Source organism: Streptomyces sp. NPDC001889 (assembly GCF_053594535.1).
The window spans coordinates 57,672-115,342 of sequence record NZ_JBSFER010000008.1; the positions used below are offsets into that span (position 1 = coordinate 57,672).

At 71.7% G+C, this 57,671-nt stretch carries 44 protein-coding genes and 1 tRNA gene (1 of these 45 only partly in view); 21 read left to right on the plus strand and 24 right to left on the minus strand.

Annotation, left to right across the window (positions count from 1 at the left end; all coding sequences use genetic code 11):
* Nucleotides 1-203: 203 nt before the first annotated feature.
* Nucleotides 204-1,337 (minus strand): cystathionine gamma-lyase, encoded by a 1,134-nt coding sequence (locus ACWCRA_RS10590; protein ID WP_451067245.1) that lies wholly within the window; start codon nt 1,335-1,337, stop codon nt 204-206.
* A 6-nt stretch (nt 1,338-1,343) separates the two neighbouring features.
* Nucleotides 1,344-1,721, minus strand: coding sequence for a phage holin family protein (locus tag ACWCRA_RS10595; RefSeq protein WP_351545089.1), 378 nt, complete (start codon nt 1,719-1,721; stop codon nt 1,344-1,346).
* Nucleotides 1,722-1,772: 51 nt separating this feature from the next.
* Between ACWCRA_RS10595 and ACWCRA_RS10600 the strand changes: the two genes are divergently transcribed.
* The 4 genes from ACWCRA_RS10600 to ACWCRA_RS10615 all read left to right on the plus strand — a co-directional run bounded on the left by ACWCRA_RS10600 (nt 1,773) and on the right by ACWCRA_RS10615 (nt 4,114).
* Nucleotides 1,773-2,090 carry a cupin domain-containing protein gene (locus ACWCRA_RS10600; RefSeq protein ID WP_351545170.1) on the plus strand — a complete coding sequence of 106 codons (318 nt, stop codon included), beginning with the start codon at nt 1,773-1,775 and terminating at the stop codon, nt 2,088-2,090.
* 265 nt (nt 2,091-2,355) lie between these two features.
* Complete coding sequence (locus tag ACWCRA_RS10605; protein WP_351545086.1) at nt 2,356-2,574, plus strand: DUF5326 family protein; 219 nt, start codon at nt 2,356-2,358, stop codon at nt 2,572-2,574.
* Between the two features lie 207 nt (nt 2,575-2,781).
* Nucleotides 2,782-3,570, plus strand: coding sequence for an IclR family transcriptional regulator (locus ACWCRA_RS10610; protein ID WP_451067246.1), 789 nt, complete (start codon nt 2,782-2,784; stop codon nt 3,568-3,570).
* A gap of 121 nt (nt 3,571-3,691) precedes the next feature.
* Nucleotides 3,692-4,114 carry an SsgA family sporulation/cell division regulator gene (locus tag ACWCRA_RS10615; RefSeq protein ID WP_451067247.1) on the plus strand — a complete coding sequence of 141 codons (423 nt, stop codon included), beginning with the start codon at nt 3,692-3,694 and terminating at the stop codon, nt 4,112-4,114.
* 153 nt (nt 4,115-4,267) lie between these two features.
* Here ACWCRA_RS10615 and ACWCRA_RS10620 read toward each other — a convergent pair whose 3' ends face one another.
* A complete protein-coding gene (locus ACWCRA_RS10620; RefSeq protein WP_451067248.1) occupies nt 4,268-5,731 on the minus strand; it encodes a YibE/F family protein in 1,464 nt (487 codons plus the stop codon).
* Nucleotides 5,732-5,956: 225 nt separating this feature from the next.
* Between ACWCRA_RS10620 and thiC the strand changes: the two genes are divergently transcribed.
* The gene (gene thiC, locus ACWCRA_RS10625) at nt 5,957-7,735 is read left to right on the plus strand and encodes a phosphomethylpyrimidine synthase ThiC (protein WP_351545074.1); all 1,779 of its coding nucleotides are present in this window, start codon (nt 5,957-5,959) and stop codon (nt 7,733-7,735) included.
* Between the two features lie 49 nt (nt 7,736-7,784).
* On the opposite strand, the gene ACWCRA_RS10630 is transcribed toward thiC, so the two are convergent.
* The 3 genes from ACWCRA_RS10630 to ACWCRA_RS10640 form a co-directional block, all read right to left on the minus strand.
* Entirely contained in the window at nt 7,785-8,612 is an 828-nt protein-coding gene (locus tag ACWCRA_RS10630; protein ID WP_351545072.1) for a hypothetical protein, read from the minus strand.
* Nucleotides 8,613-8,760: 148 nt separating this feature from the next.
* Nucleotides 8,761-9,918, minus strand: a complete 1,158-nt coding sequence (locus tag ACWCRA_RS10635) for a metallophosphoesterase (RefSeq protein ID WP_351545069.1) — start codon at nt 9,916-9,918, stop codon at nt 8,761-8,763.
* 175 nt (nt 9,919-10,093) lie between these two features.
* On the minus strand, nt 10,094-11,206 hold the full coding sequence (locus ACWCRA_RS10640; protein WP_351545066.1) for a LacI family DNA-binding transcriptional regulator: 1,113 nt from the start codon (nt 11,204-11,206) through the stop codon (nt 10,094-10,096).
* Between the two features lie 383 nt (nt 11,207-11,589).
* Here ACWCRA_RS10640 and hisC point away from each other — a divergent pair, with 383 nt between their 5' ends.
* The 5 genes from hisC (at nt 11,590) to ACWCRA_RS10665 (ending at nt 21,621) form a co-directional block, all read left to right on the plus strand.
* Nucleotides 11,590-12,672, plus strand: coding sequence for a histidinol-phosphate transaminase (gene hisC, locus ACWCRA_RS10645; RefSeq protein WP_351545064.1), 1,083 nt, complete (start codon nt 11,590-11,592; stop codon nt 12,670-12,672).
* Nucleotides 12,673-13,608: 936 nt separating this feature from the next.
* The gene (locus ACWCRA_RS10650) at nt 13,609-15,114 is read left to right on the plus strand and encodes a cytochrome ubiquinol oxidase subunit I (RefSeq protein ID WP_451067249.1); all 1,506 of its coding nucleotides are present in this window, start codon (nt 13,609-13,611) and stop codon (nt 15,112-15,114) included.
* 22 nt (nt 15,115-15,136) lie between these two features.
* Nucleotides 15,137-16,138: a cytochrome d ubiquinol oxidase subunit II gene (gene cydB / locus ACWCRA_RS10655; RefSeq protein ID WP_351545059.1), complete on the plus strand. Its 1,002-nt coding sequence runs from the start codon at nt 15,137-15,139 to the stop codon at nt 16,136-16,138.
* Between the two features lie 72 nt (nt 16,139-16,210).
* On the plus strand, nt 16,211-19,762 hold the full coding sequence (cydD, locus tag ACWCRA_RS10660; protein ID WP_351545056.1) for a thiol reductant ABC exporter subunit CydD: 3,552 nt from the start codon (nt 16,211-16,213) through the stop codon (nt 19,760-19,762).
* A gap of 134 nt (nt 19,763-19,896) precedes the next feature.
* The gene (locus tag ACWCRA_RS10665; RefSeq protein ID WP_351545053.1) at nt 19,897-21,621 is read left to right on the plus strand and encodes a GAF domain-containing sensor histidine kinase; all 1,725 of its coding nucleotides are present in this window, start codon (nt 19,897-19,899) and stop codon (nt 21,619-21,621) included.
* Nucleotides 21,622-21,676: 55 nt separating this feature from the next.
* Here ACWCRA_RS10665 and ACWCRA_RS10670 read toward each other — a convergent pair whose 3' ends face one another.
* Nucleotides 21,677-22,546 (minus strand): Cof-type HAD-IIB family hydrolase, encoded by an 870-nt coding sequence (locus ACWCRA_RS10670; protein ID WP_351545050.1) that lies wholly within the window; start codon nt 22,544-22,546, stop codon nt 21,677-21,679.
* A gap of 113 nt (nt 22,547-22,659) precedes the next feature.
* On the opposite strand from ACWCRA_RS10670, the gene ACWCRA_RS10675 reads away from it, so the two are divergent.
* Complete coding sequence (locus ACWCRA_RS10675; RefSeq protein ID WP_351545048.1) at nt 22,660-23,556, plus strand: LLM class flavin-dependent oxidoreductase; 897 nt, start codon at nt 22,660-22,662, stop codon at nt 23,554-23,556.
* Nucleotides 23,557-23,871: 315 nt separating this feature from the next.
* Here the strand turns inward: ACWCRA_RS10675 and ACWCRA_RS10680 are convergent, their stop codons facing one another.
* A complete protein-coding gene (locus tag ACWCRA_RS10680) occupies nt 23,872-24,828 on the minus strand; it encodes a MerR family transcriptional regulator (protein ID WP_451067250.1) in 957 nt (318 codons plus the stop codon).
* Entirely contained in the window at nt 24,825-26,588 is a 1,764-nt protein-coding gene (locus ACWCRA_RS10685; protein WP_451067251.1) for an SDR family oxidoreductase, read from the minus strand. Before ACWCRA_RS10685 ends, ACWCRA_RS10680 begins: the two co-directional genes overlap by 4 nt.
* 293 nt (nt 26,589-26,881) lie before the next feature.
* Between ACWCRA_RS10685 and ACWCRA_RS10690 the strand changes: the two genes are divergently transcribed.
* Genes ACWCRA_RS10690 through ACWCRA_RS10705 form a run of 4 tightly spaced genes read left to right on the plus strand, consistent with a single transcriptional unit; the run spans nt 26,882 to nt 30,423 of the window.
* Entirely contained in the window at nt 26,882-27,880 is a 999-nt protein-coding gene (locus ACWCRA_RS10690; RefSeq protein WP_451067326.1) for an ABC transporter ATP-binding protein, read from the plus strand.
* On the plus strand, nt 27,877-28,779 hold the full coding sequence (locus tag ACWCRA_RS10695; protein WP_351545040.1) for an ABC transporter permease: 903 nt from the start codon (nt 27,877-27,879) through the stop codon (nt 28,777-28,779). Before ACWCRA_RS10690 ends, ACWCRA_RS10695 begins: the two co-directional genes overlap by 4 nt.
* A complete protein-coding gene (locus ACWCRA_RS10700; RefSeq protein ID WP_451067252.1) occupies nt 28,776-29,687 on the plus strand; it encodes an ABC transporter ATP-binding protein in 912 nt (303 codons plus the stop codon). Before ACWCRA_RS10695 ends, ACWCRA_RS10700 begins: the two co-directional genes overlap by 4 nt.
* Nucleotides 29,688-29,703: 16 nt before the next feature.
* Complete coding sequence (locus ACWCRA_RS10705) at nt 29,704-30,423, plus strand: ABC transporter permease (protein ID WP_351545034.1); 720 nt, start codon at nt 29,704-29,706, stop codon at nt 30,421-30,423.
* Between the two features lie 523 nt (nt 30,424-30,946).
* On the opposite strand, the gene ACWCRA_RS10710 is transcribed toward ACWCRA_RS10705, so the two are convergent.
* The 9 genes from ACWCRA_RS10710 to ACWCRA_RS10750 all read right to left on the minus strand — a co-directional run bounded on the left by ACWCRA_RS10710 (nt 30,947) and on the right by ACWCRA_RS10750 (nt 41,202).
* Nucleotides 30,947-31,783: an HAD family hydrolase gene (locus ACWCRA_RS10710; protein ID WP_351545031.1), complete on the minus strand. Its 837-nt coding sequence runs from the start codon at nt 31,781-31,783 to the stop codon at nt 30,947-30,949.
* A complete protein-coding gene (serS, locus tag ACWCRA_RS10715) occupies nt 31,780-33,069 on the minus strand; it encodes a serine--tRNA ligase (RefSeq protein WP_351545028.1) in 1,290 nt (429 codons plus the stop codon). The genes ACWCRA_RS10710 and serS overlap by 4 nt, the downstream gene beginning before the upstream one ends.
* 698 nt (nt 33,070-33,767) lie before the next feature.
* Nucleotides 33,768-34,709 carry a prephenate dehydratase gene (pheA, locus tag ACWCRA_RS10720; protein ID WP_351545025.1) on the minus strand — a complete coding sequence of 314 codons (942 nt, stop codon included), beginning with the start codon at nt 34,707-34,709 and terminating at the stop codon, nt 33,768-33,770.
* A gap of 114 nt (nt 34,710-34,823) precedes the next feature.
* Entirely contained in the window at nt 34,824-36,134 is a 1,311-nt protein-coding gene (gene efeB / locus ACWCRA_RS10725; RefSeq protein WP_451067253.1) for an iron uptake transporter deferrochelatase/peroxidase subunit, read from the minus strand.
* A gap of 24 nt (nt 36,135-36,158) precedes the next feature.
* Nucleotides 36,159-38,216: a copper resistance CopC/CopD family protein gene (locus ACWCRA_RS10730; RefSeq protein ID WP_451067254.1), complete on the minus strand. Its 2,058-nt coding sequence runs from the start codon at nt 38,214-38,216 to the stop codon at nt 36,159-36,161.
* 21 nt (nt 38,217-38,237) lie between these two features.
* Nucleotides 38,238-38,741, minus strand: coding sequence for a copper chaperone PCu(A)C (locus ACWCRA_RS10735; protein ID WP_451067327.1), 504 nt, complete (start codon nt 38,739-38,741; stop codon nt 38,238-38,240).
* Between the two features lie 29 nt (nt 38,742-38,770).
* Nucleotides 38,771-39,442 (minus strand): SCO family protein, encoded by a 672-nt coding sequence (locus ACWCRA_RS10740; protein ID WP_451067255.1) that lies wholly within the window; start codon nt 39,440-39,442, stop codon nt 38,771-38,773.
* A gap of 49 nt (nt 39,443-39,491) precedes the next feature.
* A complete protein-coding gene (locus tag ACWCRA_RS10745) occupies nt 39,492-40,295 on the minus strand; it encodes a YcnI family copper-binding membrane protein (RefSeq protein WP_451067256.1) in 804 nt (267 codons plus the stop codon).
* 94 nt (nt 40,296-40,389) lie between these two features.
* Entirely contained in the window at nt 40,390-41,202 is an 813-nt protein-coding gene (locus ACWCRA_RS10750) for a hypothetical protein (RefSeq protein WP_451067257.1), read from the minus strand.
* Between the two features lie 262 nt (nt 41,203-41,464).
* Between ACWCRA_RS10750 and ACWCRA_RS10755 the strand changes: the two genes are divergently transcribed.
* A complete protein-coding gene (locus tag ACWCRA_RS10755) occupies nt 41,465-41,974 on the plus strand; it encodes an ATP-binding protein (protein ID WP_351545008.1) in 510 nt (169 codons plus the stop codon).
* Between the two features lie 63 nt (nt 41,975-42,037).
* Here ACWCRA_RS10755 and ACWCRA_RS10760 read toward each other — a convergent pair whose 3' ends face one another.
* Both ACWCRA_RS10760 and ACWCRA_RS10765 read right to left on the minus strand, forming a co-directional pair.
* A complete protein-coding gene (locus tag ACWCRA_RS10760; protein WP_351545005.1) occupies nt 42,038-43,495 on the minus strand; it encodes an aminopeptidase P family protein in 1,458 nt (485 codons plus the stop codon).
* A gap of 147 nt (nt 43,496-43,642) precedes the next feature.
* Complete coding sequence (locus ACWCRA_RS10765; protein WP_451067258.1) at nt 43,643-45,229, minus strand: PP2C family protein-serine/threonine phosphatase; 1,587 nt, start codon at nt 45,227-45,229, stop codon at nt 43,643-43,645.
* A gap of 585 nt (nt 45,230-45,814) precedes the next feature.
* Here ACWCRA_RS10765 and ACWCRA_RS10770 point away from each other — a divergent pair.
* Nucleotides 45,815-46,507, plus strand: a complete 693-nt coding sequence (locus ACWCRA_RS10770; protein WP_351544999.1) for a bifunctional DNA primase/polymerase — start codon at nt 45,815-45,817, stop codon at nt 46,505-46,507.
* A gap of 837 nt (nt 46,508-47,344) precedes the next feature.
* Here the strand turns inward: ACWCRA_RS10770 and ACWCRA_RS10775 are convergent.
* The 3 genes from ACWCRA_RS10775 to ACWCRA_RS10785 form a co-directional block, all read right to left on the minus strand.
* Complete coding sequence (locus ACWCRA_RS10775; protein ID WP_351544997.1) at nt 47,345-48,331, minus strand: DUF5926 family protein; 987 nt, start codon at nt 48,329-48,331, stop codon at nt 47,345-47,347.
* A 362-nt stretch (nt 48,332-48,693) separates the two neighbouring features.
* Complete coding sequence (locus ACWCRA_RS10780; RefSeq protein WP_351544994.1) at nt 48,694-49,293, minus strand: ATP-binding protein; 600 nt, start codon at nt 49,291-49,293, stop codon at nt 48,694-48,696.
* A gap of 70 nt (nt 49,294-49,363) precedes the next feature.
* Complete coding sequence (locus ACWCRA_RS10785) at nt 49,364-50,173, minus strand: glycerophosphodiester phosphodiesterase (protein WP_451067259.1); 810 nt, start codon at nt 50,171-50,173, stop codon at nt 49,364-49,366.
* Between the two features lie 423 nt (nt 50,174-50,596).
* Between ACWCRA_RS10785 and ACWCRA_RS10790 the strand changes: the two genes are divergently transcribed.
* The 3 genes from ACWCRA_RS10790 to ACWCRA_RS10800 all read left to right on the plus strand — a co-directional run bounded on the left by ACWCRA_RS10790 (nt 50,597) and on the right by ACWCRA_RS10800 (nt 53,361).
* Nucleotides 50,597-52,174, plus strand: a complete 1,578-nt coding sequence (locus tag ACWCRA_RS10790; RefSeq protein ID WP_351544988.1) for a S1C family serine protease — start codon at nt 50,597-50,599, stop codon at nt 52,172-52,174.
* Between the two features lie 93 nt (nt 52,175-52,267).
* Nucleotides 52,268-52,354, plus strand: a tRNA-Ser gene (locus tag ACWCRA_RS10795).
* Nucleotides 52,355-52,536: 182 nt separating this feature from the next.
* A complete protein-coding gene (locus ACWCRA_RS10800) occupies nt 52,537-53,361 on the plus strand; it encodes an isocitrate lyase/PEP mutase family protein (RefSeq protein WP_451067260.1) in 825 nt (274 codons plus the stop codon).
* A 1,080-nt stretch (nt 53,362-54,441) separates the two neighbouring features.
* Here ACWCRA_RS10800 and ACWCRA_RS10805 read toward each other — a convergent pair.
* The gene (locus ACWCRA_RS10805; RefSeq protein WP_451067261.1) at nt 54,442-55,191 is read right to left on the minus strand and encodes an N-acetyltransferase family protein; all 750 of its coding nucleotides are present in this window, start codon (nt 55,189-55,191) and stop codon (nt 54,442-54,444) included.
* A 166-nt stretch (nt 55,192-55,357) separates the two neighbouring features.
* On the opposite strand from ACWCRA_RS10805, the gene dnaE reads away from it, so the two are divergent.
* Nucleotides 55,358-57,671, plus strand: partial view of a DNA polymerase III subunit alpha gene (gene dnaE, locus ACWCRA_RS10810; protein WP_451067262.1) — the 5' portion only. It continues 1,520 nt past the right edge of the window; the window shows 2,314 of its 3,834 coding nt (coding positions 1-2,314); its start codon is at nt 55,358-55,360; its stop codon lies beyond the right edge, outside the window.

Here is a 57,671-nt window from a genome sequence, read left to right on the forward strand (position 1 = left end):
TCGCTGTCGCTACTGTGATTGGACACTGACGCAGAGTCAACTAGCCTGGGTCGCGCGGTTCTTCTGGGGGGATGAACCGGGGCGGTCCGAGCCACGAGGGGGGAGGCTCGGACCGCCCGAGAAGCTGCCGTGAACCTATCGTGTCCAGGATGGTTCCACGTGGCACTCCGGAGATCACGGTCCGCCCGGCGCCCTTCCCGGCGCTACCGGGCCGCCTCGTCCAGAGCCCGCAGCACATCGGCCACCAGATCGTCCGGGTCCTCCGCGCCCGCCGAGAAGCGGATGAAGCCCTCCGGCACCGCGTCACCGCCCCAGCGCCCGCGCCGCTCGGCGGAGGAGCGGATGCCGCCGAAGCTGGTCGCGTCGTCCACCAGGCGCAGGGCGTCCAGAAAACGCTCCGCCCGGCCTCGGTCCGGCAGCACGAAGGAGACCACCCCGCCGTACCGCCGCATCTGACGGGTGGCGAGCGCGTACGAGGGGTCGTCCGGCAGTCCGGGATAGCGCAGCCCGGTCACCTCGGGGCGGTCGCCGAGCGCCCGGGCCAGCGTCAGCGCGTTGGCGCACTGGCGCTCGATCCGCAGCTGGAGCGTGGCCAGGGAGCGGTGCGCGAGCCAGGCCTCCATGGGCCCCGGAATCGCCCCGACGACCTTCCGCCAGCGCCGCACCTCGGCGGCGCGCCCGGCGTCGCGGCAGGTCACATGGCCGAGCAGGATGTCGCCGTGGCCCGTCATCCCCTTGGTGTCGCTGGCCACCGAGAAATCGGCGCCCAGCTCCAGCGGGCGCTGCCCCAGCGGGGTCGCGAGCGTGTTGTCGACGGCGACCAGAGCGCCGGCCGCGTGCGCCGCGTCCACCAGTCCCCGGATGTCGCAGACATCGAGCCCCGGGTTGGACGGGCTCTCGATCCAGAGCAGCCGCGCGCCCTCCAGCACGGAGAGCTGCGCGTCGCCGCCGGTCGGAGCGGTCCGCACCTCGATGCCGTAGGCGTCGAGCTGTTCCCGGACCAGCGGCAGTGCCTGATAGCCGTCGCTGGGCAGCACCACCGCGTCCCCGGTCCGGAGCTGGGAGAAGACCACGGCGGAGATCGCGGCCATCCCGGAGGCGAAGGTCACGGTCTCGACCTGCTCCCCGGGCGCCTCCAGCTCACCTATGGCCCGTTCCAGATGGGTCCAGGTCGGGTTGGTGTCCCGCCCGTAGGTGTACGGTCCGGTGGGCTCCCCCGGCAGATGGAAGTGGGCCGCGAAGACCGGACCCGGCAGGGTCGGCTCGTGCTTCACCGGTTCGGGCAGCCCCGCCCGTACCGCCCTCGTACCGTCACCGGTCCTCTCCGCGCGGTTCACCGGCGCTCACTCCCCATCGGGCAGGACGACGTTCAGTGCCCAGGAGACGATGGAGATGATCAGGCCGCCGAGGACCGCGGTCCAGAAGCCGTCGACATGGAAGCTGAGATCGAGCTTGTCGGCGAGCCAGGAGGTCAGCATCAGCATCAGGGCGTTGATGACCAGCGTGATCAGCCCCAGTGTGAGGATGAACAGGGGCAGGGCCAGCAGCTTGACCAGGGGCTTGACGAAGACGTTGACCAGACCGAAGAGCAGGGCGACCAGCAGCAGGGCCAGGGCCTGCTCACCGGTGCTGTCACCGCTGAGGGTGATGCCGCTGACCAGCCAGATGGCCACGGCCAGGGCCCCCGCGTTGGCGAGCGTCTTGACGAGGAAATTCAACATGTGTCTGATCGTGACAGATGTGATCGGAACGACGGCAGGGACGGACGGACGATGAAGGCATTCCGGCTGGACGAGCTGGAGGCGGAGCGGGTCGCCAACCAGGGCGCGTACCTCCAGTTCCTGCGGGAGCGGAACATGTCCGCCGGTCTCTACGCGCTCGACGCGGGAGCGCTGGACCCGCAGCGGCCGCACGGTCAGGACGAGATCTACTTCGTGGTCAGCGGTCGGGCCTCCCTGACGGTCGGCGAGGAGACGACCCAGGTCGGGCGGGGCAGTGTGGTCCATGTCGCGGCCGGGGTGCCGCACCGGTTCCACCACATCACCGAGGATCTGCGGGTGCTGGTGGTCTTCTCGCCGCCGGAGGGCTGACGGGCCCGCGCCCGGGCGCCCCGGCGGCGGGCACGTCAGCCCCCCGGCGGCCCGCCGCCAGGGCCGCGGGTCCCGCTCGCGGACCGCGGGTCCCGGCCTCGGACCGCGGGTCCCGGTCTTGAAGCGGAGGGCGACGCTCCTGATTCCCTAGGGGTCCGGTCAGGGGAGAGCAAGGGCTCGCGGCGCCCCGTTCCCGGTGCCGTCCGCCTAGCATCGGGAACACGATCAGCGAAGCCGGATCGATCCCGGGGAAAGAGGCAGTGTGATGGCAGCGAAGGAAATCCTTGCCGGAATGCCGTGGTGGGTGAAGTGGGTCGCGGTGCCGCTCGTCGTCCTCGTCGTGTTCGGCGGTCTGATCACGAGTGTGGTCGGGTTTGTGATCGGCCTGCTCTTCAAGGTGCTGATGGCCGTCGCCCTGATAGCCGGACTCGTCTTTGTCGTACGGAAGTTCATGGCCTCATCGAACTCGCGAGGGGATTGGTAACCGCTCGCGGTACACCTGTTAACCCGCCCGAGGGAACACCCGTTGGATACCAGCTCCATCCGGCGGGGTGGCCGTTACATTGGCAAGCCGCCGCCCGGCCCCTGGGAGTCCGCCATCGGAGACCTCCCGGGAGCGCCGGCGCGGCGGGCACGCGGGGGCGGCCCCCGCGGGCGGGCGATGCGTCCGTCACCATGCCGGGGGTGACCTTTGGCCAGAGGTACCAGCGCCACTGCCCCGACCCTGATCGGTTCGGTGCAGCGGGCCCTGCGGCTGCTGGAGGCCGCGGCCTGTCATCCGGACGGGGCGCCCGCCAAACAGCTCGCCCGGGAAGCGGGTATTCCCCTTCCCACCGCCTACCATCTGCTGCGCACCCTGGCCCATGACGACTATCTCCGCCGCGAGCACGGCGTCTTCGTCCTGGGCGGCGCCGTCGGCGCACTGCTGACCGGCGAGTCCGTGCAGAATCGTCGCGGCAGAGTCGAAGAGGCCCTGGCGTACTGGCGGGACGCCATCGGCGCACCGGTCTACCTCGCGCGCTACCGCGCCGGTGAGATCGAGATCGTCGCCTGCGCCGACTCTCCCGCCACCCCGGCGGTCGAGGAGTGGGCCGATCTCCGCGAGACCGCGCACGCCCACGCCATCGGCCAGTGTCTGCTGAGCCGGCTCGACCCCGCGTCCCGGCGCGACCATCTCGACCGCCACCCCGTCGTGCCCCTCACGCGCCACTCGGCCGGGGACCGCCGCACCCTGCTGAGGCGGCTCGACTCCCTGGAGCGGTTCGACTCCGCGGGACGGCCGCGGCCGGTGGTGGAGCGCCAGGAGTACACGCTCGGTACGGTCTGCGCCGCCGTCCCGATCGCCGCGGGCGCCGACCCCGTCGCGATGGCCATTTCCCTCCCCCTCCACCAGGAGGAGCGATTACTCCCCGCGATCGAGCAACTGCGCGACGGGGTGGGAGGGTTGCTGGGCGCCCTCACCCTCTCTATCAGTATCTGAAGAATCACCGCTTGTAGTCCTCTAGCGCTTCAAGCACGATTGCGGCAAGAGGCCGGGAGGATCATTCCTGGCCGTTTTCGACAGATCTTCAGCAGCCGTCCTTCACTGCGGGGTGTACACGATGCGCGAGTCGGTCCAGGCCGAGGTCCTGATGAGCTTTCTCGTCTCCGAGGAGCTCGCCTTCCGGGTGCCGGTGGAGCTCCGGTACGAGGCGGAGGACCCGTACGCCGTGCGGATGACCTTCCATCTGCCCGGCGACGCGCCTGTGACCTGGGCCTTCGGTCGCGATCTGCTGCTGGGCGGACTGCTCGGGCCGAGCGGTGAGGGCGATGTCCACATCGCGCCCACCGGTCCGGACGAGCAGTCCGACATCGGCATCCGGCTCCAGGTCTGCGGCGACCGCGCGCTGTTCCTGGTGAGCGTGGCCCCGATGGTGGCCTTTCTCGACCGGACCGACCGGCTGGTGCCCCTCGGACAGGAGCGGTCCTACGGCGACTTCGAGGGCGATCTCGACCGGGCGCTCACGGGCATCCTCGCCGGCTGACCCGGCTGACCCGGCTGACCCGGCGGGCCTCGGGCCACCGCGCCACCACGCCTCCGGACACCGCGCCCCCGCGGCCCCGCACCGGCTGAGCCCCCTGCCGGGCCGCGCCGCCGGCCCGGCCGGGACGAGCGGAACGCGCCCCCTGCGCCGCGGCTACTTCTTCCGCCGGCGGCCCTTGCCGCCGAGCCCCGGCAGCCCGCCCTGCCGCCCTCCGCCCGGCCGCGCCCCGCTCGTGCCGGCCCCCGCCGTGGAACCCGCCGGTCCGGTCGGCGGTCCGGCCGGCGGACCCACCGTGGAGCCCGCGGGGGAGCGCGTCGGAGATCCCTGCCCGGAGCCCGCCGGAGTGCCGGCCGGGGAGCCGCCCGGCCGGTCGGCGGAGACCACGAGCGCCGCGAGCGCGGTGGTCACCGGCACCGAGGCGACCAGCCCGATCGACCCGACGAGGGTCCGTACGATCTCCTCCGCCACCACCTCGCTGTTGGCCACCGTCCCCACCCCGCTCTGGGCGATCGAGAACAGCAGCAGCAGCGGCAGCGCGGCACCCGCGTACGCCAGTACGAGGGTGTTGACCACCGAGGCGATATGGTCCCGGCCGATTCTGATGGCGGCCCGGTACAGCGCCCGGGGGCCCATCGTCGGGTCCGCCTGGCGCAGCTCCCACACGGCCGAGGTCTGGGTCACCGTCACATCGTCGAGCACTCCGAGCGAGCCGATGATGACACCGGCCAGCAGCAGACCGCTCATATCGATCTCCGGATAGAGGCCGTGGATCAGACCGGTGTTGTCGTCGGTGTTGCCCGACAGACTCGCCCAGTCGATGAAGAGCGAACCCAGCAGCCCGATCAGCAGCAGCGAGATCAGGGTGCCGAGGACCGCCACCGAGGTGCGGGCGGTCAGCCCGTGGCACATGTAGAGCGCGATCAGCATGATGGCGCTCGCCCCGACCACCGCGACGATCAGCGGGTTGGAGCCCTCCAGGATCGCGGGGAGGATGAAGAGGGTGAGCACGGCGAAGGAGGCGGCCAGCGCGATCAGCGCCATCACCCCGCGCATCCGTCCCACCAGCACCACGGCCAGGGCGAAGATCCCGGCCAGCAGGGCCATCGGAAGCGTACGGTCCACATCGATCACCGAGTACTGGAGCTCGCGTGGCGCGTCGGGGGCGTAGGCCACCACCACCTCCTGCCCCTGCTTCAGCTGCCGGGAGGCGTCCGGCTGGACGATCTCGGTGAAGGTCCGGCCCGTCTGCTTGCCGCTGGTGACCTCGATCCGGGCCTTCTTGCACTCGCCCTGGGCGGAGTTGACGGCCTCGCGCCCCTGGGGGGTGCTGGTGTCCCCGGTCGGCGGCACCCGGCCGGCGTTCACCGTCTTGCAGTCCACCCGTTCCACGGCGGTCACCCTCGCCTGCTCGGTCTGCCGGTCGAAGCCGACACCGGTGCGTTCATGGCCGGGCGCCGACCCGGGCCAGAGCACCGCGAGACCCACCACGACCGCGGCGGCGAAAGGAATCAGCACGGCGGCGATGACCCGGCGCAGATGCCGGGAGACGGGCGCGGCCGGGCCATGGCTGTGGCTGTGCCCGTGCCCGTGGTGCGGGTCGGCAGGAGATGAGGTCACCGACCGATCATCGCAAGAACGGGCGGGGGCCTCTGTTCAGCACGCCAGAAAGGACGCTAGCGTGGTGCCACCTTTGCACACGCGGGAGCTCGGAGCACCGGGCTGAGAGGGCGCTGAACTCCGTACGGGCCGACCACCGGCCCACGCCGGTACACCGGCTGCGGACATCGCTGCGTCGACCGCCGAACCTGTTACCGGGTAATGCCGGCGTAGGGAGTAGGTCTCATGACCGTTCAGGATGCACGCACGCCTGCCGTCGACCAGTCCACCGGGGGCGGCGAGCGCACACCGGGCTGGCACAAGGGGTACGTCGAGGGCTCCCGCCCCGACCTCCGGGTGCCGGTCCGCCAGGTGCACCTCACCAATGGCACGGATGTGACGCTGTACGACACCTCCGGCCCGTACACCGACCCCGCCACCGAGACCGATGTACGCCGCGGCCTGGCGCCGCTGCGGGAGAACTGGATCATCGGCCGGGGTGACACCGAGGAGTACGCGGGCCGTCCGGTCCGCCCCGAGGACGACGGCATCAAGCACACCTCGCCGCGCGGCGGGCTGAAGAACCTGGACGCGGTCTTCCCCGGGCGCCCGCGCCAGCCCCGCCGGGGCCGGAACGGGCAGGCGGTGACCCAACTGGCGTACGCCCGCCGGGGCGAGATCACCCCGGAGATGGAGTACGTCGCCATCCGGGAGAACGTGGCTCCCGAGGTGGTGCGGGAGGAGATCGCGGCGGGCCGTGCCGTGCTGCCGGCCAACGTGAACCACCCGGAGATCGAGCCGATGATCATCGGCAAGCGGTTCCTGGTCAAGGTCAACGCCAACATCGGCAACTCCGCCGTGACCTCCTCCATCGAGGAGGAGGTCGAGAAGATGACCTGGGCGACGCGCTGGGGCGCCGACACGGTCATGGACCTGTCGACGGGCCGCAATATCCACACCACCCGGGAGTGGGTGCTGCGCAACTCCCCCGTCCCGATCGGCACGGTGCCGCTCTACCAGGCTCTGGAGAAGGTCGACGGCCGGGCCGAGGAGCTGACCTGGGACGTCTACAAGGACACGGTCATCGAGCAGGCCGAGCAGGGCGTCGACTACATGACGGTCCACGCGGGTGTGCTGCTGCGGTACGTGCCGCTGACGGCGCGCCGCAAGACCGGCATCGTCTCGCGCGGCGGCTCGATCATGGCGGCGTGGTGTCTGGCGCACCACAAGGAATCGTTTCTGTACGAGAACTTCGAGGAGCTCTGCGAGATCCTCGCCGCGTACGACGTCACCTACTCGCTCGGGGACGGGCTGCGGCCCGGTTCGATCGCGGACGCCAACGACGAGGCGCAGTTCGCCGAGTTGACGACGCTCGGGGAACTCAACCGGATCGCCAAGCGTTTCCAGGTGCAGACGATGATCGAAGGTCCCGGTCACGTCCCGATGCACAAGATCAAGGAGAACATCGACCTCCAGCAGGAGATCTGCGAGGAGGCGCCGTTCTACACGCTCGGCCCGCTCACGACGGATGTGGCGCCCGCGTACGACCACATCACCTCCGGCATCGGGGCGGCGATGATCGCCTGGTGGGGCACGGCCATGCTCTGCTACGTCACGCCCAAGGAGCACCTGGGCCTGCCGAACCGCGACGATGTGAAGACAGGGGTCATCACCTACAAGATCGCCGCGCACGCGGCCGATCTGGCCAAGGGGCACCCGGGGGCCCAGGAGTGGGACGACGCGCTCTCCGACGCGCGGTTCGAGTTCCGGTGGGAGGACCAGTTCAATCTGGCCCTCGACCCGGACACGGCACGGGAGTTCCACGACGAGACGCTGCCGGCCGAGCCGGCGAAGACCGCGCACTTCTGCTCGATGTGCGGTCCGAAGTTCTGCAGCATGAAGATCTCCCAGGACATCAGGAGGCAGCACGGCGGCACCCAGGAGGAGATCGAGGAGGGGATGAACGGGAAGTCCCGGGAGTTCGCCGAGGCGGGCAACCGGGTGTATCTGCCGATCGCGGAGTGAGCGCGGCCGTGCCGCCACGCCGGCGCCTCCGGGGTGCCGGCGGGCGGGGTCACTCGGGCCGGCGCTCGGGGCCGCCGAAGTCGGGACTGGTGAAGTCCGGGCTGGTGAAAGTGGGCCGCTGGTCCGGTGACGAGCCGTCGCGCGGGCTGGAGAACTCCGGCCCGCTGTAGCCGATCTTCGGGATACGGCTCACCGGGTGCGGCGGTGCCGAGGACATCGGGTCGGCGCTGGGGTCCGACAGCGCCGCCCGCAGAAACGGCAGGATGCCGCGCTCCAGCAGGGCGTGCCGCCAGGCGTCCTTCGCGCGGGCCAGTTCGTCGGGGAGCCGGTCGATCGCCTCCTCGGCGGGCAGTTGGGTGGAGCTGTTGCGCAGGGCGGTGCGCAGCAGGGCGACCGCGGCGAAGAGCATGGCCGCCGCGGTGAGCGCCGTGAAGAACCAGCCGGCGGTGACCAGGGGCGTCGCGATGGAGGGCGGTGGATCGAGCATCCTCAGCAGATAGCCGATGAGCAGGAATATCAGTGCGGCCGTTCCGGCGAGCACCGGCGCGAGCACGGCGATCACGGCGGAGAGACCGGCGCCGGTCCCGGCCGGGTCGCCGGTGACCGTGCCGTGTGCGGTTCCGGGGGCCGTGTCCGGGGGCGCGGGAGAGCGCGACTCCTCGCGGATACGGGTGTAGTGCTCGTACTCGGCGGCGGCGGCGCTGGTGATCAGTGTCGTCGCGTTCAGGGCCATGGTGCGCAGCTGTGTGGGGTTCAGCCGCTGCCCCACGGCCGCGAGGTCCGGTCGGTCCTGGGCGGTGCGCAGCGCCTCGTCGAGGACCCGCTCGAATTCGGCGCGGTCCTCGGTCAGCAGGTGCGGAGCGCTTTTCATGTGCATCCCCCGATGCTCCGTCGGGCCGGATCGCCCGGGTGCGACCGGGCGATGGGGCGGCAACGGAGGAGAGCCTGCTACGGATAAGCCGATGGTAGGGCCGGGACGGCACGAGGTGACAGGGGATTCGGGGAATTCGGGGGCGGCGGATTGGTCAGTTGGGGAGGGGCAGTTGCACGACCAGGAGTTTTCCGGCCATGGTCACACCGCCGTCCATGGCGATGGCCAGTCCGTCCGCGTAGACGTGCGGACCCTCGACGGTCGGGCGTTCGCGCTCCCCGCCCTCGCCGTCCTCCGTGCCGACCTCTCCCAGCAGATAGGGGATGGGGCTGTGGCCGTGGACGACGCGGTGGCCGCCGTAGGTGGTGAGCAGTTCCCGCACGGCCCGGGGGCCGGCCTCGTCGCGGAAGGCGAAGCGCTTGGTCAGCTTGCGGAAGAGGTCCCAGCACTCGTCGGCGTCATTGCGGGTGAGGATCTCGTGGACGGTCTCGTTGACGTCCTCGATGGTGGAGCCGTATTCGAGATAGGCGGTGGTGTCGGAGTGGAGCAGCAGATGCCGGTCCTCCTCGACCACCGCGTCCAGCCGGGCCATCCACTGGAGGTGGACGTCCTGGAGCCGGTCCATGTCGGACTTCTGGCCGCCGTTGAGCAGCCAGGCCGCCTGGAAGGTCGCCGTTCCGGCACCGGAGTTGACCGGGGTGTCCCCGAATCTCCTGGCGCCGAGGAGGAGGAGTTCGTGGTTGCCCATGAGGGCCTTGCAGTAGCCGCCGGCCGCAGCGGCCTCGGCGGAGAGCCGCATCACCAGATCGATCACCCCGATGCCGTCGGGACCCCGGTCGGTGAAGTCGCCGAGGAACCAGAGACGGGCGTTGCCGGCGGCCCAGCGGCCCTCGGCGTCGATCAGGCCCTGGGCCGTGAGGGCGGCGACCAGCTCGTCGAGATAGCCGTGCACATCGCCGACGACATAGAGCGGGCCCGGGCCGTCGGGCACGGGTGAGGTGTCCGGCGCGCCGTGCGGCTGGAGGGCGTCGGCGCCCTGGCGGCCGATCACCGGAAGGTCGCGCTCCGTGGGGGTGTACCCCTCGGGCACCTCGTCCTCCGGCACGGCGTTGCCGGGATGGCCCAGGGCCTCGGGGCGGGCGGGGGCCGGGGGAGCCGGATGGCCCATGGCCTCGGGCGTCTGCGGCGACACGGGTGCCGGGGAGTCGGCGGGCACCTGCGACTGAACGGGCACCTGCGCATACGGCGGGACGCGGAAATCGCGCAATGTCGCCGTCCGCACCACGGGTCCCTGACCGGCCCCCTGAGTCATCGACCCCTCCACCACCGTCGCGCCGCCGTTCACCTCTCGGCCCAGCCTGGTCGGGGTGGTCCGCGGTGTCGTGCGCCCATCATAGGAATGAGGTCCGCGCTCTGTGACGCACCAGGGGTGGTGAATCCATCCTTACCCCTGATGCGTCGGCTGTTTCGTCCTGATTGAGGGAGGTCTAGTCCGGTGCGGGGGAACGGGGCGCGCTCACCGTGGTGCGCGGGGAGCGGCGCTGTGAGGATGTCCGGATGATCAGTTCGGTCGGTATCACCTGCTCGACCGGCCGGTCCTCGTTGATTCCCTCGATGGCGTCGATGAGGAGCTGGACGACCGCGGTGCCGATCCGGCGCGGTTTGAGCGAGAGCGTGGTGATGGGCGGTTCGGTCGTCGCGTACACGGTCGACTCGCTGCAGCACACGAGCAGGAGATCCTCGGGGACGCGCAGGCCGTACCGCCGGGCGGCGGCGAGCAGATCGGTGCCGTTGGGGTCGAAGAGCCCGTAGACGGCGTCGGGCCGGTCCGGGCGGGCGAGCAGCCGGTCGGCTGCCACGGCCCCCGCGCAGGGGTCGTGGGCGGGGTAGGACTCGTAGACCGGGTCCTGGCCCACGCGCTCGCACCAGTGGAGATAGGCGGTGGTGGACAGCCGTGTGTAGGTGTCGGTGGTGGTGCCGGTGAGCAGTCCGATGCGGCGGGCTCCGGCGTCGGCGAGATGGTCGAGCAGATCGAGTACGGCTGCTTCGTGGTCGTTGTCGACCCAGGCGGTGACCGGGAGGGTGCCGGCGGGGCGGCCGTCCGAGACGACGGGGAGCCCTTGCCGGACCAGTTCGGTGACGACTGGATCGTGGTCGGATGGATCGATGACGACCGTGCCGTCGAGGGCGACATTCGACCAGACGTCGTGACGGGAGGTGGCGGGGAGAATCACCAGCGCATAGCCGCGCGCCAGCGCGGCCGAGGTCGCGGCCCTCGCCATTTCGGCGAAGTAGGCGAACTCGGTGAAGGTGAAAGGTTCATCCCCGTACGTCGTCACGGTCAGGCCGATGAGCCCCGACTTTCCGGTACGGAGGGTGCGGGCCGCGGCCGATGGGCGATAGCCCAGTCGGTCGGCGACCTCGCGGACATGCCGGCGGGTGGCGTCCGGGAGCCGGCCTTTCCCGTTGAGCGCGTCGGAGACAGTCGTGATGGAGACACCGGCTGCGGCGGCGACGTCTCGGATGCCCGCCCGACCTTGCCGGCTCCCCCGGCGGGATGTGTCCGTCCGGCTCACCTGGTGCTTCCCTGCTGCTGTCATGGCGAGCCGATAGTAGGGCTCGCATGGACGGTTGGGCCGGTCGCATATGCATTCGTTGACAGGCACGTTTCTGCATGATCATAACCCATCAACTGCCTTGGAAAATAAAGGAGTTGAACGTTACATCTATGCGGTATTGGGTGTCTGGTCGCATGGTCTTGGTGAATGGAGGATGTCTCGAAGAGGTCTCAACTCACCTCTACGGGGGATGCGCGCTACGGAGTGAGCCACCGGCGTGCGCCAGGGAAACGAGCGCTCCCCCTATTCCGGCTCCGGCCGTACGCACCCGCCGCCCATCCTCATAGGGTGAGCAGCAATGGCGCCGGGACCCCGCTCCGGGGTGCCGGATTCCGAGGTGTACGGACGGTCGAGGAGGACCTGCGGTGAGCGAGACGAGCCCCAAGCTGCGCGCCGAACTGGACGGCATCCCCACCTACAAGCCGGGCCGGCCCGCCGCGGCCGGGGGTCCGGCCGCGTACAAGCTCTCATCCAATGAGAACCCCTACCCGCCGCTGCCCGGGGTGATGGAGAGCACGCTCGCGGCGGCGCACTCCTTCAACCGCTACCCGGACATGGCCTGCACCGGCCTGATGAATGAGCTGGCGGATCGTTTCGGCGTGCCGGTGGGGCATCTGGCGACCGGCACGGGGTCGGTGGGGGTCGCCCAGTCGCTGCTCCAGGCGACCTCGGGCCCGGGCGACGAGGTGATCTACGCCTGGCGGTCCTTCGAGGCGTACCCGATCATCACCCGGATCAGCGGGGCGACCCCGGTGCAGGTGCCGCTGACGGCGGGCGAGGCGCACGATCTCGACGCGATGGCCGGGGCGATCACCGACCGGACCCGGCTGATCTTCGTCTGCAACCCCAACAACCCGACCGGGACCGTGGTCCGCCGGGCCGGGCTGGAGCGTTTTCTCGACCGGGTGCCCTCGGATGTGCTGGTGGTGCTGGACGAGGCGTACCGGGAGTTCATCCGCGACCCCGAGGTGCCCGACGGCGTGGAGATCTACCGCGAGCGCCCGAATGTGGCGGTGCTCCGCACCTTCTCCAAGGCGTACGGCCTGGCGGGGCTGCGGGTCGGCTTCGCCATCGCCCATGAGCCGGTGGCCGCCGCGCTGCGCAAGACGGCGGTGCCCTTCGGGGTGAGCCAGCTCGCCCAGGACGCGGCGGTGGCCTCGCTGCGCGCCGAGGACGAGCTGCTGGGCCGGGTCGGATCGCTGGTCGCCGAGCGGGCCCGGGTGTACGAGGGCCTGGTCAAGCAGGGGTGGACGGTTCCCGAGACCCAGGCGAACTTCGTCTGGCTGCGGCTGGGGGAGCGGACGGGGGAGTTCGCGGAGGCGTGTGAGGGGGCGGGGGTGATGGTGCGGCCCTTCCCGGGGGAGGGGGTTCGGATCACGATCGGTGAGGAAGAGGCCAACGATCTCTTCCTCCGCGCGGCGGAGACCTTCCACCGGGAAGCCCGCTAGGGAGTTTCTTTCGGATCGGGCCGGATCGGTGAGCGGGGTCCGGTGCCGTGGATCGCGGGGCGGAGGAGGGAGCCCACGCGGAGCGCCGGCGACCGACGGCAACGCGGCGGGGCGCGGTGCCGGGGTTCGCGAGCCCGGCACGATCCGAAAGAGACGACCCAGCCCCACCCCTGCGGGTGCCGCTCCGCCCGATCCGCCCTTGGAGCCCCGGCCCGGCCCGGGGGCCCCGGCTCCCGAGCCCCCTCGGAGCTGTCTCCGGGAGGCGCCCCCGGCGAGGCCGGTTGTGTTCAGCCCGTCCGGCGTTTGAGGACGGGCCCTGTGCCATGGGGGCCCGGCGCGTTGCGGCCCCGGCTCGGGGTCGGCTCTCCTGGGTCTCCCTCTGGGAGGTGCCCCGAGCCGAGGCCGGGTGTGCCGGGGTTTCCGGCGGGGGCCGGGTGTATGGATGCCGTGCCCCGGCCTGCCCGGCGAGGCCGGGTGTGTTCAGCCCGTCCGGCGTTTGAGGACGGGCCCCGTGCCACGGGAGCCCCGCACGCTGCGGCCCCGGCTCGGGGTCGGTCCGCACGCTGCGGACCCGCCCGGGGCCGGCCCCTGAGCCCCCGCGCCTCGAAAGCCGGCGAAACCGAGGCGGGCGCGCCCGGTGCTCCTCGGGCACCGGCGGGACCCCGGGGGCGCCCGAAGGCGGCAGGGAGCCTCCCGAGCAGCACCTTTTCCGGTGCCCGCACCCCCCGGGCCCCGGGGGCGATCAGCAGGCGGGCACCCTATTCCACCGCGATCCGGCCGAAGGCCACCCCCCCCGGTCATAGGTGTGGTTTTCGCATGAGCCATAATTGCTTGTGAATGTGAACGCGTTCACAAGCGTGTCCTGTTCATCCCGCGATCACTGGGATTATTCAGGCAAACTGCCGCTCGACCTCGTCGATGTAAGGAGATGACGACGTGGACTTGGCTCTGGCGCCGGAAACCTTGGCGCGCTGGCAGTTCGGCATCACCACCGTCTACCACTTCCTCTTTGTCCCGCTCACGATCTCCCTCGCAGCCCTCACCGCCGGTCTCCAGACCGCCTGGGTCCGCACCGAGAACGAGAAGTACCTCAAGGCCACGAAGTTCTGGGGCAAGCTCTTCCTGATCAACATCGCCATGGGTGTCGTCACCGGCATCGTGCAGGAGTTCCAGTTCGGCATGAACTGGTCCGACTACTCCCGCTTCGTCGGCGACATCTTCGGCGCCCCGCTCGCCTTCGAGGCCCTGATCGCCTTCTTCTTCGAGTCCACCTTCATCGGTCTGTGGATCTTCGGCTGGGACAAGCTGCCGAAGAAGATCCATCTGGCCTGTATCTGGATGGTCTCGATCGGCACCATCTGCTCCGCGTACTTCATCCTGGCGGCCAACTCCTGGATGCAGCACCCGGTGGGCTACCGCATCAACGAGGAGCGCGGACGCGCCGAGCTGACCGACTTCGGCCGAGTCCTCACCCAGGACACCGCTGTCGCCCAGTTCTTCCACACCATCACCGCCGCCTTCCTGGTCGGTGGCGCGTTCATGGTCGGCATCGCCGCCTACCACCTGGCGCGCAAGAAGCACATCCCCGTGATGCGGACCTCGCTGAGGCTCGGTCTCGTCACCCTGATCCTCTCCGGACTCCTCACCGCCATCAGCGGCGATGTGCTCGGCAAGGTCATGTTCCGGCAGCAGCCGATGAAGATGGCCGCCGCCGAGGCCCTGTGGGACGGCGAGGCGCCCGCACCCTTCTCGATCTTCGCCTACGGCGATGTCGACGAGGGCCACAACAAGGTCGCCATAGAGATCCCGGGCGTGCTGTCCTTCCTCGCCAACGGCGACTTCGACTCCTATGTCCCCGGTATCAACGACATCAACAAGGCCGAACAGGAGAAGTACGGACCGGGTGACTACCGGCCCAATATCCCGGTCGCCTACTGGGGCTTCCGCTGGATGATCGGCTTCGGCATGGCATCCGTGACCATCGGAGTGCTGGGGCTCTGGCTCACCAGGAAGAGGTTCCTGCTCCCGTCCGCGCTGCGGACCGGCGAGGACGAGGTGCCGCATCTGGTGCTCTTCCGGAAGCCACTGGGGCCCCGCTTCAGCAGGTGGTACTGGATGGTCGCGCTCTGGACCATGACCTTCCCGCTGATCGCCACCTCCTGGGGCTGGATCTTCACCGAGATGGGCCGGCAGCCCTGGGTGGTCTACGGAGTGCTGCGCACCAAGGACGCGGTCTCCCCCGGTGTCTCCCAGGGCGAGGTCCTGACCTCGATGATCATCTTCACCGCCCTCTACGCGGTGCTCGCCGTCATCGAGTTCAAGCTGATGGTCAAGTACGCGAAGGCGGGACCGCCCGAGCTGACCGAAGCGGACCTCAACCCGCCCACCAAGATCGGCGGCGACGACCGTGACGCCGACCGTCCGATGGCCTTCTCGTACTGAGGCCCTGAGGAGCTGCTGAGTCATGGAACTCCACGACGTCTGGTTTGTGCTGATCGCCGTCCTGTGGATCGGATACTTCTTCCTCGAAGGGTTCGACTTCGGGGTCGGCGTCCTCACCAAACTGCTCGCCCGCGACCGCAAGGAGCGGCGGGTACTGATCAACACCATCGGGCCCGTCTGGGACGGCAACGAGGTCTGGCTGCTCTCCGCGGGCGGTGCCACCTTCGCCGCCTTCCCCGACTGGTACGCCACCCTCTTCTCCGGCTTCTACCTCCCGCTGCTGCTGATCCTGATCTGTCTGATCGTGCGCGGGGTGTCCTTCGAGTACCGCCACAAGCGGCCGGAGGACCAGTGGCAGACCAACTGGGAGAACGCGATCTTCTGGACCTCGCTTCTCCCGGCCTTCCTCTGGGGCGTGGCCTTCGGCAACATCGTCCGCGGTGTGAAGATCGACGCGCAGAAGGAGTACGTCGGCAATGTCTTCGATCTCCTCAACCCCTACTCGCTCCTCGGCGGACTGGTCACGCTGACGCTCTTCACCTTCCACGGCACGGTCTTCGTCGCCCTGAAGACGGTGGGGGACATCCGCACCCGGGCCCGTGCGCTGGCGCTCAGGCTCGGACTGCTCACGGCCGGACTGGCGCTCGTCTTCCTGCTCTGGACCCAGGTCATGCGCGGGGGCGGTGCCAGCTTCGTCGCGATGGTCATCGCGGTGGTGTCACTGGTGGCCGCCATCGTGGCGAACCAGGCGGGGCGCGAGGGCTGGTCGTTCGCCTTCTCCGGACTGACGATCATCGCCGCTGTCGGGATGCTCTTCCTGACGCTCTTCCCGAACGTCATGCCGTCCTCGCTCAATGACGCCTGGAACCTCACGGTCACCAACGCGTCGTCCACCCCGTACACCCTGAAGATCATGACGTGGTGCGCCGGTATCGCCACCCCGCTCGTGCTCGTCTACCAGGGCTGGACGTACTGGGTGTTCCGCAAGCGGATCGGTACGCAGCACATCGCCGACGCCCACTGACCCGCTCCCAGCGATCATGCACACCGGCCGCGCCATCGGCCCCATCGGTCCCATCGGCAGGGGATGTTTCACGTGAAACCGATCGACTTGCGTCTGCTCCGGTACGCCCGGGCCACCCGGGGCTTCCTGCTCGCGGTGGTGCTTCTCGGACTCGCCGGGGCGGCGCTGGTCGTCGCCCAGGCGATGCTGATCGCCGAGACCGTGGTGGGAGCCTTCGAGAAGGGTCTGACCGCCTCCGAGCTGACGACCCCGCTGGTCCTGCTGGCGGCGGTCGCCGTCGGCAGGGCGGCGGTCTCCTGGCTGACCGAGCTGGCCGCCCACCGGGCCGGCGCGGCCGTCAAGTCCGAGCTGAGGGAGCGGCTGCTGGTCCGCGCCGCCGAACTCGGACCCGGCTTTCTGAGCCGGCAGCGCACCGGTTCGCTGGTCGCCCTCGCCACCCGGGGCATCGACGCCCTGGACGACTACTTCGCGCGCTATCTGCCCCAGCTCGGTCTCGCGGTCGTGGTGCCGGTGGCCGTGCTGGCGCGCATCGTCACCGAGGACTGGGTCTCCGCCGCGATCATCGTGGTGACGCTGCCGCTGATCCCCGTCTTCATGGTGCTCATCGGCTGGGCCACCCAGAACCGGATGGACCGCCAGTGGCGGCTGCTCTCCCGGCTCTCGGGCCACTTCCTGGATGTGGTCGCCGGGCTGCCCACCCTCAAGGTCTTCGGCCGCGCCAAGGCGCAGGCCGAGTCGATCCGCTCCATCACCTCGGAGTACCGGCGGGCCACCGTGCGCACCCTCCGGATCGCCTTCATCTCCTCCTTCGCGCTGGAGCTGCTCTCCACTCTCTCCGTCGCCCTGGTCGCCGTCACCATCGGCATGCGGCTGGTCCACGGCGACATGGACCTCTACACCGGTCTGGTGATCCTGATCCTGGCCCCCGAGGCGTATCTGCCGATCCGGATGGTGGGGACGCAGTACCACGCGGCGGCCGAGGGGCTGGCGGCGGCCGAGGAGATCTTCACGGTCCTGGAGACCGAGCCGCGCGCCGGCGGCACCCAGCAGGTGCCGACCGTTCCGCGCCTGGAGCTGGAGTCGGTGACCGTCCGGCACACCGGACGCTCCGAACCCTCGCTGGACGCGGCCTCGCTCACCGTGGAGCCGGGGGAGACCGTCGCCCTCGTCGGGCCCAGCGGGATCGGGAAGTCCACCCTCCTCGACGTACTGCTGGGCTTCGCCGAGCCGGCCGAGGGCCGGGTGCGGATCGGCGGCGTCGATCTCCGCCGGCTCGACCGGGACCGCTGGCACGAGCAGATCGCCTGGGTGCCCCAGCGGCCCTATCTCTTCGCCGGGACGGTCGCCGAGAACGTACGGCTGGCCCGGCCCGACGCCGACGACGCCGCTCTGGCGGACGCGCTGCGGGACGCCGGGGCGTACGACTTCGTCAGCGCGCTCCCGCAGGGGGCGAGGACCCCGCTCGGCGAGGACGGCGCCGGGCTCTCCGCCGGTCAGCGGCAGCGGCTCGCGCTGGCCAGGGCGTTTCTCGCCGACCGTCCGGTGGTGCTGCTCGACGAGCCGACGGCCGCCCTGGACGGCGAGACCGAGGCCGGTCTCGTCGAGGCGGTGCGGCGGCTGACCCGGGGGCGGACCGTGCTGCTGGTGGTCCACCGCCCCGCCCTGCTCGCCGTGGCGGACCGGGTGGTCACCCTCACCCGCCGCCCCGCCTCCGTACCGGAGCCGCGCCGGTCCGCCACCGCCGCGAGCGGCCCCGGCGACCCGCTCCAGCCGGCCTCGGCGGCGGTGCCGGTGGACGAGGAGCTGTACGCCTTCACCAGCGCCGGCGGGTCCAGCGGGCCCACCGAGCCCGCGCTGACCCGCGTACGGAACGCCGCCCGGAAGCAGCGGGCGCGGTTCCGGCTGGGACTGTTCCTCGGCAGCCTCGCCCTGGGCTCGGCCGTGGGGCTCATGGCCGTCTCCGGCTATCTCATCTCCCGCGCCTCCGAGCAGCCGCCCGTGCTCTATCTGATGATGGCCGTGACGGCGACCCGCGCCTTCGGCATCGGCCGCGCCGTCTTCCGCTACGCCGAACGGCTGGTCTCCCACGACGCCGTGCTGCGGATGCTCGCCGATCTGCGGGTCGCGGTCTACCGCCGGCTGGAGCGGATCGCCCCCGCCGGGCTGCGCAGGAGCAGGCGTGGCGATCTGCTCTCCCGGCTGGTCGCGGATGTGGACGCCCTCCAGGACTACTGGCTGCGCTGGCTGCTCCCCGTCGGCGCCGCCATCGCCGTGAGCGCCGCCTCGATCGGCTTCACCGTCTGGCTGCTGCCCGAGGCCGGGGCGGTGCTCGCCGCCGGACTGCTGGCCGCGGGCCTCGCGGTTCCGCTGCTCAGCGGCGCGGTCGCCCGCCGGGCCGAGCGACAGCTCGCCCCGGCGCGCGGGGTGCTCTCCACCCGGCTGGTGGATCTGCTGCGCGGTACGGCGGAGCTGACCGTCGCCGGAGCGCTGGCCCGGCGTCTCGACGGCGCCCGGGATGCCGACCGCCGGCTGACCGCCATCGCCTCCCGCACCGCCGCCGCCACCGCGCTCGGCAGCGGACTCACCGCGCTCGCCTGCGGGCTGACCGTGGTCCTCGCCACGCTCGCCGGGGTACGGGCGGTGGCCGATGGACGGCTCGACGGAGTCCTGCTCGCCGTGGTCGTGCTCACCCCGCTCGCCGCCTTCGAGGCGGTCACCGCCCTGCCGCTGGCCGTGCAGTACCGGCAGCGGGTCAAGCGCAGTGCCGAGCGGGTGTACGAGGTGCTGGACGCACCCGTCCCCGTAGAGGAGCCGGAGCGGCCGGCCGCACCTCCCGCGTCGGCGTTCCCGCTCCGGGTGCGGGGGCTGCGGGCGCGGTATCCGGAAGGGGAGCGCGACGCACTCGCCGGGCTCGATCTGACCCTCACGGCGGGCAGCCGGGTCGCCGTCGTCGGCACCTCCGGCTCCGGCAAGACCACTCTCGCGCAGGTCCTGCTCCGCTTCCTGGACGCCCGGGCGGGCAGCTACACCCTCGGCGGAACGGACGCCGGAGCGCTGGACGGGGACGAGGTCCGCCGGCTGGTCGGGCTCTGTGCTCAGGACGCCCATCTGTTCGACAGTTCCGTACGGGAGAACCTCAAGCTCGCCCGTACCGACGCGACCGAGGACGAGCTGCGCCGGGTCCTCGCGGAAGCCCGGCTGCTGGAGTGGGTCGACGAGCTGCCCGACGGGCTGGACACCCTGGTCGGCGAGCACGGTGCCCAGCTCTCCGGCGGGCAGCGGCAGCGGCTGGCCCTGGCCCGGGCGCTGCTCGCGGACTTCCCGGTGCTGGTCCTGGACGAGCCCGCCGAGCACCTCGATCTGGCGACCGCCGACGCCCTCACCGCCGACCTGCTGGCGGCCACCGAGAGCCGTACGGCGCGGGGCGCGGCCACCGTGCTGATCACGCACCGGCTGCGCGGGCTCGACGCCGTGGACGAGATCGTCGTACTGGAGGACGGGCGGGCCGTGCAGCGCGGGACCTATGCGGAGCTGGCGCGGGTGGACGGGCCGCTGCGGCGGATGGTGGAGCGGGAGCGGGAAGCGGACCGGCTCGGGGAGCGGCTCGCGCGGGCCGCCGGCTGACCGGCTCCCGGCCCCGGGAGGACGGACGGTGCGGCCTCCCGGGGCCGGGAGGCCGGGCCGCCCGGTTCGAACAGCCGGTCATGGGCGGGTCGGCCGACTTTCCTCCCCAAATGGGAATTACTAGGCTCACGGACATGACCGTGCCCGAACCGAAGGACCCGAGCGGTCCACGGGAGCCGTTCGACGCCGTGACCTCGGCGGCGCGCAGCCTCCAGGGCCTGTCCACCGATCTCACCGCACGGGTGCCGCAGCTCCTGGAGGCCATGCGCTCCGTCGGGACCGGGCTGGAGCTGCACTCCACCCTCGACCGGATCTGCGAGACCGCCGCCGAGCTGGCCGGCGCCCGCTACGCCGCGATCGGGGTCGTGGACGAGGAGGGCCGAGGGCTCGCCGACTTTGTGACCCATGGTGTCGGCGAGGACGTGGCGCGGCGGATCGGCCGCCGGCCCGACGGACACCGGGGCCTGCTCGGCGCGCTGATCCACGATCCCGCGCCCCTCCGGCTCGCGGATCTGACCTCCGATCCGCGTTTCGCCGGATTCCCTCCGGGCCATCCCTCGATGCGGACCTTCCTCGGTGTGCCCATCCGGGTCCAGGGGGAGATCTTCGGCAATCTCTATCTGGCGGAGAAGGCCGATGGCGCGTTCAACGACTACGACCTCCACATGGTGCGGGTGCTCGCCACGGAGGCCGGGATCGCCATCGGCAACGCCCGGCTCTACGAGGCCGCCCGCCAGCGTGAGCGCTGGATCGACGGGTCGGTCGCCGTGACCACCGCCCTGCTCTCGGGCGGTGACGCCGACGACGCCCTGACCGTCGTCGCCGAGCAGGCCCGCCGACTCGCCGACTCCGCCGCCGGAGTGGTGATGCTGCCCGCCGCGGACGGCGGCCTCGAAATCGTCGCCGTCGCCTCCGACCTCCCCGTCAGCGATCTGATGGGGATGGTCGTTCCCGCCGAGAGCCCGGTGGCCACCCGGCTGCTCGCCGGGGAGGCGGTGTTCGTCGCGGACGCGGCCACCGACGCGCGTCTGGTCACGAGGTCGGCGGATCGGTACGGCCCGAGCATGATGCTGCCGCTGCACAGCGGCGGCCGGGTGCTGGGCGCGCTCGCCACCCCCCGGGCCCGTGGCGCGCGTCAGTTCAGCGAGGCGGAACGGACCCTGGCCACCCAGTTCGCCTCCCAGGCCGCGCTGGCGCTGATCATGGCCGAGGCACAGCGGGACCGGGAGCGGCTCGCGGTGTACGAGGACCGCGACCGCATCGCCCGCGATCTGCACGATCTGGTGATCCAGCGGCTCTTCGCCACCGGGATGATGCTGGAGGGCGCCCAGCGCAAGTCGGTCACCCCGGCGGTGCAGGACGGGGTCGGCAAGGCCGTGGACGAGCTGGACGTGACCATCCAGGAGATCCGTACGGCGATCTTCGCCTTGCAGCAGGGCCCGGCGGAGGCGCCGTCCGGGCTGCGCACCCGCGTACTGCGGGAGATCAACATGGCGGCCGTGCCGCTCGGTTTCAAGCCCGGGCACCGGTTCGCCGGGCCGGTGGACTCCCTTGTCGGCGAGCTGACCGGGAAGAATCTGATCGCCGCGCTGCGGGAGGCGCTCTCCAACGCCTTCCGGCACGCCCGCGCGTCCCGGATCGAGGTCGTGGTGGACGCGACGGTGCGGCTGCCCGACGGTTCCGGCGGGGTGCGGCTGACGGTCGCCGACGACGGGGTGGGCATCGCGCCCGGCGGCCGGCGCAGCGGGCTGCGGAACCTCGCCCGGCGCGCCGAGTCGCTCGGCGGTTCGAGCGTCTGCGGCCCGGGGATCGGCGAGGGCGGGCAGGGGACGACGGTGAGCTGGGAGGCCCCGCTGTAGTGGCGGGCCGGGGCGGAAGCGGCCGGCCGTCGTGGCGGCGGGGCCGTGCGCGTGGTCAGTGGTTCCGGAGGGCGGGGAGGTCGCGGAGGATCTCCTCGATGACGACCGCGACACCGTCGTCGTTGTTGGCGTCGGTCCGGCCGGAGGCGGCGGCGAGCACGGCGGGGTGGGCGTTGCCCATCGCGTACGAGGTGCCCGCCCAGGTCAGCATCTCGACATCGTTGGGCATGTCGCCGAAGGCGACGACCTCGTCCGCCGAGATACCGCGCTCGGCGCAGCAGAGCGCCAGGGTGCTGGCCTTGCTCACACCCAGGCCGCTGATCTCCAGCAGGGACGAGGGGCTGGAGCGGGTGATCGAGCAGAGCGTCCCGGCGGCGGCGCGGGCCAGGGCGAGAAACGCGTCGGGCTCCAGCTCGGAGTGGTGGGCGAGCAGCTTGAGCACCGGGCTGCCGGTGCCCGGGGACTCCTCGTGGAGCAGCTTCTCGGCGACCGCGACGATCGAGCCGGGGTCGTGGGACTGCTGGCGGGGGTAGTCCGGCTCGTTGTGGAAGCCCACGGTCGTCTCGATCCCGAACGTGGTGCCCGGGGCGGCAGCCCGCAGGGCCTCGACGACCCGGAGTGCGGTCTCCCGCCCGATGTCGTGGACCTTCAGCACCCGTCCGTTGTCGTGCAGGTCGACCACGGCGGCACCGTTGGCGCAGATGGCCAGGCCGTGGCCGTGGACATGGGCGCTGACGACGCTCATCCAGCGGGCCGGACGGCCGGTGACGAAGAAGACCTCTATACCGGCTTCCTCGGCCGCGGCGAGGGCGGCGACGGTGCGCTGGGAGACCGTTTTGTCGTCCCGCAGCAGCGTGCCGTCCAGGTCGGTGGCGATCAGCCGGGGGACTGCGGCCACGGGCGAGGGATCGGTAGCTGAGGTCACCGGTCCATTCTCCCGTACGCGTCGTACGTGCGTGCGTGCGGGAGGGCGCACGGACGGGCCGCCGGTTTTCCCCGGCCCGGGTCGGTCCGCCCCGCCCGCGTACCCTCGGGCCCATGCGACTGAGCACCGTGATCCTTCCTGTCCGCAGCTGGCTCCACGGGGGCCGTGACGAGTGGCTCCGCGCGGAGCAGCTCGGCTTCCACACCGCGTACACCTATGACCATCTGTCGTGGCGCACTTTCCGCGACGGTCCCTGGTACGGGGCGCTCCCGACCCTCACGGCCGCCGCCGGGGCGACGGAGCGGATGCGGCTGGGGACTCTGGTCACCTCGCCGAACTTCCGCCATCCGGTGACCCTGGCCAAGGAGCTGATCTCGCTGGACGATCTGTCGGGCGGCCGGGTCACGCTCGGGATCGGGGCCGGCGGCACGGGGTTCGACGCGACGGTGCTGGGGCAGGAGGCGTGGACGCCGAAGGAGCGGGCCGACCGGTTCGGCGAGTTCCTCCCGCTGCTGGACCGGCTGCTGACCGAACCCTCGGTCACCAGCGAGGGGGCGTTCTACTCGGCGGTCGAGGCGCGCAATGTCCCCGGCTGTGTGCAGCGGCCCCGGCTGCCCTTCGCGGTCGCGGGGAACGGCCCGCGCGGGATGCGGCTCGCGGCCGAGTACGGGCAGGCGTGGGTGACCACCGGAGATCCGGCGATCTTTGAGACGGGTACGCCGGAGGATTCCGTGGAGGCGCTCCGCGAGCAGCTCTCCCGGCTGGGCAAGGCGTGTGCCCAGGCCGGGCGGGAGGAGGAGCCGGAGAAGATCCTGCTCACGGGCTTCACGCCGGACCGGGACGCTCCGATGCGGTCGCTGGACGCCTTTGTGGACTTCGCGGGCCGCCACTTCGAGCTGGGCTTCACCGAGCTGGCGATCCACGCCCCGATCCCGGACTCGGACTTCGCCGCCGACCGGACGGTCTTCGAGCGGATCGCGACGGAGGCCCTCGCCCAGCTCACCGGCTGAGCCGGGCCGGACCCGAGGCACCGGCCCCCCGGCCCGGGCCCCGGCCCCGGATGGGTCGGCCCCGGAGGGGTCGGTTCCCGGCCCCGGTCCGGAGCCGGCCCCGGTAGGCCGGGCAGTCGCACGGGCGGCTCCGGAGGGCCGGCCGGCTCCTCCCGGGCGTATCCGCTTCTTTTCAGGAGATCGGAGTGGACCGGCGCGACCCGCCCGGCCCGGCCCCGCCGTCGCCGAGATTTTCCTGTCCCCCAGGTTTGCTCCACAGACAACTCGGGTTATCCACAGGCGCCTTGGCGATTCTGTGGACAACAGCCTTGCGAATTAACCGCTTTGATCAAAGAAGTTCCCTTCATTGGTATTTGGGGCAAGGGCGTCCAAAGTCCTGCTCTGTAGCTCGCGTTCGGTGGCCGCTGTGATGAAACGGGCCGTGTTCTCCCCGCCAACCAGGGCCTCCACGGCCCGTACCGTCTCCGGCGGCAGACGCACCGGGCGGGTCTCCCCGGCCGGTACGGGGCCCTCCTCCGCCGACAGGCTTCTGCGGAGGTGCCGGGTGGCGAAGGTCCGCATGGCCCGGGCCAGTTCGGCGTCGACGGTCTGCTGGGCGAGCGGGCGCAGCCGCCGCACCAGGGCCGCCGCCTCGACCGCGTCCTCCTCCGTCGGAGGGCGGTGTCCGAGGAGACGGTCGAAGACATGCTCGGTGGTGAACTCCAGGAAACGGGCCGCGATGTGCTCCACCTGGCCGCGAACCTCCCGCAGATGCACCGAGATCGCCTTCAGCGGCACCCCCGCCGCGTGCAACTCGGCCGCCACCGCCAGCTCCTGGGGACTCGGCACCAGGAACTCGTCGTCCCGCCCCGGGACGGCCTCCAGCACCCCCAGCTCCACCGCGTCCGCCACGGCGTCGTCGTCGGCGGTGCCGCCGAACGCCTCCGCCAGCTCCGGACGGGTGATCCGGGCCGTCTCCTCGTCCGTCCACGGGCCGTGGACCTCGGCCACCAGGCCGAGCACCCCGCCGAGACCCCGCCCGGCGTCCCACGCCTCCAGCAGCTCCCTGATGGACGCCAGGGTGTAGCCCCGGTCGAGCAGCCCGGCGATCTGCCGCAGCCGCGCCAGATGGGCCGAGCCGTAGACATTGGACCGGCCGCGCCGCTCCGGCTTCGGCAGCAGCCCTCGGTCCTGGTAGGCGCGGATCGTGCGGACCGTGGCGCCGCTGCGGTGGGCCAGATCCTCGATGCGGTACTCGATCCGGGGCTCCGCCCCCTTCCCGGCCGGGCTCACAGCGGAGGGTCCAGCCGGGCGACGGCCCGCAGAGCCTTCGGCGCGAACCGGGACAGCAGCCGGGCGACCCGGGCCTCCGGGGTCACCGGCACCACCGCCCGGTCGCGCACCACCGCGCGCAGAACGGCGTCCGCGACCTTCTCCGGGGGGTAGTCGCGCCGGCTGTAGAGCCGGGCGGCCCGCTCGCGCAGCCGGCTCTCCTCCGCCGCGTCGACCCCGACGAAACGGGCGGTGGCCGCGATATTGGTATTGACCAGCCCCGGACAGATCGCCGAGACCCCGATCTCCCGCCCCGCCAGCTCGGCCCGCAGACATTCGCTGAGCATCAGCACCGCGGCCTTCGACGCGCTGTACGCGGGCAGGCCCTTGGTCGGCTGGAAGGCGGCCGCCGACGCGATGTTGACGATATGGCCGCCCTGACCGCGCTCCGCCATCTGCCGGCCGAAGAGCCGGCAGCCGTGGATCACACCCCACAGATTGACGTCGAGAACCCTCCTCCACTCCTCGACACCGGTCTCCAGCAGCGGCCCGGACACCCCGATGCCCGCGTTGTTGACCAGGACATCGACCACTCCGTACGTGTCGGCGACCCTGGCCGCGAGCTTCTCCATCGCCTCCGCGTCACCGACGTCCACCACCTCGGCCCAGGCGTCGGGCGCACCCCTGAGACGGGCCGCGCCGACCGTCGCCGCCGCTCCCTCCGCGTTCCGGTCCACGGCCACGATCCGCGCCCCGGCCCCGGCGAACGCGAGCGCCGTGGCCCGGCCGATACCGCTGGCCGCGCCCGTCACCAGGACCAGCCGGCCGCCGAACCGCTCGCCGTACACCCCTGGTGCCGCGGCCGGCCGCCGGGCCGCCGACCCGCCCTCCGCGGCATCGGCGAACCCGCCGATCCAGTCGGCGAGCTGGTCGGGCCGGGTGCGCGGCGCCCAGTGGCGGGCGGCCAGGGTGCGCCGGGTCAGCTCCGGCACCCACCGCTCCAGGTCGTCGTGGAGCCGCTCGGAGAGGAAGGCGTCCCTCGTCGGAGTGATGAGCTGGACCGGGACATGGGCGTGCGCGTCCGCGCGGGGACGGGACAGCCGGGCGCGGACATTGTCGCGGTAGAGCCAGGCCCCGTGCACGGCGTCCCGCGGCAGCGACGCCGTCGGGTAGTCGCCCCTGTCCACCTTCTCCAGCCGCTCCAGCGCCCTCGGCCACCGCCGGCCCAGCGGTCCGCGCCAGGCCAGCTCGGGCAGGACCGGGGTGTGCAGCATCAGGACGTACCACGATCTGATGCCCTGGCCGAGGAGCTGGGCCGCGCGGCGGGGGGTCGGCCGGGCAGCCCGCGCTCTGATCCAGTGTCCGAAGTGGTCCAGGGACGGGCCGGAGACCGAGGTGAACGAGGCGATCCGCCCCCGGGTCCGCCGCACCGTGACGAACTCCCAGGACTGCACCGAGCCCCAGTCGTGGCCCACCAGATGCACCGGGCGGTCCGGGCTCACCGCGTCGGCGACCGCGAGGAAGTCGTCCGTCAGCTTCTCCAGCGTGAAGCCGCCGCGCAGGGGCCTCGGCGCGGAGGACCGGCCATGGCCCCGGACGTCGTACAGCACCACATGGAAACGGCCGGCCAGCCGCCCGGCCACCTCGGACCAGACCTCCTTGCTGTCCGGATAGCCGTGGACGAGTATCACCGTGGGCCGCGCGGGGTCGCCCAGTTCGGCGACACACAGCTCGATACCGCCCGTACGCACCCAGCGCTCCCGCGCTCCCCGCACACCCACGTGATCTCCCGCCACCGGAACCCCGGTGACCCCACCGGGAGTTCATCCACCACCGCCGAGATTCGCCGGGCCCCTCCCCTGGCCCGCGGTCGTGCGCAGTACGCAGCCGTAACGTGACACAGATGAATGTGACAATCCCCGGCGGCTGCGTCAAGAGCCGGTCCCCGCCCTGGGGAAAACCCTCCCGCCCGGGTCTCACGCCCCTAGGGGGAGTACCTCTGGAGTCGGAGACCGATCCAGCCGTCCAGACTGACGCCCCGCGCGCGGGGCGCCACTACCGTCGGAACGTGACTGTGATCGTGACCGAAAGCCTGAGCATGCGGTACCCCCGGGTGACCGCTCTTGACCGGCTCTCCTTGGACATCGGACCGGGTGTGACCGGTCTGGTGGGTGCCAACGGGGCCGGCAAGTCGACGTTGATCAAGATCCTGCTGGGTCTCTCCCCCGCCACGGAGGGCCGGGCCGCCGTGCTCGGCCTGGAGGTCGCCACCAGCGGCCCCGCCATCCGCGAGCAGGTCGGATACATGCCCGAGCACGACTGCCTGCCGCCCGATGTCTCGGCCACCGAGTTCGTCGTCCACATGGCGCGCATGTCCGGACTCCCGTCGTCCGCCGCCCGTGAGCGGACCGCCGACACCCTGCGCCACGTCGGCCTCTACGAAGAGCGTTACCGCCCCATCGGCGGCTACTCGACGGGCATGAAGCAGCGGGTCAAGCTCGCGCAGGCCCTGGTGCACGACCCCAAGCTGGTCCTGCTGGACGAGCCCACCAACGGACTCGACCCGGCCGGCCGGGACGAGATGCTCGGCCTCATCCGCCGCATCCACACCGACTTCGGCATATCGGTCCTGGTCACCTCGCACCTCCTCGGCGAACTCGAACGCACCTGCGACCATGTCGTCGTCATCGACGGCGGCTCCCTGCTGCGCTCCAGCTCCACCAGCGAGTTCACCCAGAACACCACCACCCTCGCCGTCGAGGTCACCGACAGCGACGAACACCCCGACGGCACCGCCGCGCTCCGGGAGGGGCTGGCCTCGGCCGGAATCACCTTCCACACGACCGCGGAGGAAGGGCTGCCCGGAGCCGGGCACATCCTGCTGATCGAGGCGGAGGGCGAGAAGACCTACGACGTGGTGCGCGACACGGTGGCCGGCCTCGGCCTCGGTCTCGTACGCATGGAACAGCGGCGCCACCACATAGCGGAGGTCTTCCGGCCGGACGCGGCCGCCCAGGGCGCGGGCCGGCCCGCCGGGGTCCAGGACCAGTCGACGGAGGCGCAGACCCGATGAGCACCCAGACCCCGGGGACGGCCCCCGACTCCACCCGTATCCACAACATCGGATACCGCAACTACGAGGGCCGGCGCCTCGGCCGCGCCTATGTGCGCCGCTCGCTGTACTCGCAGTCCCTCCGGGGCGCCTACGGACTGGGCCGCTCGGCCAAGTCCAAGGTGCTGCCGATGATCCTCTTCGCGGTGATGTGCCTTCCCGCGGCGATCATCGTCGCGGTCGCCGTGGCCACCAAGTCCACCGAGCTGCCGCTGGAGTACACCGCGTACGCGCTCTTCACCCAGCCGGTCATCGGGCTCTATCTCGCCTCCCAGGCGCCGCAGTCGGTCTCCCGGGACCTCCGGTTCAGGACGGTTCCGCTGTACTTCTCGCGCCCGCTGGAGCGGGCCGACTACGTCCTCGCCAAGTACGGCGCCATGGCGTCGGCCCTGTTCATCCTCACCGCCGCGCCGCTGGTGATCCTCTACGCGGGCGCGCTGCTGGCGAAGATGGACTTCACCGACCAGACGACAGGCTTGGGGCAGTCCTTGGTCTCCGTGGCGCTCATGTCGGTGCTCTTCGGCGGGATCGCCCTGGTGCTGGCGGCGCTCACCCCGCGCCGCGGCTTCGGCGTCGCCGCGATCATCGCGACCCTGACCATCTCCTCCGTCGCCGTGACGGTGATCCAGGAGATCGCCCGGTCGACCGACTCGATCGATGTGATCAAGTGGTTCGGTCTCTTCTCGCCGACCACCCTCATCGACGGTGTGCAGACCGCGTTCCTCGGGGCCACCTCGGGCTTCCCCGGCGAGGCCGGGCCGGACGCCGCGTTCGGAGTGCTCTATCTGCTGGTCGTCCTCGCGTTCATCGCCGGTTCGTACGCCGTCCTGATGCGCCGTTACCGAAAGGCCGGGCTGTGACCACCATCCATATCGAGAACGCCTCGCGGTGGTTCGGAAACGTGGTGGCCGTCAACGACGTCACCATGACCATCGGCCCCGGTGTCACCGGGCTGCTCGGCCCCAACGGGGCGGGCAAGTCCACTCTGATCAACATGATGGGCGGCTTCCTCGCCCCCTCCACGGGCCGGGTCACGCTCGACCAGCAGCCGATCTGGCGCAACGAGTCCGTCTACACGCAGATCGGCGTCGTGCCGGAGCGGGAGGCGATGTACGACTTCCTCACCGGGCGCGAGTTCGTCGTCGCCAACGCCGAACTGCACGGTCTGAGCGCCAGGGAGGCCCAGCACGCGCTGGCCACGGTCGAGATGGAGTACGCGCAGGACCGCAAGATCTCCACGTACAGCAAGGGCATGCGCCAGCGGGTGAAGATGGCGTCCGCGCTGGTCCACGACCCGTCGGTGCTGCTTCTCGATGAGCCGTTCAACGGCATGGACCCGCGTCAGCGCATGCAGCTCATGGAACTGCTGCGGCGTATGGGCGCCACGGGCCGCACCGTGCTCTTCTCCTCCCATATCCTGGAGGAGGTCGAGCAACTCGCCTCGCACATCGAGGTGATCGTCGCCGGCCGCCACGCCGCCTCCGGTGACTTCCGCAAGATCCGCCGGCTGATGACGGACCGCCCGCACCGCTATCTCGTCCGCTCCAGCGACGACCGCGCGCTCGCCGCCGCCCTGATCGCCGACCCCTCCACGGCCGGTATCGAGGTGGATGTCACCGAGGGCGCGCTGCGGGTCCAGGCCGTCGACTTCGGCCGGTTCACCGAGTTGCTCCCGAGGGTGGCGCGGGACAACTCCATCCGCCTGCTCACGGTCTCGCCCTCGGACGAGTCCCTCGAATCGGTCTTCTCGTACCTCGTAGCGGCCTGAAAGGAGCTGTGACGTCATGTACAATCCCACAGTCGCCCGGCTCACCTACCGGGCCCTGCTCGGCCGGCGCCGTGCGGCGATTCTCTTCGTCCTTCCCGCCCTGCTGCTGGTCATGGCCGTCGCCGTCCGCAGTTTCAACGGCGCGGACGACCAGATAGCCGCCGACCTCCTCGGCGGGTTCGCCATCGCCGCGATGGTGCCGCTGATCGGAGTGATCGCCGGCACCGGTGCGATCGGACCCGAGATCGACGACGGCTCGATCGTCTATCTGCTCTCCAAGCCGGTGAGCCGGTCGACGATCATCTTCACCAAGCTGATCGTCGCCATCTCCGTGACGATGGCCTTCTCCGCGATACCCACCCTCATCGCCGGGTTCATCCTCAACGGCAACGGCCAGCAGGTCGCCATCGCGTACATGGTCGCGGCGCTCGTCGCCTCGATCGCCTACAGCGCGCTCTTCCTGCTGCTCGGCACGGTCAGTCGGAACGCGGTCGTCATCGGTCTGATCTACGCCATCGTCTGGGAGAGCCTCTTCGGCAGCCTGGTCAGCGGCGCGCGCACGCTGAGCGTGCAGCAGTGGGCGCTCTCGCTCGCGGAGCGGATCGCCGGCGAGGGCCTGATCGGCTCGGACGTCGGGCTGCCGCTCGCCGTGACCCTGCTGGCCGTCGTCACCGTGGTGGCGACCTGGTACGCGGGGCAGAAGCTGCGGGTGCTGAAGCTCGCGGGCGAGGAGTAGGAAGCGCGCCCGCGCCCGCGTCCCCGCCTCTTGTTCCGGTGTCGGTGTCGGTGCCGGTGCCCCGGAGTCCGCGCCCACGGCCCCTGTCCGGATCACCGGGCGGGGGCCGGCGCGTGGGGGCGGGACCAAAACCGGTGGCGCGGAGCCCGGGGCCGGGGGCACAGTGAGGGAACCGGGAGTACACCCGTACGACCGGTGTCACCGGCCGGGAGAGGAGCACGACGATGACCCGGTACGCGGGTACGCCGGGCTTCTCGCAGGGCGGCGGAGGGCAGCGCGCGGAGTAGCGGTCGACCGCTCCGCTGCCCGGGAGCCGCTGCCCGGGGGGCGGTCGCTTCGAGCGCGCGTGAGCGCGGACCGCCCCTCCCGGAGGCCGGGGCCTCCCGGGGCTGGACCTCTTCCGGAGCCGGGGCCTCCCGGGGCTGGACCCCTTCCTGGGGTGGCCCCCTTTCCGGGGTGGCCCCCTTCCAGGGGCTGGACCGCCTCCGGATGGGGGACGCCGGGATCGGCCGGAGCCGCGGGCTCAGCCCCGCAGCAGGCTCTCCAGCGTCACCGCTATGCCGTCGTCGTCGTTGGACGCCGTGACCTCCGACGCCACCGCCTTCAGTTCGGCGTGCGCGTTGGCCATGGCCACACCCCGGGCCGCCCAGGCGAACATCGGGATGTCGTTCGGCATGTCGCCGAAGGCGATCGTGTCCGCCGCGCGGACCCCCAGACGGCGGGCCGCCAGGGAGAGCCCGGTGGCCTTGGTGAGGCCGAGGGGAAGCATCTCCACCACTCCGGCGCCCGCCAGCACCACATCCACCAGACCGCCGACCGTCTGCCGTGCGGCCCGGGTGAGGGCGTCGTCGTCGAGGGTGGGGTGCTGGATGTAGATCTTGTTCAGCGGGGCCGACCACAGCTCGGCCTCGTCGGTGAGGGCCACCACCGGGAGCGGCCCGTCATGGACCGCGTAACCGGGGCTGACCAGCACCTGGCCGTCGAGCCCGTCACGGCTCGCCGCCAGCGCCAGCGGGCCGACCTCGGCCTCCAGCTTGGCCAGCGCCAGCCCGGCGAGCTGACGGTCCAGCGTCACCGAGGTCAGCAGCCGGTGCTCGCCCGCGTGGTAGAGCTGCGCGCCCTGCCCGCAGACCGCGAGACCCTCGTAGCCGAGGTCGTCCAGTATGTACCGGGTCCATGGCACGGAACGGCCGGTGACGACGATGTGCGCCGCACCCGCCGCGGTGGCCGCGGCGAGCGCGTCACGGGTGCGCCGGGAGACCGTCCCGTCGGCGCGCAGCAGCGTGCCGTCGAGGTCGGTCGCGATCAGCGGATACGGAAACGGGTGCGGGGGCGGGGTGACGGGCGCGGCCGGGCTCACTGGGCGATCGGCTCCAGGATCTCCCGGCCACCGAGGTAGGGACGCAGCACCGGCGGCACCCGCACCGAGCCGTCGGCCAGCTGGTGGTTCTCCAGGATCGCCACGATCGTGCGCGGTACGGCGCAGAGCGTGCCGTTCAGCGTCGACAGCGGCTGGACCACCTTCTTGCCGTCCCGGCTCTCCCGCATCCGGATCGACAGCCGGCGGGCCTGGAAGCTGTTGCAGTTCGAGGCCGAGGTCAGCTCGCGGTACTTGCCCTGGGTCGGAATCCACGCCTCGCAGTCGTACTTGCGCGAGGCGGAGGCCCCGAGGTCGCCGGTGGCGACATCGATCACCTGGAAGGGCAGCTCAAGGCCGGTCAGCCACTGCTTCTCCCACTCCAGCAGCCGCTGGTGCTCGGCCTCCGCGTCCTCCGGGGCCACGTACGAGAACATCTCGACCTTGTCGAACTGGTGCACACGGAAGATGCCCCGGGTGTCCTTGCCGTAGGTGCCGGCCTCGCGGCGGTAGCACGGGGAGAACCCCGCGTACCGCAGCGGCAGCTTCTCGGCCTCGATGATCTCGTCCATGTGGTACGCGGCGAGGGGGACCTCGGAGGTGCCGACCAGGTAGTAGTCGTCCTTCTCCAGGTGGTAGACGTTCTCGGCGGCCTGGCCGAGGAAGCCCGTGCCCTCCATGGCGCGCGGGCGGACCAGCGACGGGGTCAGCATCGGGATGAAGCCGGCCTCGGTGGCCTGGGCGATGGCCGCGTTCACCAGGGCCAGCTCCAGCAGGGCGCCGACACCGGTGAGGTAGTAGAAGCGCGAGCCGGACACCTTGGCGCCGCGCTCGACGTCGATGGCGCCCAGCGCCTCGCCCAGCTCCAGGTGGTCCTTGGGCTCGAAGCCCTCGGCCGCGAAGTCCCGGATGGTGCCGTGCGTCTCCAGGACGACGAAGTCCTCCTCGCCGCCGACCGGGACGTCCTCGTGGACGATGTTCCCCAGCCGGAGCAGCAGGCCGCGGGCCTCCTCGTCGGCCTCGTGCTGTGCGGCGTCGGCGGCCTTGACATCGGCCTTGAGCTGCTCGGCGCGGATCAGCAGCTCGGCGCGCTCCTCGGGAGAGGCCTTGGGGATGAGCTTGCCGAGCTGCTTCTGCTCGGAGCGCAGCTCGTCGAAGCGGAGCCCGGACGACCTGCGCCGCTCGTCGGCGGAGAGCAGGGCGTCGACGAGATCGACATCCTCTCCACGGGCGCGCTGGGAGGCGCGGACACGGTCGGGGTCCTCACGGAGCTGGCGAAGGTCAATCACCCCACCAGGCTACCGGTGCGTGCTCACCGCCCCGCCACTCGTTATAGCCATGCACGGCATTTCGGCCTAATTGATGCTCTTTGCCGGTTTATCGGTGGAGGGCTCGGACTCGCGCGGACGGGCGCCCGATAAACACCATGCCATGGGCCGGCGACGGGCGGGAATCGAGGAGGGAGCGGGCCGCCGGGACGGCCGGAAGGGATCTGCATCCCTTGCGGAACGGGGGACTTGGGTCGGGCTTGTCCACAGGTGGAGGGAGTTCCGAAAAGTTATCCACAGGCTGTGCGGAAAAGTTGTGGATCGTGGAAGTGATCATTCCGTGGGTGTGGCGAAGGTCCGGTGATTCCTCTCCCAAACCCACCCCACTCCCTCATTCGGGTGGGAATTGCTCGCTCCAAAGAGTTGATCAATGAAATGAAGGTGACGGGAGCGGGGTGGCGCCGGTCGGCCGGCCTGTGGAGGGGGGTGGTGCGAGCGGGCCGATTTATCGACTGAGAGGCCGTGAGATGTCGACTTGTCCCCAGGTTGGAGGGTGACCTGTGGATAACTCTGTGGATGCGGAAATCAGCAGGTCGGGCAGGACCGGGGTGGACGGCTCGGCCGCCCGCGCCGCCCCGCGTGAGCCCTCGCGGCGGCCTGTGCCGGCCCGCGCCGGCCTTCGCGCCGGGCTGCGTCCAGCCACCCGGGCCGCCCCGCGTTCAGCCGCTCGCGCGGCCGTCCTGGGAGCGCGTCAGCCAGTCCGACGCCTCCGTGAAGTCGGCGTCCGATGTCCCCGCACGCGGCGGACGCACATCCTCCACCGCGACCCCGGCTCTCGGATACGAGCCCAGGAAGCGCACATTCGGGCAGATCCGCTTCAGTCCCATGAGCGCCTCCGCGACCCGGCGCTCGGAGATATGGCCCTCGGCGTCCACCGCGAAGCAGTAGTTGCCGATCCCCGCCCCCGTGGGCCGGGACTGGATCAGCATCAGGTTGACCCCGCGCACCGCGAACTCCTGGAGCAGACCGAGCAGCGCACCGGGGTGGTCCTCGCCCAGCCAGATGACCACCGAGGTCTTGTCCGCGCCGGTGGGCGCGGCCGGCCGGGCGGGGCGGCCCACCAGCACGAACCGGGTCTCCGCGTTCTCCGCGTCGTGGATCTCGGTCACCAGCGGTTCGAGGCCGTAGGTCGCCGCCGCGAACTCACCCGCGAAGGCGGCGTCGTACGTGCCCTCCTGCACCAGCCGCGCACCGTCGGCGTTCGACGCGGCCGACTCCCACAGGGCGTCCGGCAGATTCGCCCGCAGCCAGTTCCGCACCTGCGGCTGGGCCACCGGGTGCCCGGTCACCGTCCGCACCCGGGACAGTTCCGTGCCCGGCCGCACCAGCAGGGCGAACGCGATCGGCAGCAGCACCTCGCGGTAGATCATCAGCGGCTTGCCGGAGGACAGCTCGTCGATGGTGGCCGTGACGCCGCCCTCCACCGAGTTCTCGATCGGTACGAGAGCGGCTGCCGCGTCCCCGTTGCGGACGGCGTCCAGTGCGGCGGGCACGGACACCATCGGGACCAGCTCCCGGGTCGCGGACTCCGGAAGCGTGCGGAGAGCGGCCTCGGTGAAGGTGCCCTCGGGCCCCAGATACGTGTAGCGCGTGGCTGACATGAGGCAACCCTAGTGCGGCCGGAGACCCGTGGGCGGCCGTGTAAGAGGCTCTGCCCCTGGACACCGCCCCTTACCCGTGCCACCGCACCCGACCGTGCCCGGCCGCACCGGCTCTCAGGACTCCAGCAGCCGCTGTCCCACGTACTCGCCCTCCCGGGCCCCGCCCGGCACCGCGAAGAGCCCGCTCGCCTCATGGCGCAGGAACGGCGACAGCGCGTCCCCCCGGTCGAGCTTGCGCTGCACCGGCACGAAGCCGCGCAGAGGGTCCGCCTGCCAGCAGATGAAGAGCAGCCCGGCGTCGGGTGTTCCGTCCGCGCCCATTCCGTCGTGATAGGAGAACGGGCGGCGCAGCATCGCCGCCCCGCCGTTCTGCTCCGGGGCGGAGATCCGGGCATGGGCGTCGGCCGGGATGACCGGCTTCCCGTCCGGGCCCCGCCGGTCGAGCGCGAGCGGTGTGGTCTCCGTGCCGCCGGTGAGCGGGGCGCCGTCCGACTTGCGCCGCCCGATGATCCGCTCCTGCTCCTCCAGCGGCAGCGACTCCCAGTCGTCGAGCAGCATCCGGATACGGCGCACCACCACGAAGGAGCCGCCCGCCAGCCACTCCTGCTCGCCGCCCCGCGCCACGAAGATCCGCCGGTCGAAGTCCTCATCGGACGGCTTCGGGTTGTTGGTGCCGTCGACCTGCCCCATCAGATTGCGGGTGGTCATCGGGCGGGCGGTGGCGCCCGGGGAACGGTTGAAGCCGTTCATCTGCCAGCGCACCCGGGCCGAGGCCCCGGCCGCCTGCTGGATCGCGCGCAGCGCGTGGAAGGCCACCAGGCCGTCGTCCGCGCCGATCTGCACCCAGAGATCGCCGTTCGAGCGCCGGGCGTCCAGCCGGTCGGCGGTGAAGGGCGGCAGCGGGTCGAGACCGGCGGGCCGCCGGGCCGTCAGTCCCGTACGGCCGAAGAAGCCGCGGCCGAAGCCGAAGGTCACGGTGAGCGAGGAGGGGCCCGCGTCCAGCGCGACACCGGTGTCGCCGGTCCCGGCCGGCCGGCCCGCCATCAGCTCCGAGGCCAGCGCGGACCAGCGGCGCATCAGCGCCACCGCCTCCTTGCGGCCCGCGCCGGGCGCGAGGTCGAGGGCGATCAGATGGCCATGGGTCTGCACCGGTGTGGTGATGCCGGCCTGGTGCTCGCCGTGGAAGGCCACCGTGCCCGATCCGACGCTGCTCAGCGCGGTGGGCGCTTCGCCGGCCGTGGCGGCGTGGGTCACCGCGCCGCCCGCCGCGCCCAGCGCGAGCCCGGCCGCGCCGACGGTGCCGGCGGTGCCGAGCAGCCGTCGCCGGGAGACCCCGGGGGTCTCCCCGGGGGCTCCGTCCACCGGGGTCGTGCGCGGCACGGAGGCGGTGCGTGGTTCGGGGGTGGTGCGTGGTTCGGAGGTCATGCGCGCTTCCCGCTCATGTGTGGCTCAGCCGATCCTCACGTGAGTGTCGACGGTCGTCTGGTCGAAGTCGGAGCTCCGCACGGTCACCTGGACCTGCCAGTCGCCGGGCATCGGGATCTGCACGGAATCCGTGCTCCAGTGTCCCGCCGCGAGGCGCCCGGGGGTGACGGGCAGCGGGCCGATCTGCTTGGCCCGGAGGGTGAGGGAGACCTTCACCTCGGGTACGTCCATGGGCTTTCCGCCCGGTCCGTCGATCCACAGATGGAGCTGGTTGGCGCCCGGCCGGGCCGGGTCCAGGGTGAGCCGTACGGTGCCCTTCCCGTTGGCGCCGCCGGTGTCGAAGGGCAGCTCGGCCTCGGCCGGGCCCCGGGGGGCCGGAGCGGTGCTGCCGGAAGTGCTCGTTCCGGCCTTCCCGGCCTCCTCCTCCGTACGGCCCGGTTCGGTGGTCGTGAGCACGGTGGTCACGGCGAGCAGGACGACGGCGACGGCCGCCTCGGCCAGTACGGAGCGGCGGAGTCCGGAGCGCACGGGGTCGGCGTCCCGTGCCTTCCTGCGGCGGGCGGTGGCGAGCGCGGCCCGTTGACGGGCGAGCTGGGCGGCCCGCCCGGCGTCCTCGTTCCCCGTCGCGTCCGTATCCGTATCCGTATCCGTATCCGTATCCGTGTCCGTGTCCGTGTCGGTGCCCGCGTCGTCCGCCGACTCGTCCCGGGCCGGGTCCCCGGTGGTGTCCCGGGGCCGTTCCGCCGCCGGTGCCAGCCGTGCCGTCCACTTCCGGGAGAACCACGCGACGCCGAGCATCACGGCCACCAGCGCCACCTTGATCAGCAGCAGCCGCCCGTACTCCGTACCGGTCAGCGCGGACCACGAGCCCACCTGCCGCCAGGACTGGTACAGCCCGGTCACCGCCAGGGTGACCACGCTCGCGAAGGCGACCGAGGAGAACCTCCGTACCGCCGATGGCTCGATCGACGGCGCCCGGTGGAGGGCGGTGAGCAGCGCCGCGAGACCGCCGAGCCAGCAGGCGACGGCCAGCAGGTGCAGCACGTCGAGGGGCATCGCCAGCCCCGTCTGGATACCGGTGGAGGCGTGCTCCGAGAGCGCCCAGGTGGCGGCGATCCCGGCGGCGACGACGGTGCCGCCGACGGCCAGTCCGAAGGTGAGGTCCTTCGCCCGGGCCGGGTCCCGGTCCGCGTCCCCTGGTGTGTCCGGGGCGCCGGGGCCGGCGGCGGTCTGCCGCGCGTACGCGCCGAAGAGCACGGCGATGAAGAGCGCCGCAGCGCCGAGCAGCAGCAGCCGGGAGACCAGGGCCGCACCGGTCCTGGTCTCCAGCACGTCCTGGAGCACGCCGAGGTCGAGTACGTCGCCGAGCTTTCCGGAGGTCGTGTACGGGCCGCGCAGCAGCAGCATCGCCAGCGTCGCGGCGGTGAGCGTCACCCAGCCCTGGGCGACGAGCCGCTGGAGCGGACGGACGGCCGCGCCGCGCCGCCAGCAGAGCAGGATGAACGCGGCGGCGCCGGTCATCACGGTGAAGCCGGCGTACGCGGCATAGCGCGCGATGTCGTAGAGGACACCGACGGCTCCCCCGCCCGCCGCCGTGTCGGGCAGCGCGACCGAGGTCTTGGAGGGCGCGCCGATGGAGAAGGTGAACGCGCCGGATATGGGGTGGCTGTCCGCCGAGACCGCCTGCCAGGCGACGGTGTAGGTGCCCTCGGGCAGGTCCGGCCGCAGATCGACTCCGTAGCCGACCGTGCCGCCCCGGGAGACGTCGCGGACGGTGGATTCGTCGGCGCGCTCGCCCTGGGGGTCCAGGACCCGGATCGAGTCCTTCCCCATGTCTATCTGTTCGGAGAAGGTGAGGGTGACCTCCGTGGGGGCGGTGGCGACCACCGCCCCGTCCTTCGGATTGCTCCCGGTCAGCGCGGCGTGGGCCGAAGCGGGCCCGGCCGTGGCGAGCAGCGTGCCGAGGGCCGTGCCGATGAGCACGGCCAGGGTGAGCAGCGCCCTCAGCAGGGGCGCCGCTCTGGGCAGGGGTCTCGCGGATTCGGCCGGGTGCGGGCCGAGGTACGGGGCGGTGGCTGTCATGGCGTGGTCAGTCCTTCGTACTCAGTGCTTCTCGGGGCTGTACGTCGGTGCTTTGACCGGAAGGTCGACCGTGATCGGGTCGGACTTCTCGAAGTGCAGCTTCACCGTGACCTTCGCGCCCTCCTTCGGCTGTTCCCTGAGGCCCATGAACATGACGTGGTTGCCGCCGCGCTCCAGATTCAGCTCGCCATCGGCGGGGATGCCGAAGGACTCGACCTTCCGCATCCGCTGGTCCTTCGACTCGTGGATCGTCACATCGTCGGAGAGCGGGCTGGTGACGGAGGTGAGCCGGTCGGCTCCGCCGCCGTCGTTGCGGACGGTGAGGAAGCCGGCGGCCATGTCGCTGACGGGTTGTGGCATGAAGGCGCCAACCACCTTGAGTTCCGGCTCCTGACCGCTACTCTCGGAAGAGCAGCCGGTCAGTGCCAGCCCCGCGCTCAGGGCCACGGCACCGGCCAGAGCCCTGCTGCGGTTCGAGGACCACCGGCCCGTGGGCCACCGCTGTTCTCGGCCCCCCTGGTTCAGGGACGTCCGCCGTCCCCGGCCCCACGGGCTCACGGGTTCTCCCCGCGCACCAGCTTCGGCAGGTCCTCCGCGTACTCGTCGGCCGAGGTCCCCTCGCCGTAGAGCACATAGCCCTTGTCCGTCTTCGGTGAGAAGGCGACGATCTGCGCGCCGTGCATGGACACGACGTCGCCGTTCTTCTCCTTCTTCGCCGGATCGATCCCGATGCCCATCTGGCGGGCGCCCGCCTGGATGGTCGCGAAGTCGCCGCTGAGCCCGACGAAGGACTTGTCACCGGCGCTGGCCAGCCACTTGCCCAGCTCGGCGGGGGTGTCCCGCTCGGGGTCCGTGGTGACGAAGACGACCTGGAGCTTCTCCTGGTCGGCCTTGGACAGCGTCTTCTCGGCGATGGCGACATTGCTCATCGTCAGCGGGCAGACGTCGGGGCAGCTGGTGTAGCCGAAGAAGATCAGCGTCGGCTTGCCCTTGGTCCGCTCGCGGAGGTCGTACTTCTCCCCGTTGGTGTCCGTGAGCACCAGATCCGGCTTGGTGTACGGCTGGTGCAGCACGGTGCCGGGCTTCTTCTCCTCCTGGCCCTCGATCTTGGCGATGGAGCTCTCCGAGGGTTTCGCGGAGTCGGCGCCGTCGCCGGAGGAGCAGGCGGACAGGGTGAGCGCGGCCGCCACGACGAGCGCGGCGGCCAGCGCGGTCTTCTTACGCATGGAAAAACATCCCAGAAATGGTTACGGGAGGGGGTACACGTGAACGGTGTCAGGAGGCGCGGCGGCGGCCGGCCAGGACACCGAAGGCGACGCCCACGGCTCCTACCAGGATGCCGATGCCGCCCAGGACACGAGCCGTCGAGTCCGATGAGTCGTCCGAGGCGGACGCGGTCTCCTTCTCCTGCCCGGCGTTCTTGGCGTCGGCGGTGGAGTCGGCGGTGGCGGTGGCGCCGGCGCCGGGCTGGGTGGCGTGGTCGTCCTCCACCGGCTCCGACAGGGCCAGCACCGGGGCGGGCAGCTCGGGCTCCTTGCCCTCCTCGGGCGCCTCGATCCAGCGCACGATCTCCTTGTTGTCATACGTCTGGAGGGCCTTGAAGACCAGCTGGTCGACGTCCTCGGGCAGCCGTCCGAGCGCCACCGGGAACTGCTGGAACTGACCGGGTGCGACCTTCGCGGACTCGGCCGTCCAAGTGATCTTGGAGACCACCTCGGTGATCTTCTTGCCGTGCGACTCCAGCGGCTTGTCCAGCTTGGCCTTGGCGACCGAGACCTTCCAGCCGGGCACGGGCTGCGGCAGCGCCGAGGTCAGCGGGTGCTCGGACGGCAGGCTGATCTCCAGCTTCACGGTCGAGGCGTCGTCGCGCTCATTGGGGACCCGGAAGTTGACGGTGGCGTAGCCGCCCTTGGTGGCCTGGCCCTGCGGCTGGACGCTCACATGCGCGGCGGCGGTGCCGGAGACCAGCAGCACGGCGGAGGCGGCGACCCCGGTCGCGACCGTGACGCGGAGCGCGTTGCGCGAGAAACGGGAGGTGGGGAAGGTGCGGAAGATGTTGGTGATGTTTGAGGCACTCATGACGAAGACACTCCACAGGGTGAGGAGAGACAGGAGGCGCCGGGCACACGGAACCGCGCCGGCACACCGGCCGCACTCCCGTCGAGTGGGCCGGTCAGGCTGCGAGCACGAGGAGAGCGGGCGGCCCGCGCCTGATCACCGCGTGCTGAAGTGCCTCGCCCGCGAGCGACGGGGGAGGGTCGTCCTGGGCGCGCGGGGCGCGGGTGAGGACCACCGGGGCGCGCAGCAGACCGCCGCACAGCGCCCGTACGAGAGTGAGCGCGGCACACAGCGGGCGCAGCCGGGCGGCCTCGGCGGCCCGGCCGGCCTCCCGCACCGAGCGGGCGGACAGCTCGGTGAGCCGGGTGAGCGCCAGATCCCCGCGCCGCAGCAGCCAGCCGGTCGCCAGAGCGGCCAGCAGATGCCCCAGCAGCATGGGGAGGGAGGGCAGCAGTTCGGGCTCGGCGAGCGGGATGTGCGCCGGGTGCCGCGGCGGGGTCAGGCCCGCCGTGGTGACGACCCGGTGCGCGTCGGAGGGCGAGAGCGAGGAGGCCCCCGCCCCGCAGACCAGCTTCGCCGCCATCGTGAGCAGCGCGTCATCGGTGGTCTGCGGCATCCGCAGCCGATGGTTCTGGGAGAGGCCGAAGAGCGCGTGCAGGGCCAGCTGTCCCGCGCCCAGCGCCACGATCACCGACGGCAGCGAGCGCGCCCGGCCGGTGAAGGGCAGCACGAGGGCGAAGACCCCGAGGAATCCCACGGCCAGTGTCCACCAGGGCACGGCCGCGCAGGAGGCCACCACATGACCGGCCGCGGACAGCGCGACACAGACCGCGGTGAAGACCGCGGCCCTGAGCAGCCGTGGACCGGCTCCGGTGAAGAGAGGCGGTGGACCCGGCGCAGTCGGTGGGGGCGACGACAGGGACGACATGGCCGGGTCATCATCCCACTGAGCCCTCCGCTCCGGAACGGCAGGTCCGGAAGATCCCTCTTTGGCTGTCCGGCTGTCCCCGCGGCCCCGTGCCTCTCGCGCGCACCGCCGCCCGGGGCGGCCCCCCGGCCGCGTGGTCTACACCGCCGTACCGGTGCCGCGCGTCGGCCGAATGAGCGCAATCACAGCGGCCGGGTGCTTATGAACCCCGCCCAGGGGCAATACGTATCGGTATGTCGAGCCGCAGCCAGGAGGCTGGAGCATGAGCATCTGGTGGTCTCTCCACTTGCGGCGCGAAGCTGCGAGCATTCCGCTCGCCAGGCGTCTTCTGCTCGGCACGATGGAGACTGCCGGGGTCGACCCCGATATCTCCTTCGATCTCTCCGTCGCGCTCAGCGAGGCCTGTGCGAACGCCGTGGAGCACGGTGGCGGGCGGGAGCCGGGCGAGACCGCCGGGGCGTACCGGGTCACCGCCTATCTGGACGGCGAGAAGTGCCATATCGAGGTCGCCGACTCCGGTCCCGGCTTCCCCGGCCGCGACCCGGGCCGGGACACCGGGCGCGAGCTGCCGGCCGGTTTCCCCGTCCGGGGCACCGGGCGCGCCCCCGTCAGGGCCCAGGTGCCGGCGATGGCCGAGAGCGGTCGCGGGCTCTGTCTGATCGAGCAGCTCGCCGATCATGTGCACTTCGGCAACCGGCCGGGTCACGGCGCCGTGGTCAGCTTCGACAAAGTCCTCAAATGGCGGGAGGACGCGCTGCTCAAGGTCTCGTAGACCCTGAGCGAGCGCGCCCTCCCCCCGGAGAACTCCGGTTCACGCGGCCGTGGCGGCCGTGGCTCAGCCCTTGAGCGAGGCCATCCAGGCCTCGACCTCGTCGGCCTGCCGGGGCAGGCTCGCGGAGAGGTTCCGGTTGCCGTCCTCGGTGACGAGGATGTCGTCCTCGATCCGCACGCCGATGCCGCGGTACTCCTCGGGTACGGTCAGATCGTCCGCCTGGAAGTAGAGACCGGGCTCCACCGTCAGGCACATCCCCGGCTCCAGGGTGCCGTCGACATACGCCTCGGTGCGCGCGGCGGCGCAGTCGTGGACGTCCATGCCGAGCATGTGACCGGTGCCGTGGAGCGTCCAGCGGCGCTGGAGACCCAGTTCGAGCACGCGCTCCACCGGTCCCTCGATCAGCCCCCACTCGACGAGCCGCTCGGCGAGCACCCGCTGCGCGGCGTCGTGGAAGTCACGGAACTTCGCACCCGGCCGCACCGCGGCGATGCCCGCCTCCTGGGCGTCGTAGACGGCGTCGTAGATCTTCCGCTGAAGCTCGGTGTACCGGCCGTTGATCGGCAGGGTGCGGGTGACATCGGCGGTGTAGAGCGCGGTGGTCTCGACACCGGCGTCGAGCAGCAGCAGGTCGCCGGAGCGGACCCGGCCGTCGTTGCGGACCCAGTGCAGCGTGGTGGCGTGCGGGCCGGCGGCGCAGATCGAGCCGTAGCCGACGTCGTTGCCCTCGACGCGGGCCCGGAGGAAGAACGTTCCTTCGATGTAGCGCTCGCTGGTCGCCTCGGCCTTGTCCAGGACCTTGACGACATCCTCGAAGCCACGGGCGGTGGAGTCGCACGCCTTCTGCAGCTCGGCGATCTCGAAGGCGTCCTTCACGGCACGCGCCTCGGAGAGGTGGGTGCGCAGCTCCTCGTCGCGCTCGGCGGTGACCTTGTCGGTCAGCGCCGCCTCGATGTCCGCGTCGTGCCCGCGCACGGCGCGGACCGGGCCGGTCGCCTCGCGCAGCCGCCCGGCCAGCTCCCGTACGTCCTTGGCCGGGATGCCCAGCAGCCTCTCGGCCTCCGTGAGGGAGTGCCGGCGGCCGACCCACAGCTCGCCCTGGCCGGAGAGCCAGAACTCGCCGTTCTCGCGGTCGGAGCGCGGCAGCAGGTAGATGGTGGCGCGGTGGCCGTCGGCGGTGGGCTCCAGCACCAGGACGCCGTCCTCGGACTGGTCGCCGGTGAGGTACGCGTACTCGGTGGAGGCACGGAAGGAGTACTCCGTGTCGTTGGAGCGCGTCTTCAGCTTCCCCGCGGGGATCACCAGCCGCTCGCCGGGGAAGCGCGCGGAGAGCGCCGCGCGGCGGTCCGCCGTGTGACCGGCCTGCTCCAGGGGCTGGAGGTCGTGCAGCTCGGTGTCGGCCCAGCCGCTCGCCATGCTCGCGGCGAGTTCATCGGACACGCCGGGGTAGAGGCCGTTCTTGCGCGGCTTGATCTGCGGCTCTTCTTCTTCCGGGGTACTCGGGGTGAGCTCCTCGGCCACGTCTGCCTCCTCGATACGTCACTGGACCGGTCTCCATCGTATGTGCGACGCCGAAGAGGCTCCGAGAGATGTGAGAAGTAAGACATAACGGGCGGTCCCCGATCCCCGGCCCGTCCGTTGCGGCCTCCGTCTCCGTCTCCGTCTCCGTCAGCCGAAACGGGCGGCGAGCAGCACGATGTCCTCGTCCTCCGGGCCCTGCCCCGGCCCTTCCCGCAGCACCGTGTCCAGGACGTGGTCCGCGACCGCCCCCGGGTCCGCGCGGGCCGCCCTCGGCACGCTCGCGGCGGCGGAGCGCAGCCGGGCGAAGGCCCGGTCCATGGGGTCGCCGGTGCGCCGCAGCAGACCGTCCGTATAGAGGAGCACCGTTTCTCCGGGCTCGGGGGACAGCTCCACGCTCGGCGCCTCCCAGCAGGCCAGCATCCCGAGCGGCGCGGACAGCGAGGTCTCGACGAACTCGGTGCGCCGCTCCCCGATCACCAGGGGAGGGGTGTGCCCGGCCCCGGCGAGCACCATGCGGGCGGCCGACGGCTCGGCGTAGGCGAAGAGGGCGGTGGCGGTGCGGGCCGGTTCGGTCAGCCGCAGCAGCAGTTCGAGATCGGAGAGCACGGCGACGGGGTCCTCGCCCTCCATCACGGCGTACGCCCGCAGGGAGGCCCGCAGCCGCCCCATCGCGGCCAGCGCCCCGGGGCCCGAGCCGCTGACCGAGCCGACGGCCAGCCCGAGCGCCCCCTCGGGCAGCGCCAGCGCGTCGTACCAGTCGCCGCCGCCGTGCGGCCCGGTGCGGTGCCGGACCGCGAGTTCCACCCCGGGCACCCTGGGCAGCCTGCTGGGCAGCAGTTCCCCGGCGACGGCCGCCACCGTGGCGCGGGCGTGCTCCAGCTCCAGCAGCCGGGCCAGGTGCTCGGTGGCGTACCGGGAGTAGAGGGCCGCCAGCCGGCGCCGGCGCTGATCCGGCGCGGTGGGTTCGTCGTACAGCCAGACGGCGGCGCCCAGGGTGCCGGACGGCTCGGACGCCAGGGGCTGGGTGTAACCGGCCGCGCAGCCGAGCCGGCGGGCGACCTCGCGGTGGCGGGGGTCGAGCGAGATGTCCCCGAGGACGTCGGGGTGGGCGACGGCCTGCGGCGGCGCGCCGGGCAGCCCCCGGCTCTCCAGAATGCGCCCGTACGCGGTCGCCGCGCGCGGGACCGTCTCGATGTGCCCCAGTTCGGCATGGGTGAGGCCGAGGCCCCTGGTGAGGGCCGGGCCGCGGTCGGCGGCGAAGCGGTCGGCGCGGGAGGGCGGGGCCGTGGGCGGCGGTTCCAGGACGACCAGACCGCGGCGGGCGCCGAGCAGGGCCGCCCCGGCTTCGAGCAGCTCCCGGAGGGCGTCGTCGAGCGAACGGGTCGCGGCCAGCCGCTCGGTCAGCTCGTGAAGGGTGGCCAGATCGGAGACCCAGCCCGCCAGCCGGTCCTGGACCAGTGCCCCGGGGGAGACACCCGGAGCCGTCCCGGCCGCGATCCCGGGGATGGCGGGCGTGGAGAGAGAAGGGGAGAGGGGCGCCGTAGTGTGCTGCGGAAGCGGAAGTGCTGAGTTGATTCCAGCCACTTTCGGCAGATGGGGGGCGCTCATCGCGATCGGCTTTCCACCTGGTGCGTTCTGCTCAATAGCATCGCAAACCCCCATGTCATTCATGTCATTCTGCGTGGCTACCCATGCATCCACATCTACACGCAGAAGGAAGGGGATGTCCAGCATTGCACCAGTGGGATTGATGGTGTCTGAGGGACTTTGAACCGCTCTTGGGTCAATCTTGAACTTGGCTGAAAAAAGCGCCTGATGGAGGTCGGTGAGGTCGACTGAGGGCGTTCGGCAGTCGATCCCTCGGTGGATCTCTCCGGGGCACGGGTCCTGGAGCGGCCCTCCGCGGAAAGCGTCATACCAAACGTTGTGGGTACGTAAACAGTGATGGCCAGGGGCAATTGGCACCGCCCCGGAACCTGGCGATCGACTCTGGCGTCCTCATAGTCGCAGGCCGTGCCAGAACCGCACGGCAGGCCCCACAGGAGTGGGGGGCGATCCCCCGGGCGGTGGGCGCGAACAGCAAGTGCCAGGCGCGCGCCACCACGGGCGGCGCGTTGAATGGAGTACAGCCCACGTTCGGCCCTCGGCGGCGACCCTGCCGCAGGAGATGCGAGGGCCGCCCATGTCGCCGGCGCGGGGCGGTGAAACGCCGGCCAGTACGTACTCGTAACGCCCAGTACGTATTTTGTACGCACAGTGAAGAGCTGCACACATGGTGTCATGTGGACCTCGGCGTTCAACGGAAAGGAACGAGCGCACATGCGCGAGATCCTCGGAAGGCGACGCAGGCTCCGGTTTCGGCGCAAAAGGGGACCTGTACAGCCAGCACAGCTGGAAGCGGCGCTCCTCTGCGCCACCGAGTGGCAATGGCCCGTACTTCCCGGTGCGGGGCTGAAGTCGGCCGGCGGTCGCGGTGACCGCGGGCGCGGCTGTGCCTGCCCGGACCCCGAGTGCGTCGTGCCCGGCGCACACCCGTTTGACCCCGGACTCCTCGCGGCGACCACCGATGAGCGGATGCTGCGCTGGTGGTGGGCGAATCGGCCCGCCTCGCCGGTCGTCCTGGCCACCGGCGGGAGCGCACCCTGCGCGGTGAGCCTCCCCGCCATGGCGGGAGCGCGCGCGCTGGCGGCGCTCGACCGGATGGATCTGCGGCTGGGGCCGGTCGTCGCGACGCCCACGCGGTGGTCGCTGCTGGTCGCCCCCTACAGCCTCGAACAGCTCGGTGAGCTGCTCTTCGCCAAGGACTGCGTGCCGAGTTCGCTGCGCTTCCACGGCGAGGGCGGATATCTGGTGCTGCCTCCGTCGGAGACGGGCGTGGGGCAGGTCCGCTGGGAGCGGGCTCCGCTGCCCGGGTCGGCCACGCCGTGGCTGCCGCGGGTGGAGGCGGTGGTGGACGCCCTGGTGGAGGCGAGCACGAATGCGCCGGACGGCGGAAGCCGGCTCGCGTACTGAACCACCCGCGCGGGGAGCCATCCGCGCGCGAACCATCCGCGCGGAGTCGCTTGTGCGCGGTCACGGCTGGGAGGGCCGGCTTCCGCACCCGTTCGGGGGCGGGGGCCGGCCCTCGGCCGTCTAGGGGAAAACCGGCGATGGGTCAAGGGCACCAGAGTCGGCCGAAACTAAGCGTGATCACGCGGATTCCGAGCGTAGGTCTTCGGGCGCGCACGCCTTCGGAAGCCGCGGTTCCGGGCTGGAACTCGCCCCTCCGGAGCTGCCGCGCGCAGCCGCCCGGCACGGCGGCCGGAGAACGCCATGGGGTGTCCCGGGTCCATATCGGTGCAATGCGGTGGAGGCGAATTCAGTTCCGTACGCGCCGCGAGGGGCCGACCGGGTGAGAGTGACGAACCACCCGTGCGGTTGACTCGGATGGCGGGCCGGGCGCCGATGAGATCCCGCGAGGTCTTTACTCCGGGCCTACATGTGGCATGACCATGGAGAATTCCGCGATTTCGCAGTTCATCGATGGTGGCCGGCTCCCGCGCGCCGGGCAGATGCCCGGGTGCCCTCGGGGCGGAGGGGGCAACTCCACTGCGTCCACCAGAGGTTGACGGATCGTCAACGGGGCATGTCGTTCCGTTGAAGATTCAGTAAATGGAGAGGCCCGATCGCTGGCGACGGGGGATGCACCAGCGACCGGGCTTCTAGAACGGTAACAAGAGATCGGCGGTTCGCAAATTCGATCTCGGGTATTCGGACAGCGATTCAGCTGCCATTGGCGCGAGTTGTGACTGGAGTCACTCGGCTTTTCTCGGCGGGCGGCTGAGCCGGGTCATCCGGTGGACCGGCCGCTCAGCTCAGGGTGACCTGACGGTTGGTGAGGCCCCCGCGCGCCCGCCGCTCATCGGCGGTAAGCGGAACCTCCGTGGCGAGCGCGTCGGCGAGCCGCTCGGCGAACTCGGCGGCCGGCTTCCCGCACTCCGTGGCGCCCATCGCGCTCGGCAGGTCCCAGACCGGGACCATCAGGCCGTGCGCGCGGAACGAGCCGACGAGCCGGGTCCCCTCGCCGAGCGATGTCCCGCCGGCGGCATGCAGCCGCGCCAGCGCGTCCAGCAGCTTCTCCTCGGGGTGGGGCATGACCCAGCGCAGATGGTTCTTCTCCGGCGTCTCGCACCAGTAGGCGGATTCGACCCCCGAGAGCTTCACGGTGGGGATCGCCGCCGCGTTCGCCCGCTCCAGGGACGCGGCCACCTCCGGGGTGGAGCTCTCCTGGGACTCGGGCACCCAGAACTCGAAACCGGAATGGACCTCGGGGGTGAAGTCGGCCGCCGGGTCCAGCAGGTCCTGAAGCCTCGGACCATCGCCGGAGACCCGCTCTCCGCCGACCGGATTCCCCGGCTCCGTCGCCAGCGCACGGCTCAGCGTGTCGGCGAGGTCGCGGCTGAGGTCGCCGGAGGAGGTGTCGTTCTGGAGGCCGAGCAGCACGGAGCCGTCGTCGCGGCGGAGCGCGGGCCAGGCCATCGGCAGTACGGTCGCCAGGGTCACGGACGGCACTCCGTCGGGCAGTCCGTCCCTGAGGGTGAGCCGCACGGTGGCGGCGGGCACCAGTTCGCGCAGGGCGACCCAGTCGCACTCGCCCGCCAGGCCCTCGAAGGGGCGCTGGACCAGCTCGGTCACGGAGTGCGCGGCCTCCCGGCCGTGGCAGGCCTTGTAGCGGCGGCCCGAGCCGCAGGGGCAGGGCTCGCGTGCCCCGACCACGGGTACGGGCTCATGGGCGCCGCGGGTCCGGTTCTTGGGCTGAGGCTTCGATGCCTTGGTCTGGGGGCGCTTCTTGGCCATGTGCGGCTTCTCCCGGGTGCGGCGGCGCTGCTGTCAGCGGTGTCCGCTGTATGCGGCGGTGCTGTCTCTGGGCGCGAGCCTAGCCGTCCGCCGCGCACGCGCTCGCGGTGCCATGGGCTGCCCTGCCCCCGGCCTGCTTCGGGGGCCCCGGTCGTGTTCGATACGGGCGCCGGCCGGAGCGGTCGTACGGTCGGCCCGAGCCGCCAGGCCTTCCATAACGCTCCTCGACGCTTTCCGGTGCTTCTCAGCACGTCCTCGTGCTGGTTCTCTTCCCTGCCCTTCCGTTCCTTCCCGTCCTTCCGGCCCTCTTCCCCGGAGTGCTTGGGGCCCTCGGAGCCCTGGTCGCCGAACGTCCCGCCATCTCAGCCGAGATCGTCACAGACCTCCGCGAAGTCGAAGCCCGGGGCAGTGACGCGCGTAGCGAAATCGCCGCGACGATGCCCCTCGTTCACCCGGGCCCATACGGTGACCTCGCCCGCCGCACTGTCGCGGACGCCCCACTCCTGGGCCAGCGCGCTGATGATGTTCAGCCCGCGCCCGCCTCTCGCGGTCACCGACGGCGTCGCCGGAATGGGCCGGGTGGGACCTCCGCCGTCCGTCACCTCGACCGTGAGCCGGCCCGCTCTGTCGACGCGCCAAGCGGCGCGAATGTCTCCGTCTCCCACCTCCACGTGTCCCAGCGGCCTGCCATGCCGGTAGGCATTGCTGAGAAGCTCGGAAAGAATCAGAACTGCATCGTCGACGACCGAGTCCTGGACCCCGCTGCGGCGCAATTCCTCGCGCATACGGTGCCTTGCCTGACCCACGCCCGCAGGGCCATGGGGTACGGCCATGCTCGACGACGTGGGCACCTCTTGTGCCACCACCAACGCCACCCCCGAGACCTCCTTTGCCCCACGCCACGGTGTGAATGCCCCAATGGACTGGACCGGAAACCGTTCGAGGCGGGGGCAGTGACGCACTCCTCACCGCCGATCCGGGCGGAGCGCGCCGGTGCGCTCCCGGGCATCCCCGGGGCGGGTGCTCCGGCGTTTACCGGCGGCCCAGTTGGGAGAGGACCTGCCGCGGCCGGTTGGTGATGATCGCCTCCACCCCGAGCCGGGCGCACAGCTCCACGTCCTCCGGCTCATTCACCGTCCAGACATGCACCCGGTGGCCGGCGCGGTGCAGCCGGGCGATGTAAGCGGGGTGATTCCTGACAATACGGATGCCGGGGCCCGCGATCCGCGCCCCGGCCGGCAGCCGTCCGTCCCGCAGCCGGGGGCTCACGAACTGCATCAGATAGACGGTCGGCACGGTCGGCGCCGCCGCGGCCACCCGGTGCAGCGAACGGGCGGAGAAGCTCATGATGCGTACGGGGGAGTCCTCGGCGCCGGCGGGCGCCGCGAGCCCGAACCGGCCGAGGAGCCTGAGCAGCCGCTCCTCGACCTGGCCCGCCCAGCGCGTCGGGTGCTTGGTCTCGATGGCCAGCTCGACCCGGCGCCCGGAGTCGGCGACGAGTTCGAGGAGCCGCTCCAGGGTCAGTACGGAGGTCAGTGAGGGATCGCCCCAGTCGGGGCTCTCCGCGGAGTCCTCGCGCCCCTTCCAGGTCCCGAAGTCGAGAGCCGAGAGATCCGCCAGCTCCAGGGCGGAGACGGCGCCCCGGCCGTTGGACGTCCGGTTCACACGCCGGTCGTGGACACAGACCAGATGACCGTCGGCGGTCAGCCGCACATCGCACTCAAGGGCGTCCGCACCGTCCTCGATCGCCTTCATGTACGCGGCGAGTGTGTGCTCGGGCGCGTCCTCGGACGCTCCTCGGTGAGCGACGACCTGGATGTGGTGCTGCCGTGCTGGGGTCACCGCGTCATGGTGCCATCGTGAGGGGACGGGCGAGGGGCGGGGGCGGCCGGACGGGGCTTGATGCCAACGGGGGGGCGCGCTTCCCGCTCCCGCGCCGGTCGGGCACTCTGGGGGTGGCGAGCCCGATGCCGTACGCGGAGGTGCCGGGTACCCCGACGGGGCGCCGCGCGGTCCTCCGGACGGTGGTTCCGGCGGGTGTCCGGGCGGTGTTCTGGCGGGTGTCCGGGCGGGTGTCCCGGTGGGTGTCCGTTTCGCCCTAAGTAAATGATTGCCGGAATACCCACAGCTCCTGCTTACAGTGGCCTGACGGGCCGTGGGAAATGCTGGAGTGAGACACCTTGAGACATTCTTTCCGCGACAGCGGCACCAGCGGCACCAGCGGACGTCTGCCGGAGTGATCGACGTGGAACTGAGGAGAGAGCTGTGAGCACTGAGAACGAGGGCAACGAGGGCACTGCGCAGTCGGCAGCCCCGTCCGTACCTCCTGTGCCGGCAGCGCCTCCCGGGGCCGCCCCGCCGCCCGCCCCCGCGGGCCCGCCCTCCCCGGGCGCCCCGGCCGCTCCCGCGCACTCCCCGGAGCCGCCGCCCGGCGAAGCCGCCCGGGCCCAGGCGCCGGCCGACTACCCTCTCCCGTCCCCGCACCCCGGGACCGGGGCCACCGCACCCCTTCCCGGCGGCCCCGTCCCGCCCCCGCCGGGCCCCCAGGATTCGGGCACGGCCCACCACCAGGCGGGGGGCTGGCCCCCGCCGCCGCCCGCTTCCCCCGCGTACGGAGGCGACGGCGCCTTCCACGACGGCGGCTCCCCCGCCACCTGGGGCGTACCGGTCCAGCCGGAGCGCCCCAAGCGCAAGCGCCCGAGCGGCCTGCTCGCGGCGGTGCTGGTCGCCGCGCTGGTCGCGGGCGGCGTCGGCGGCGGAATCGGCTACTGGGCGGCCGAGCGCAACGACGACGGCGTCGACTCCACCACCGTCTCGGCGGCCGACATCCCCCAGGAGCTGAAGCGCGAACCGGGCACGGTCTCGGCGGTCGCCGCCAAGGCACTGCCGAGCGTGGTCACCATCGACGCCAAGTCGGGCGCGGGCACCGGCGACCTCGGCGGCACCGGCGGGACGGGCGAGCAGGAGGGCGGCACCGGCACCGGCTTCGTCTACGACCAGGAGGGCCACCTCCTCACCAACAACCACGTCGTCGACTCCGCCGCGGACGGCGGCGCGCTGTCGGTGACGTTCTCCAACGGCAAGAAGTACGACGCCGAGGTGGTCGGCCGCGCCCAGGGGTACGACGTCGCGGTGCTCAAGCTCAAGAACCCGCCCTCGGCGCTCGCCCCGCTCCCGCTCGGCGACTCCGGCAGGGTGGCCGTGGGCGACTCCACGATCGCGATCGGCGCGCCCTTCGGCCTGTCGAACACGGTCACCACCGGCATCATCAGCGCCAAGAACCGTCCGGTGGCCTCGGGCGACGGCTCCAGCGGCAAGAACTCGTACATGAGCGCCCTCCAGACCGACGCCTCGATCAACCCCGGCAACTCCGGTGGACCACTGCTCGACGCGCGCGGTGCCGTCATCGGGATCAACTCGGCCATCCAGTCGACCGGTGGCGGTTTCGGCCAGTCCCAGGCGGGCTCGATCGGCCTCGGCTTCGCCATCCCGATCAACCAGGCGAAGAACGTCGCCGAGCAGCTCATCAAGACGGGCAAGCCCGTCTACCCCGTGATCGGCGCGACCGTCGACATGGCCAACAAGGGCACCGGCGCCAGGATCACCGCCCAGAGCTCCGGCGGCACCCCGGCCGTGACCCCGGACGGCCCGGCGGCGAAGGCCGGCCTCAAGGCGGGCGACCTGATCACCCAGTTCGCCGGCAAGCCGATCGACAGCGGCCCGACCCTGATCGGCGAAATCTGGAACCACCGCCCCGGCACCAAGGTGAAGCTCACCTACGAGCGCGACGGCAAGCCCGCCACCACCGAGGTCACCCTCGGCGAACGCACCGGCGACAGCTGACCCGCCCCCGCCCCACCACAACGCGGCTGCGACCGCCCCCACCGTGCCGGTACTCTGTAGGCCGCTCCGCGCCAGGTGATGGCGCGAAGCGTGGGTGGGTTGCCCGAGCGGCCTAAGGGAACGGTCTTGAAAACCGTCGTGGCAGTGATGTCACCGTGGGTTCAAATCCCACACCCACCGCTGTACGCGCGGATGGAGAAGGGGCGCCCCCGATGCGGGGGCGCCCCTTTCTCGTCCGGGGTCTCCCGCTCCGCGCACCGGCCCCTGCGCCGCGCTGCCGGTCCACGCGCCGGCGCGGGGCGGGGCCGGGGTGGTGGGGGATTCTTGATCATCTGGCGGGGGTCTGTGGTGGAATGCGGTACATGGCACCTCTTCGCGATCAGGCCGAACTGTTCCGTTCTCTGCATGTGAAGGGCAGGCCGCTGGTTCTGCCCAACGCCTGGGACGCCGCGTCCGCGCGGGTCGTGGCGGAGGCGGGGGCGCGGGCCATCGCCACCACCAGTGCCGGGGTCGCGTGGTCGCTCGGGGCGGCGGACGGGGATCACCTCCGCCGGGACGAGGCTCTCGCGGCGATCGCCCGTATCGCGGCGGCCGTTGGCCTCCCGGTCACCGCCGATATCGAGCGCGGGTACGCCCCCGACGCCGACGGTGTGGCGGAGACGGTGCGCGGTGTGCTGGAGGCGGGGGCGGTCGGGATCAATCTGGAGGACTCGCTGCGGCCCGTCCACGAGCAGGCCGAGCGCATCGCGGCGGCTCGTGGGGCGGCGGACGGGGCGGGGGTTCCGCTGTTCGTCAACGCCCGTATCGACACGCACCGGCTGCCGCCCGGTGACCGCGCGGAGTGGATGAAGGAGACACTGGTCCGCGCCTATGCCTATGTCGCGGCCGGCGCGGACGGGATCTTTGTTCTCGGGGCCCTGGACGCGGAGGCCGTCGGTGTCCTGGCCGACTCGGTGCGGGTGCCGGTGAATGTCTCGGCCGGACCCGGGTCCCTGCCCGTGGCGGCGCTCGCTGCGGCGGGGGCGGGCCGGGTCAGCGCGGGTTCGGCGATCGCCGAGGCTGCGTACGGGCTCGCCGCCCGCGCGGCGCGGGAGCTGCTGGACCAGGGCACCACCAGCGCGCTGGAGGGCGGGCTCGGCTACCAGGAGCTGAACGACCTGCTTCTGGGGGCGGATTCGGCCCGCTGACGCGGGGAGAGCTGTCGCCGGTCCGGTCCGGGCCGGCGTCGCCGCGGTGGCCCGGTCGGAGCGCCGGATTTCGCTTCGGGCCCGCCCCGGCGCTGGATCGGGCCCGCTCCGGCGGTGGGCCGGGTGTGATCGCGTGGGGCGGGCGGCCCTCCGGACCTCCCCGTGCCGTGGCTGATTCATGGATCAGCGGCCGGTATTTGCCGGCGGCCACGGCCGAAGTTTCCGGAAACGGAACTCTACGCGTGTAGTAGTCACGGTGGAGTCGCAGGTTCCGCTTACTTACTGAAGGTTCGTTGAAAAATCTTTGCCCACGGTGAACTGCTTGATGAACATGCAGGTCAGATGGTGTGCGTTAGGAAAGTAGTTGCCTAATTGATCATCTCTGTGCGTGGGAATTGCGCATTTGTCACCGGAATGGAGACAGTTCTCCATTGCTCTCTGTCGAGAAGCGGATTGGTGATGTCCGTCTGTGGTGCCACCATTGACGGTCATGGGTGGTGAGGCCGCACGTAAAGCGGCCCCCGCTGGCACGGGAGCCGCCCTGACCCAGTCCCTTGTTGGAGAGAAGGTCAGTTATGACAGTACCCACTGAGTCCGGGGCGGCCCACCGTGCGAAGCCGGACACCGTCCCCCGAGCCTCTTCCGGAGTGCGTCGCTCCGGGCGTCGGCGGGGTCTGTTCTGGGGTGTCGCTGTCGTCGGAGTCGGGCTGGCGGTGATGGTTATGTCGCACTATGCCCCGTCTCTTGCCACCCCTGTGGCGACCGGGGCGACGGTTTCGGCGGTGCTCGTTCCGCTGGTGCAGGCCCGGGTGAGGAGTGGGGGCGGGGGGCGGCACGAGATTGACGAGGGGTAGCCGGGCGGGTCGGCTGACCACATGGTGGGAAGCCTGTGCGATCGGCGCCCCGCGCGGCGCGGGTCACGGTCGGGGGCCGGCCCCCGAACCCCCGCTCCTCAATCGCCGGAGGGGCTGGGTGGGTGTCCCTCAATCGCCGGTGGGCTGAAGCGCTGACCCGTCCGGCGCTTGAGGGCGGACCCGTCCGTGCTGCCGGGCGGGCTTCCCTCCGGTGGCGGACGGCCGGTCAGAGGGCTGTGCGGTAGCGCAGTTCGGTGAGCGTGACGGTGTCGTAGGGGTCGTCCTGGGTGGCGCCGTCGGGCTCGTAGCCCGCGCGGGCGTAGAAGCGGCGGGCGCCGTGGTTCTCGGCGAGGACCCAGAGGGCCAGGGAGGTGAAGCCCCGGCTCCGGGCGGCGGTGTGGGCGGCGGTGAGCAGGGCGCGGCCGATACCGGTGCCGGTGCGGGCGGGGTGGACATTGAGGGCGTAGACCTCACCCGCGCCGGGGCTCACACCGGCGCTGGGGCCCTCACCCGCACCGGGGTTCGCGCCCGTCCCGGGGTTCGCGCCCGTCCCGGGGTCCGCGCCGGCGCTGGGGCCCTCACCCGCACCGGGGTCCGCGCCGGCTCCGCCACCGCCACCGGAGCCGGAGTCCACACCGGCACCAGCACCGGAGCCGGCACCGGCACCGGGGCCCACCCCCGCACCAGGAGTGGTGGCGGTGGCGCGGTACGGGCCCAGGCAGAGCCAGCCGACAGGGGTGCCGCCCGCCACCGCCACCAGATCCGTGGCCCGGCTGCCAGGCCCGGAGTCGGCGGGCCCGCCACCGGCGGGCCCGGCCGAGAAGCGCCGCCGGTGGCGGCGGGCATCGGACTCGGCGCTCATGGAGTCGAGGTGGTCCGCCGGGACGATCCCGGCATAGGCGGCCCGCCAGCCGCGTACCCGCAGGTCGCAGACCGCGTCGATGTCGGCCTCGGTCATTTCTCGTATATGCGGCATCGCGCCACCTTAGGGGCGCCGCCTCCCGGACCGCACCACGATAAACGTCTCACCTGGAACGTTCGCCTCTCCCCGCCCCACGCGTTACTCTCGAACAGAGGTTCGATGACGTTTTCGGGGTGATGCGCACCAGACGGACAGAGGGGGTCATGGCAGGAGGCACGGCATGGAGGGCTTTACGCATCTGCATGTCGCATCCGGCTACTCGGCCCGCTACGGCGTCTCCCACCCCCACGACCTGGTACGACGGGCGGCCGAGCGGGGTATGGGCGCCCTCGCGGTGACCGACCGGGACGGCGTCACCGGGGTGGTGCGGTTCGCCAAGGCGGCGGCCGGGCAGGGAGTGCGGCCGGTCCTCGGGGTCGATCTCGCGGTCGAACCCCTCTTCCCGGCCGCCCCGGACCGCGCCGCCCACCGGCGCCGTACCCCCGTGCGCGGCGGCGCCCACATCCGGGAGCCGGCCCTGCGCGTCACCCTGCTCGCCCGGGACGCCCGGGGCTGGGCCGCGCTCTGCCGGCTCACCTCGGACGCGCACGCCCACCCGGTCGACGGCCGGCCCGTTCTGTCCTGGGCGGCGCTGCGCCGGTGGGCCGGTGTGCCGTCCGCCGGGCTGATCGCCCTGCTCGGACCCGTCTCCGAGCCGCTGCGCGCGCTCTCCGCCGGCCGCCCCGACCTCGCCGGGCGGCTGCTCGCGCCCTGGCGGGAACTCTTCGGCGACTCCCTGCGGATGGAGGCCGTCTGGCACGGCCGCGCCGGCGCCGGGCCCGGTTCGCTGCGGCTCGCCGCCCGCACTCTCCAGTTCGCCGACCGGGAGCGGGTCCCCGCCGTGCTCACCAACGCCGTCCGGTACGCCGATCCGGACCGGCACCGGCTGGCCGATGTGCTGGACGCGGCCCGGCTGCTCCGCCCCATCGACCCCCGCGCCGTCGACTCCGGGCAGCGCTGGCTCAAGGACCCGTCCGCCATGGGCGAGGCCGCCGAGCGGATCGCGGCGGCGGCCGGGCTCGGCCGCCGCCGGGCCGTGCGGCTGCTGGCGGAGACCGTGGAGACCGGTGAGCTGTGCCGGGTGGACCCCGTCGCCGATCTGGGGCTCGGGCGCCGGCAGCTGCCCGAGCCCGCGACAGTCGGTGCCGTGGACCGGGCCGACGCCGCCCGCGTCCTGCGGGAGCGCTGCGCGGCCGGTCTGGTCGCCCGGGGTCTGGACCGCGACCCCGCCGCTCGTGAACGACTCGACGACGAGCTGGCCCTGATAGCCGAACTGGAGTTCGATACCTACTTTCTGACCGTCGCCCAAGTGGTCGCCGATGTGCGGGAGATGGGTGTCCGGGTCGCCGCCCGGGGCTCGGGCGCGGGCAGCATGGTCAACCACGTGCTCCATATCGCCACCGCCAACCCGCTGGAGCACCGGCTGCTGTTCGAGCGCTTCATGTCGCGGCAGCGCGCCGATCTGCCCGATATCGACCTCGATGTCGAGTCCGCCCGGCGGCTCGATGTCTACGACCGGATCATCGAGCGGTTCGGACGGGAGCGGGTCGCGATCACCGGTATGCCCGAGACCTACCGGGCCCGGCACGCGCTGCGGGACGCCGGGCTCGCCCTGGGGATCGCCCCCGGCGAGGTGGACCGGATTGCAAAATCGTTTCCTCATATCCGTGCGTCGGATATCGGCGCGGCCCTCGAAGAGCTGCCCGAGCTGCGGGGACTGGCCGCGCGGGCGGCCCCGTACCGCCTCCTCCTCGAACTGGCCCAGGGGCTGGACGCGCTCCCCCGGGGCATCGCCATGCACCCCTGTGGAGTGATCCTCACCAATGCCTCCCTGCTCGACCGGCTCCCGGTGCAGCCGACACCGACCGGCGGCTATCCGATGGTCCAGGCCGACAAGGAGGACGTCGAGGACCTCGGAATGATCAAGCTGGATGTCCTCGGTGTCCGGATGCAGTCGGCGATGGCCCACGCCACCGCCGAGATCGAGCGCGCCACCGGCCGCCGCGTCGACCTCGACGATCCGCGCCAGGTCCCCCTGGACGACCCCTTCGCCTTCAAGCTCATCCAGTCGTCGGACACCCTCGGGATGTTCCAGCTGGAGTCCCCGGGCCAGATGGATCTGCTGAGCCGGATGCAGCCCCGCGACCCGCAGGACGTCATCGCCGACATCAGCCTCTTCCGGCCGGGGCCGGTCGCCGGCGGGATGCCGGAGCAGTATGTCGCCGCCCGCCACGGCCGTCCGCTCGCCTATCCGCACAAGGACCTCGAACCCGTGCTCCGCGACACCTACGGAGTGGTGATCTGGCACGAGCAGATCATCGAGATGTTCCATGTCCTGACCGGCTGCGACCGGGGGTTCGGCGACTACGCCCGCCGGGCCCTCAGCGACCGTGCCCGGCTCCCCCGGGTCCACGACTGGTTCCACCGGGAGGCCGCCGCCCGGGGCTACTCACCGGCCGTGCGGAAGAAGGTCTGGGAGATCGTCCAGTCCTTCG

What these genes read in the sequence shown, in the direction of transcription:
- ACWCRA_RS10595 (WP_351545089.1), bottom strand. Translation starts at nt 1,721, where the DNA reads ATGTTGAATTTCCTCGTCAAGACGCTCGCCAACGCGGGGGCCCTGGCC.
- ACWCRA_RS10600 (WP_351545170.1), top strand. Translation starts at nt 1,773, where the DNA reads ATGAAGGCATTCCGGCTGGACGAGCTGGAGGCGGAGCGGGTCGCCAAC.
- ACWCRA_RS10605 (WP_351545086.1), top strand. Translation starts at nt 2,356, where the DNA reads ATGGCAGCGAAGGAAATCCTTGCCGGAATGCCGTGGTGGGTGAAGTGG.
- ACWCRA_RS10615 (WP_451067247.1), top strand. Translation starts at nt 3,692, where the DNA reads ATGCGCGAGTCGGTCCAGGCCGAGGTCCTGATGAGCTTTCTCGTCTCC.
- thiC (WP_351545074.1), top strand. Translation starts at nt 5,957, where the DNA reads ATGACCGTTCAGGATGCACGCACGCCTGCCGTCGACCAGTCCACCGGG.
- ACWCRA_RS10630 (WP_351545072.1), bottom strand. Translation starts at nt 8,612, where the DNA reads ATGCACATGAAAAGCGCTCCGCACCTGCTGACCGAGGACCGCGCCGAA.
- ACWCRA_RS10635 (WP_351545069.1), bottom strand. Translation starts at nt 9,918, where the DNA reads ATGACTCAGGGGGCCGGTCAGGGACCCGTGGTGCGGACGGCGACATTG.
- ACWCRA_RS10640 (WP_351545066.1), bottom strand. Translation starts at nt 11,206, where the DNA reads ATGACAGCAGCAGGGAAGCACCAGGTGAGCCGGACGGACACATCCCGC.
- cydB (WP_351545059.1), top strand. Translation starts at nt 15,137, where the DNA reads ATGGAACTCCACGACGTCTGGTTTGTGCTGATCGCCGTCCTGTGGATC.
- ACWCRA_RS10665 (WP_351545053.1), top strand. Translation starts at nt 19,897, where the DNA reads ATGACCGTGCCCGAACCGAAGGACCCGAGCGGTCCACGGGAGCCGTTC.
- ACWCRA_RS10675 (WP_351545048.1), top strand. Translation starts at nt 22,660, where the DNA reads ATGCGACTGAGCACCGTGATCCTTCCTGTCCGCAGCTGGCTCCACGGG.
- ACWCRA_RS10695 (WP_351545040.1), top strand. Translation starts at nt 27,877, where the DNA reads ATGAGCACCCAGACCCCGGGGACGGCCCCCGACTCCACCCGTATCCAC.
- ACWCRA_RS10705 (WP_351545034.1), top strand. Translation starts at nt 29,704, where the DNA reads ATGTACAATCCCACAGTCGCCCGGCTCACCTACCGGGCCCTGCTCGGC.
- pheA (WP_351545025.1), bottom strand. Translation starts at nt 34,709, where the DNA reads ATGTCAGCCACGCGCTACACGTATCTGGGGCCCGAGGGCACCTTCACC.
- efeB (WP_451067253.1), bottom strand. Translation starts at nt 36,134, where the DNA reads ATGACCTCCGAACCACGCACCACCCCCGAACCACGCACCGCCTCCGTG.
- ACWCRA_RS10730 (WP_451067254.1), bottom strand. Translation starts at nt 38,216, where the DNA reads ATGACAGCCACCGCCCCGTACCTCGGCCCGCACCCGGCCGAATCCGCG.
- ACWCRA_RS10740 (WP_451067255.1), bottom strand. Translation starts at nt 39,442, where the DNA reads ATGCGTAAGAAGACCGCGCTGGCCGCCGCGCTCGTCGTGGCGGCCGCG.
- ACWCRA_RS10745 (WP_451067256.1), bottom strand. Translation starts at nt 40,295, where the DNA reads ATGAGTGCCTCAAACATCACCAACATCTTCCGCACCTTCCCCACCTCC.
- ACWCRA_RS10750 (WP_451067257.1), bottom strand. Translation starts at nt 41,202, where the DNA reads ATGTCGTCCCTGTCGTCGCCCCCACCGACTGCGCCGGGTCCACCGCCT.
- ACWCRA_RS10755 (WP_351545008.1), top strand. Translation starts at nt 41,465, where the DNA reads ATGAGCATCTGGTGGTCTCTCCACTTGCGGCGCGAAGCTGCGAGCATT.
- ACWCRA_RS10765 (WP_451067258.1), bottom strand. Translation starts at nt 45,229, where the DNA reads ATGCTGGACATCCCCTTCCTTCTGCGTGTAGATGTGGATGCATGGGTA.
- ACWCRA_RS10770 (WP_351544999.1), top strand. Translation starts at nt 45,815, where the DNA reads ATGCGCGAGATCCTCGGAAGGCGACGCAGGCTCCGGTTTCGGCGCAAA.
- ACWCRA_RS10775 (WP_351544997.1), bottom strand. Translation starts at nt 48,331, where the DNA reads ATGGCCAAGAAGCGCCCCCAGACCAAGGCATCGAAGCCTCAGCCCAAG.
- ACWCRA_RS10800 (WP_451067260.1), top strand. Translation starts at nt 52,537, where the DNA reads ATGGCACCTCTTCGCGATCAGGCCGAACTGTTCCGTTCTCTGCATGTG.
- ACWCRA_RS10805 (WP_451067261.1), bottom strand. Translation starts at nt 55,191, where the DNA reads ATGCCGCATATACGAGAAATGACCGAGGCCGACATCGACGCGGTCTGC.